Raw genomic sequence first — 56,571 nt, 5'->3', positions numbered from 1 at the left:
ACCAACGGGGAGGAAGATCCGCCCGTGACCGCTGAAGTGAACCTCGACCAGATCGTCTCCGAAGTGTCCGCGCGCCTGCGCACCCGCTTCCCCGACCGCCCCGCCGCCGAGGTGGAGTCGGCCGTCCAGAAGGAGCTCGACTCCCTCGCCGACCGCCCGGTCCAGGACTACCTCTCCGTCCTCACCGAACGCGCCGCGAAGTCCCGCCTGAAGAAGTCCCGCCCGGACGCCTGACGCCCGCCACTCCGTCCACTCCGTCCACTCCGTCCACTCCGCAGAAGTTGGCGTACTCGGCGCCCGAGTACGCCGACTTCTGCGTACTCGCGCAAGTGAGCGAGCACAGGTGTACCGGCACGCGCACTGATCGCGGACGGTTCGCCGCGCTGCTCCAGGTCAGAGCACCGCGCCCACCGAGCGCAGGAGATCGAGGAATGCCGTCTGGTCGATGACCTCGACGCGCTGACCCTTCGACGCCAGCTCGCGCGCCTTCAGGATCTTCGCGCTCACCGTCTCGCCAGGCTTCAACTCACCCGGGCCGAAGACCCCTTGCACGACGAGAGTCGTCTTCCTCGTCACGTTCGACCCCACGGTCGCACCGAAGCGCGCGACCAGCGATTGCGCCTCCTTTCGTGGGATCCCTTCGATCTCGCCGGAGAAGACGACGACCTCTCCGAGCAGAGGACTGTCCGGGTCAGCGCTCGAGCTGGCCTGAGGAAGATCCGCCAGCCGGACGTAGTGACGCGCGGCCGGTACGGCTCTCTTCGCCACTCGCGTCTCCTCCCAGAGATGAGCGACGTCATCGCGCATCGTCCTCCGAGCGATCGCCAGCACGACCTCCGCACTGGCGACGGCATCCGCCTCGGCATCGTGATGATCGTCGAGCCGGACTCCCAGATGCCGGGCGACCGCGGGGAGCCGATAGGAGTCGAGAACGAGGTGGGCTTTCGAGAGCGCCACAGAGCACAGCAGGTCCGGCGTCGGGCGGTCCATCCCCGCGAGAGAATTGGTAGCTGTGAAGACTCCCTTCTCGAAGGACGCGTTATGAGCGACGATCGGCGCATCGCGGACGACCTGCCCGATCCATTCCGAGACGGCCGGCCACTCCGGGGCTCCTGCGCAGTCCTCCCACGTCAGTCCGTGGATCGACGTGTTCCGCATCGAGAAGGTGTCGCCCGTCAGCGGGCGGATCCTCGTCGAGGCCCGATAGGTGACGACCCCGTTCGTCACCTGTGCCACGCCGACAGCACAGGCCGAGGCCCGCTGCTCGTTCGCGGTCTCGAAGTCGATGGCAGTGAAAGTGAGCGGCATGAGGATCTCCTTGCGACACGATGTCCAAGCAGTTTGCCAGAGAGTGTCTTCCTTCCTGCCGCAGTGCAGTGCGCGGCAGAGCGGCATTCGAGGAGAGAGATCCGCTTCACACGGAGAGGCGAATCGGAGGGCACCGTCGCTGAAGTGCACTCCGAGTCCGGAAGGCCGCTGCCGCTCGGACTTCGCCTTGAGCTGCAGTAGAGCTTTCCGCTATCGGAGTTCCGAAGGAAGGTCGATCTCTGCAGTACTCGTCGCGTTCATGGCATCGACCCGGGCCGAAGCGGCGCGTTGTCGCCGAAGCCAGTACGAGTGCGAACGCAATCCGTGGGTCACTGCCAAGCGAACGATCCAGTACCAGAAGAGCGCAAAAAGCAGCGTGCTCAGAAGACCGGCGGCGGCATAGAGAACGACGAGCGCAGTAGGCGTGTCCACATCACGACAGTAACGGAGCGCCGCGACACCCCCATCTCCGCTCACTCCGCAGAAGTCGTCGTACTCGCCGCCCGAGTACGACGACTTCTGCGTATGCGCGGCGGGGACCGACGGCGAGGTCGCGTCGAGTGCGCAGAAGTTGTCGTAGGCAGCGCGCGAGTACGACGACTTCTGCGGAGTCGGGGCACGGACCGGCGGGGTGACCGCGACGGGACGGAAGTAGGGCGTACGGGACTTGAACCCGTGACCGACGGATTATGAGTCCGCTGCTCTGACCGGCTGAGCTAACGCCCCGCGGCGCCCGAGGCGAGCGGGGCGGGCCGTCAGGAGGCGGCTCGGCCTGCCGGAGCGGACGCTGCGTCGGCGGCCGGATCGGCCACCGGCTCCCCACGATACAGGCTCTCGAAAGTGCTGATCGTGCGGTTGATGTCGTGTGCGGCGACGATGCGGAGCGAGCTGCGCTTGAGGGCCTCGAGGCGCTCGGGGTCGGCCGTCAGGACGTCGGTGAGACCGTCGGCGAGGGCCTGCGCGTTGCCGGGCTCGAAGAGGTGGCCGTTCTCGCCCTCGTGGACGAGGTGCGGGAGAGCCATAGCGTCGGCGGCGACCACGGGGAGGGCCGAGGCCATCGCCTCCATGGTCGCGATGCTCTGCAGCTCGGCGATGGAGGGCATCGCGAAGACGGTCGCACGGCTGTACGCCTGCTTCAGCTCGGCGTCGGAGACGTAGCCGGTGAAGTGGACGCGGTCGGCGATGCCGAGGGTGGTGGCGAGCTGCTGGAGGTTGCGCATCTGGTCGCCGCCGCCGACGATCTCGAGCTGCGCATCCAGCGACGGGTCCAGCAGCGAGACCGCGCGGAGCAGGACGTCGATGTGCTTCTCGCCGGTGACGCGCCCCACGAAGAGGATGCGGTTGGCGGTGCGCGGGGTGAAGTCGGGCGTGTAGTTGTCGGCGTCGATGCCGCAGGAGATCGCACGCACGCCCTGCAGCCCGGTGTACTTCTCGAGGAACTGCGCGGCCTTGCGGGTCGGCGTCGTGACGGCCTCCGCGCGGCCGAAGGTGCGGCGGGCGGCCCGCCAGGCCATCGCCACGGCCTTCGCCTGGGCGGCCTTGGGCAGGAGCGTGAACTCGAGCATGTTCTCGGGCATGAAGTGGTTGGTGCCGATGATGCGGATGCCGCGCTTGGCGGCCTCCTGGCCGAGGCCGCGGCCGACGATGACGTGGGACTGGAAGTGCACGACGTCGGGCTTCACCTCGTCGAGGATCCGCGCGCTGTTCTGGCGGATGCGCCACGGCATCGCGAAGCGCAGCCAGTCGTGCGGGGGCCACCGGAGGCTGAAGAGGCGGTGCACGATGATCCGCTGGCCCTCGTGGTCCTCGACGCGGGTGCCGCTCCAGCCGTCGGCGGACGGGGCGACGACGTGCACCTCGTGGCCGCGCGCCTGCAGGCCGGCGGCGAGGCGCTCGGCGAACTTGGCGGCTCCGTTGACGTCCGGCGCGAAGGTGTCGCAGCCGATCACGACGGTCAGCGGGCGGCGGGCGGCGTCCGCCGGAGCGGAGTCGCCGGTCGACGACTCGGGGCGTGACGCGTCGCGGGGATCTGACACGGAGTGGGTCCTAACGATGTCGTGTCGCTCGAGGGAGTGGAGCGATCGGCGTGGGTTCGGGCGGGTGCACGGCGTCTCGAAGCGGTCCCAGTGTAGGCGGGGAGGGCGCCGGAACCCGGGATTGCGGCGCCTCGCGTCGGGCGGCTCAGCGGGCCTGCGGGTGGTGCTTCGCGAGGAGGAAGACGCCCCAGATGGCGACCACTCCCGCCGCGATGAAGAGCGGGATCGCCCACGGCGCCGCGTACTGCGCCTCGCCGAGGACGATGATGCCGATCGCCACGGCGACCAGCGGGTCGACGACGGTCAGGCCGGCCACGACGAGGTCCGGCGGCCCGGAGGCGTAGGCGTTCTGCACGAAGTAGCCGCCGAGCGCCGTCGCGGCCAGGAGCGCCACGATGCAGACGACGGTCAGCGGGTCGAACTCGCCGAACTTGATCCGGTTGAGGACGACCTTCGCGAGGGTGGCGACGAAGCCGTAGACGACGCCGGCGCCCAGGATGTAGAAGATCGCCCGAGCCTTCTTGCGGAAGACGCGGAAGGCGATCACGAAGATCGTCATGACGACCGCGAGGATCACCAGGATCGTGATCAGCTGCGAGGTCCGGATCGACTCGTCGACCGCGTTGAAGGCGGCGACCAGCACGAAGACCCCGACGCCGCCGACGCAGAGCATGATCGCGCGGATCGAGGACGCGTTCAGCCGCACCTTGCTCACCCGGGCGTTGACGATCGCCGTGATGACGAGCGCGACCGCGCCGAGAGGCTGGACGACGATGAGCGGCGAGAAGCCGAGGCTGGTGAGCTGGAAGACGATCGCGAGCGCCAGCATCAGCGTGCCGATCACCCAGGACGGCCGCGACAGCAGCGCGAAGAGCTGCCCACCGCTCAGCCCGCTCGAGCCGGAGCGCTTCGAGAAGCGCTCGACCTTGACGACTCCGCGGTGCTGGAACTGCGCACCGAGCGAGAGGAAGACCGCGCCGATCAGGGCGATCGGGATGCCGATGAACTTCGCCGGGTCGTTCAGAAGGTCGGCGAGGTCAGTGGGCATGGGCACGACCCTACCCACGATCGATCCGCGCATCCTCCGACGCACGGGGGACCTCGGCTAACCAGCGGATGACGGTCAGGACGGCCGCCTGCAGGGCCCGCGATACCCTGATCCCCATGGCCGTCCTCCCCATCCGCATCGCCGGCGACCCCGTCCTGCACTCCCCCGCCGCCCCCGTCACCGAGTTCGACGACACGCTCCGCACGCTCGTCGCGGACATGTTCGAGACCATGGACACGGCGCCCGGCGTCGGCCTGGCCGGACCGCAGGTCGGAGTGCCGCTGCGGCTCTTCGTCTACGACTACGAGGCCGACGACGGCACTCCCCGCCGCGGTGTCGCGATCAACCCCGAGCTCTTCGTCACGCCGACGCCGCTGGGCGAGGCCGACGAGGACACCGAGTCCGAGGGCTGCCTGTCGTTCCCCGGCGAGCGCTTCCCGCTGCGGCGCTCCGAGCGCGCGATCCTGCGCGCGGTCGACCTCGACGGCACGCCGTTCGAGATCGAAGCGGACGGCTGGTTCGCCCGCGTCTTCCAGCACGAGTTCGACCACCTCGACGGCGTCCTCTACACGGACCGCCTCGAGCACGAGTACGCCAAGCCCGTCGCGAAGATCACCCGCAAGCGCGGCTGGGGCGTGCCCGGTGTCTCCTGGACCCCGGGCGTCGAGCACCTCGAGGACTGAGCCTCCCAGGCACCCCGACTCCGCTCCGCTTCCCGGCCGGCGGTCCCGGACCTAGGCCAGGTCGACGCCGTGCACGCCGTTGTGGTGGCGCACGGTCGGGAACGACGCGGTGACGCTGCGCCCGACACCGGGCGTGCGCTTCTCGACGACGTCGCCGCCGAAGAGGCCGGCCCGCTCACGCAGCTCCGAGAGCGCGGGGCTGTCGATCCGGTCGGTCAGCGCGTGCAGGTCCGCGTCGACGGCGCTCGCGTCGGACTCGGCGCCGGCGTGGCGCTCGCGGTCGTCGTCGACCTCGACGCGCAGGCCGGTGGCGGTCCAGCGGGAGGTGATCCGCAGCTCGGTGCCGGTGCCGCCGGACTCCAGGGCCTCGTCGAAGGCGTACTCGAGCACGCGCATCACGGCGACGTCCGCGCCGTCCTGCAGCGGGAACGGCTCGCCGAAGGTCTCCTCCCGGACGACCAGGCCGCGCTCGCGGGCGCTCTCGATGAGGGCGTCCGTCCCGCCGGTCGCGGGGAGCTCGCGGGGATCGACCGCGGCGACCGTCGCGATGCGGCGCAGCTGAGCGAGCGACGCCTCCGCGGCGCTGACGGCCCGGCCCGCGGAGCGCGAGGCGGCGGCGGGATCACGGTCGATGGTGAGGCGCACGCTCTCGGCCTCCTCCACCACCTTCGAGGCGGCGCGGACGGCGAGCTGCTCGAGCTCGCCGACGATGCGCAGCCGCGCCTCCTGCTCGCGGACCGACAGCTCGAGGGCGACGGCGCGCGACGTCTCCTCGGCCCGGCTGTCGAGCGCGCGGCGCTCAGCGGCGGCGGAGCGGCGCCACAGGACGATCGCCCCCGCCGCGACGATCAGGGCGAGGACGAGGACGACTTCGAGCACGACGGCCTCCGGGGCATCAGGGAACGGCGCGGGGGACGCCGGAGAGCGATCGTACCCGGGAGCGGGCGCCGGAGCCGGAGGCGCGGCGAGGGCTTGCGGTCGTCCCACCCGACTCGGGTGAGTGCTCAGCCCTCGCGGCGGCTGCGCGCGACGGTGAACTTCGCGCTGCGCTCGATGATCTTGGTCGGCCCGACGGAGCGGCGCAGCTCGGCCGGGTGCGCGAGGTGCGAGTTGAAGACCGTCCACAGCTCGCCGCCGGTGCGGAGGATGCGGCCGGCGGCCGCGATCATCCGGCGCGCGACGAGGTCGGTCACCGCGCCGTCGGAGTGGAACGGCGGGTTGCAGAGCACCACGTCGACCAAGCCGTCGGCGAGCGTGGAGGCGTTGTCGTCGCGGAGCAGCCGGATGCGGTCGCCCAGGCCGCTCGCCTCGGCGGTCGAGCCGGCGGACTCGACGGCCGCACGGGAGCTGTCGGTGGCGATCACGTCGAGGTCCGGGCGGGCGAGAGCCAGCCACGCGGCGAGCACTCCGGAGCCGCAGCCGAGGTCGACCGCGACTCCCCCGGGCAGCGCGGCCGGGTCGAGCGCGGCGAGCAGCGCCCGCGTGCCGAGGTCGAGCTTGGCGCCGGCGAAGACACCGGGCAGTGCGACGACCTCGAGCCCGTGCGCCTCGAGACGGCGGCGCTCCGCACCGGCAGCAGCGGGCTGCTCCGCCTTCGCCTCGCTCGCGAGGAGCGCCCGCGACTTCTGCCGGGCGAGGCTGACGTCGATCCGGTCGTAGCGGCGGGCCAGGACCTCGTTCATGCCGAGCGACATGTGCTTGATCCGGCCGGCGCCGATGAGCTGCGCGGCGGGGTTCGCGAGCGCGACCTCGGCCGCGACGGCGGCCAGCGCGTCGAGCGAGCGCGGGAGGCGCAGCAGCACGATCTCGGCGCCCTCGACCGCGTCGGCGATCGAGTCGGCGATCGTGAAGGGCGCGAGCTCGATGCCGGCGGCGCGGACCGCCTCGGCGTTGGCGGCGAGGGCCCGCTCGGCGACGATCGAGTCCTGGGCGGAGGAGACCGCCACGCCGTCGGCGGCGAGGGCCAGCGTCAGCGCGCCGAAGGCGTCGCCGACGACGGCGACCCGGGAGTGCCCCGCGGCGAGGTCGAGGAGGAGGCGGTCGCTCGCGTCGACCGCGACGAGGTCGGGGGCCTCGACGTCGGGCCGGCGGCGGAGGAGGTCGAGGACGTCGTCGCGCATGGTGGCTCCGGTCGGGGTCGTGGCAGAGAGCACGGCCGGCCGGTGAGCACGCAGGGAACGAGGCGCGGAGACCGGGCCCGGAGGACCGCCTCGAGGGCACGAAAAAGGGCCCAGGAGTGGAGTCCCAGGCCCTTCGCTCCCCGACTTGGACTCGAACCAAGAACCTACCGGTTAACAGCCGATTGCTCTGCCAATTGAGCTATCGAGGATCATCCGCTCACCCGGAGGCGAACAGCGCTTGACTACTTTAGCAAAGTCTGCGCGAACTCCAAATCCTGGATCAGTAGCCGAGCGCCGGGTCGACGACGCCGAGCAGCTCGCGACCCGCGGCGAAGGCGGCGACGTTGGCGCGGACCCGCTCGGCGAGCAGCGGCGTCGTCATCTCCGGGGTGTCCGCGGAGTGCGGGGTGATCAGGCAGCGCGGCTCGCTCCACAGCGGGTGCCCGTCCGGCAGCGGCTCCGGGTCGGTGACGTCGAGGGCGGCTCCGGCGAGCCGACCCTCGGCGAGGGCAGCGACGAGGGCGTCGGTGTCGACGAGGCTCCCCCGGGCGACGTTGACCAGCACGGCCTCGGCCGGCAGCCGCCGCAGCAGCTCGGCGTCGACCAGCCGGGCGGTGCCGCCGGTCGCGGCGGCCGCGAGCACGAGGACGTCGGCGTCGGCGACCACGTCGGGCAGCTGGTCCGCGGTGACCGTGCGGTCGGCTCCGGACACCTCCGCGGCGCTCCGGCGCACCACGGTGACGTGCGCGTCGAAGACGCTCAGCAGCCGCAGGAGCTCCACGGAGATGCCGCCCGCGCCCACGACGACGACTCGCGCGCGGTGCAGGGTCCTGGCGCGCTTCGCTCCCCAGGAGTCGGCGCGGGCGCGCTCGGGCAGCGAGCGCAGCAGTGCGAGGGTCAGCGCGAGGGCGTGCTCGGCGACCGGCTCGGCGTAGGCGCCCTTCGCGCTCGTCCAGCGCAGCCCCTCCCGCTGAGTGCTGCGCAGCACGGGCGCGAACACGTCGACCCCCGCCCAGGGCAGCTGCACCCAGCGGAGGCCCGGGTGCTCGGCGAGCACCGTGGCGAGCTCGTCGGTGCGGCCGTAGGAGAGCCAGAGCAGCGCCTCCGCGTCCTCGACGCCGACGACGGTCCCGCCACCGGCCTCGATCGCGTCGGTGAAGATCTGCTTCGGCCGGGGCAGGACGGCGACGCGCGGCGCGCTCATCCGGCCTCCTCCGCGGGCGCCGTGCGCGCGGCGCGGGAGGCGTCGAAGCGCTCGAACTCCGCGAAGGCGGCGCCGAGCTCGCGGACGTACGGGTGCCGGGAGTCGTTCAGCACCTCGAGCAGCGGGCCGTAGGCGACCACCTCCCCCTCGACCAGCACGGCGATACGGTCGGTGGCCCGGCTGAGCACGTCGATGTCGTGGCTCACGACGACCGCGGCGAAGCCCTCCTGCCGGCGCAGATCCGTGAGCAGGTCCACGATCGACTCGCGGACGGTCGCGTCGATGCCGGAGGTCGGCTCGTCGGCGATCAGCACCTTCGGGCCGAGCACGAGCGCGCGGGCGATCGCGACGCGCTGACGCTGACCGCTGGAGAGCTCGTACGGGAAGCGGTCGAGCAGGAACAGCGGCAGGTGCACGGAGTCGAGCAGCGTCGCCACCCGCACCGCCGCGCTCTTCGGGTCGTAGTGGCGGTCGCGGAGGAAGATCGGCTCGGCGATCAGCTCGGAGACGGTCAGCTCCGGGCGCAGCACCGCGCCGGCGTCCTGCGCGAGGTGCGCGACGTCGAAGGTGAATCGCTTGATCTCGCGGGCGGGCATCCCGCGGAGGCGGTGACCGGACACGGTGGCCTCGCCGCCGATGATCACCGGCCGCGTCCGCGCCCCGGCGCCGGCCGGGCCGTCGAGACCCTCGCCGCCGAGGACGCGCGCCAGCGTCGACTTGCCGGAGCCGCTGCCGCCGAGGATGCCGAGCACCTCGCCCGGCTCGACGCGGAGGCTGACCCCGCGCAGCGCGGTCCAGCGCCCGCTGATGCCGCGCGGCGGGTACTCGACGCTGAGGTCGTCGACGACGATGGGCGCCGAGGCGGCGGCGGCTCGGCTCACGCCTTCCGCTCCGCCTCGACGATGCTGCGCAGGAGCTCGCGGCGCTCGGCCTGCTCCCCCGGGTCCGGCACCGGCAGCGACGCCAGCAGCCGCTGCGTGTACGGGTGCTTCGGCGCGGACAGCACTTCCTCGCCCGTGCCCTCCTCGACCAGCTCGCCGCGGTAGAGCACGGCGATCCGGTCGGCGAGCAGATCGACGACGGCGAGGTCGTGGCTGATGAAGAGCGAGGCGAAGCCGAACTCGCGCTGCAGCTCCGCGAACAGCTCGAGCACGCGCGCCTGCACCGAGACGTCGAGCGCCGAGGTCGGCTCGTCGGCGATCAGCAGCTTCGGCTCGAGTGCGAGCGAGCGCGCGAGGCTCGCGCGCTGCCGCTGACCGCCGGAGAGCTCGTGCGGGTAGCGGTCGCCGTAGGAGCGCGGCAGCTGCACCGCCTCGAGCAGCTCGTCGACCCGCTTCCGGGCGGCACCGGCGTCCCGGGCGCGGCCGTGCACGATCAGCGGCTCGGCGACGCACTCGGCGATCGTCAGCAGCGGGTTGAAGCTCGACGCCGGGTCCTGGAAGACGAAGCCGATGTCGCCGCGGACGGGACGGAAGGCGCGCTCGCGGATGCCGCGCATCTCCTTGCCGAGCACGCGCAGCGAGCCGCCGGTGACGGTGGTCAGTCCCGCGATCGCCCGGCCGATGGTCGTCTTGCCCGAGCCGCTCTCGCCGACCAGGCCGAGCACCTCCCCCGCGCGGATGCGGAAGGAGACGCCGTCGACGGCGACGAAGCCGGGGCGGCCGAGGCGGCCCGGGTACTGGATCCGCAGGTCCTCGGCGAGGACGAGCGTCTCCGCCTCCGGGGCGCCGGCGCGCTCGATGGCGCGCTCCTTCGCCCGGGCGACGCCCTGGCCCACGTGCGGGACGGCGGCGAGCAGCTTGCGGGTGTACTCGGCCTTCGGAGCGGCGAACAGCTCGGCGACCGGCGCCTCCTCGACCAGCTCGCCCTGGTACATCACCGCGACGCGATCGGCCAGATCGGCGACGACGCCCATGTTGTGGGTGATCAGGACGATCGAGGTGCCGAAGTCGTCACGGCAGCGGCGGAGCAGGTCGAGGATCTCGGCCTGCACCGTCACGTCGAGGGCCGTCGTCGGCTCGTCGGCGACGATCAGGCCGGGGTCGAGCACGAGCGCCATCGCGATGACGACGCGCTGCTTCTGGCCGCCGGAGAACTGGTGCGGGTAGTAGTCGACGCGCTTCTCCGGCTCGGGGATGCCGACCGTGCGCAGCACGTCGATGGCGCGCTTGCGCGCCTCCTTGCGCGGGACGGAGGCGTGCGCGCGCAGCCCCTCCGCGATCTGCCAGCCGACGGTGAAGACCGGGTTGAGCGCGGTGCCGGGCTCCTGGAAGACCATCGCGACATCGGTGCCGCGGAGCTCGCGCAGGCGCGACTTCGGCACCGAGACCACGTCGGTCGACGAGCTGCCGTCCTTCTTCGAGAGCAGGATGACGCCGGACGCCGTCGCCGTCTCGGGCAGCAGGCCGAGGATGGTCTTGGCGGTCACGGTCTTGCCGCTGCCGGACTCGCCGACGATGGCGAGCACCTCGCCGCGCTCGACCCGGAGGCTGACGCCGGCCACCGCGCGGACGGCGCCGCGATCGCTCGCGAAGGCGACCTCGAGGTCCTGGATGTCGACGATCGGGCGGGAGCCCGCGTCGGCGGGACGGCTGTCGGCGGGACGCTGGACGCTCATCGGGTCTTCTCCACTCCGGCGACGGGATCGTGTCCCGGCGTCTCCAGGCCGTCCGCGGGGAGCGCGCCGCCCGGGACGACGGACGTCGCGGCGACGTCGCCGGAACCGGCGGCCACCGCGCGCCGGCCGCGCAGGCGCGGGTCGGCGAGGTCGTTGAGGCTCTCGCCGACCAGCGTGATGCCGAGCACGACGAGGACGATGGCCAGGCCCGGGAAGACCGAGGTCCACCAGATGCCGCTGGTCACGTCGGACAGCGCCTTGTTGAGGTCGTAGCCCCACTCGGCGGCCGACGTCGGCTCGATGCCGAAGCCGAGGAAGCCCAGGCCCGCGAGGGTGAGGATCGCCTCGGACGAGTTCAGCGTGAAGATCAGCGGGAGGGTGCGCGTGGCGTTGCGCAGCACGTGCTTGAACATGATCCGCGGGGTCGAGGCGCCGATGACCTTCGCCGACTCGACGAAGGCGTCGCCCTTGATCCGCACCGTCTCGGCCCGGATCACCCGGAAGTACTGCGGGATGTAGACGACCGTGATCGAGACCGCGGCGGCGAAGATGCCCGACCACAGGTTCGACTGGCCGCCGGAGATCACGATCGACATCACGATCGCGAGCAGCAGGGTCGGGAAGGCGTAGATCGCGTCGCAGATCACGACGAGCACGCGGTCGAGCCAGCCGCCGAGGTAGCCGGAGACGAGACCGAGGAAGACGCCGAGGAAGATCGACAGCACGACGGCGACGACGATGACGAGGAACGCCGTCTGCGCGCCCCAGATCACGCGCGAGAGCACGTCGTAGCCGCCGACGGTGGTGCCGAGCAGGTGCTCGGCACTCGGCGGCTGCTGCGCGCCGAACGACTCGGTGCCGGTGCGCAGCTGCGAGTAGCCGTAGGGGGCGATCAGGGGGGCGAGTGCCGCGACGAGGAGGAACGCACCGGTGATCACGAGACCGGTGACGAGCATCCCGCGCTGCAGGCCCACGCTCTGCCGGAGCTGGTGGACGACCGGCAGCCGGTCGACGAGGCGGCGGCGCGGGCGCGCCGGAGTGGTGGTGCTCATGGGTCAGTACCTCACTCGCGGGTCGATGAGCGCCGCGATGACGTCGACGATGAAGTTGGTCAGCGCCACGATCACGGCCAGCAGGGCGACGATGCCCTGCACGGCGACGAAGTCGCGCGCCTGGAGGTACTCGGCCAGCTGGAAGCCGAGGCCCTTCCACTCGAAGGTCGTCTCGGTGAGCACCGCGCCGCCCAGCAGCAGGGCGATCTGCAGGCCGATGACGGTGATGATCGGGATGAGCGCCGGACGGTAGGCGTGCGTGCGGACCAGGCGGAACTCGCTCACTCCGCGCGAGCGGGCGGCGTCGACGTAGTCGGTGCCGAGGGTGCCGATCACGTTGGTGCGCACGAGGCGGAGGAAGATGCCGGCGGTCAGCAGGCCGAGCGCGATCGCCGGGAGGACCGCGTGCGAGAGCACGTCGCCCACGGCGGCGGGGTCGCCGGTCTGGATCGCGTCGATGAGGTAGATGCCGGTCTTGTTCTCGAGGAACTGCAGCGAGAGCTCGGTGTTCGTCGTCGCCCGGCCGGCGACCGGGAACCACTTGAGCCAGACCGAGAAGACGAGCTTGAGCAGCAGCCCCGCGAAGAAGACGGGGGTCGCATAGCAGAGGATCGCGAAGATGCGCAGGACCGCGTCGGGCGTGCGGTCGCGGTGGTAGGCGGCGAGCATCCCGAGCGGGATGCCGACCAGGAACGCCACGATCAGGGCGTAGAAGGCGAGCTCGACGGTCGCGGCGCCGTAGGTGACCAGCACCTCGGTGACCGGGCGGTTGTCGCTCAGGGTGGTGCCGAAGTCGCCGCGCAGCAGGTTGCCGAGGTACTCGAGGTACTGCACGATCAGCGGGCGGTCGTAGCCGGCGGCGGCCACGCGCTCGGCCAGCTGGTCGGCGGTGAGCCGACCGCCCAGCGCCGCGGTGATCGGGTCGCCCGTCGAGCGCATGAGCAGGAACACCATCGTCACGAGGATGAAGACGGTCGGGATGATGAGCAGGAAGCGGACGAGCAGATAGCGCCCGAGTCCTCCTCCGGAGCCGCGCGGTCGCCGGGTGGGCGCCGTCGCCGCAGCCGTCGTGGCTGTCGTCACGTGATGCCTTTCGTGGAGAACGGCCGGCGCCTCCCGGGTGGGGAGGCGCCGGCCGGAGGGGTGGATCAGCCCTTGCTGAGCGCCGCGTAGCGGAACTTGAACGAGGCGTCGAGGGTGTCCTCGGCTCCGCTCACGGTGCTGCCGACGATCGCGACCTGCGAGCCCTGGAGGTAGGGCAGAGTCGACAGCTGCGCCGCGACCTTGTCCTGGATCTCCTCGATCAGCGCGGTGCGCGCATCGGCGTCGGTGGTGGAGACCTGCTCGGCGATCAGGCTCTGCACGTCGGCGTCGTCGAAGTGGTTCGCGAGGAAGTTCTCCTTGATGAAGAACGGCGACAGGTAGTTGTCGGCGTCGGAGTAATCCGGGAACCAGCCGAGCTGGTACGCCGGGTAGACGTCGCTCGAGCGGTCCTTGGAGTACTGGACCCACTCGGTCGTCTGCAGGTTCACGGTGAACAGGCCGGTCGACTCGAGCTGGTCCTTGATCAGCGCGTACTCGTCGCCCGAGGACGGACCGTAGTGGTCGTTCGAGTACTGCAGGTTGAGGGTGACCGGGGTGGTGACGCCCGCGGCCTGGAGCGTGGCCGCCGCCTTGTCCGCGTCGACACCGCCCTGGCCGTCGCCGTAGAGGCCCTTGAGGGACTCGGTCGCGCCGGTGAGGCCCTGGGGGACGTAGGAGTACAGCGGGGTGTAGGTGCCCTTGTAGACCTGGTCGGCGATCTCCTGGCGGTCGATCAGATCGGCCGCGGCCTGGCGGACGGCGAGCGCCTTGGCCGCGTCGGCCTCGGCGGTCGTCGAGCCGAACGGCTGCGTGTCGAAGTTGAAGACGATGTAGCGGATCTCGCCGCCGGGACCGTCGACGACCTTGACCGCGTCGTTCCCGCGGAGGTCCTCGACGTCGGTCGCGGAGAGGCTCCGGTACGCGACGTCGATGTTGCCCTCCTGGATGTCCAGCTTGAGGTTCGAGCTGTCCGCGTAGTACTTGACGTTGATCGTGCCCGTCTTCGCCGCGCCGAGCACGCCCTGGTAGTCGTCGTAGGCCTTGTACTGGATGAGGTTGTTCACGTCGTAGTTGGCGATCGTGTACTGCCCGGCGAAGGCGTCGCCCGAGACGATGTCCGCGTCGGCGGTCAGCTCGTCGGCCGAGAAGACCTCCTCGTCCACGATCGGGCCCGCGGGGCTCGAGAGGATCTGCGGGAAGGTCTGGTCGTTCTCCGACTTCAGCGTGAAGACGACGGTGGTGTCGTCCGGCGCCGCGACGCTGTCGAGGTTCGCGAGGAGCGACGACGGGCCGTTCTCGGCCGCGATGGCGACCTGGCGGTCGAAGGAGAACTTGACGTCCGAGGAGGTCAGGTCGTGGCCGTTGGCCCACTTCAGGCCGTCCTTGAGCGTGACCGTGTACTCGGTCGGCGCCGTGAACTCGGCCGACTCGGCGATGTCGGGCTCGACGTCCGGGCTGCCGTAGGGGGTGTTCATCAGGAACGGGAACACCTGGTTCATCACGGCGAAGGAGCCGTTGTCGTACGAACCGGCGGGGTCGAGCGTGGTGATCTTGTCGGTGGTGCCGATGGTGAGCGTGCCGCCGGCCGCGCCGCCGGTCGAGTCCCCGCCGCCGGCGGAGCAGCCCGCCAGCACGAGCGCGACCGCGGCGAAGCCTGCTGCCGTGCCGAGTGCCCGCGAACCGCGAGTGAATCCGGATGTCATTCCGTCTGCCTCTTCCTGTCAGAAATCGGATGCGGACCTCGGCGTGGAACGCGGTCCCGCGGCGCAGAGTCCGTCTCGCACGGGGTCCGAGCGGAGCGGTGTCGATCCGGCGCACTGTCCTTCAGGCGCACGGTGTTCTCTGGGCGCACGGGGGCCACGACGCTGAGCGCCCGCATTGCTGTTCCTCAGTGGTAACACATGCGGAAGCGCTCTCCGAACCGGCGCGGGCCGTCCGGCGCTTTCTTCACACGACTGCAACACGTCCCTCATCGAGGGCACGGGGCGCCCGCGGCGCCCTCATTCGGTGCGCAGGGCCCGCTTCTCGCGCTCCAGCTCGACCAGGCGGACCTGCACGGCGCGGGAGAGCACGGGGTCCGTCGAGGCGCGCTGCAGGGCGCCGCGCAGCTCGGCGATCTCGCGCAGGAGGTCGCGCTCGATCAGCGAGATCGCGACGTCCTTCGAGTAGCGGGCGAGGCCGGCCTCGTCGGCGGCCGGGATGGGCGCCACGGCGAGCTGGTGCACGAGCGAGGCGAACGGCCCGGGCACGTCGGCCGCCACGTGCTCGACCCAGTCGCGGTCCTGCGCGCGCTCGAGGTTGGCGACCACGGCGTCGCGGACGACGCGGAGGGTCTCGTTCGTGACGGCGGCGTGCGCGGCCCGGGCGAGCAGCGACTCCCCCATCACCTGGGGCAGCTGGAGCATGGCCATCAGCGCCTCGCGCTCGATCCGCGTGACGACGTCGACGGGGAGGTCGGCGATCCGCGCGCCGGCGGGCGCCTCGGGGGCGTCCTCCTGCGGTCGCTCGTCCCGGCCGCCCGGGGCGTTGCGCGCGCGGGAGCCGGCGGAGCGGACCGCGGAGTTGACCTCGGACATGTCCAGGCCGAGCATCCGGGCCAGCTCGCGGGAGTAGCCGGGGCGCAGCGCCGGGTCGCGGATCTCGGCGACGACGGGCGCGGCGGCGCGCAGGGCGGCGATCCGGCCCTCGACCGTGTCGAGGTCGTAGCGGGCCAGCAGCTGCCGGATGACGAACTCGAACATCGGCTTCTTGTCGTCGATGAGCCGGCGGACGGCGTCGTCGCCGCGGTTGAGGCGCAGGTCGCACGGGTCGAGGCCCTCGGGCGCGACGGCGACGAAGGTCTGCGCGGCGAAGCGGTGCTCCTCCTGGAAGGCGCGCATCGCCGCCTTCTGGCCGGCGGCGTCCGGGTCGAAGGTGAAGACGACCTCGCCGACCCCGCTGTCGTCGCCGAGCACGCGGCGCAGGACCTTGATGTGGTCGACGCCGAAGGAGGTGCCGCAGGTGGCGACCGCGGTCGTGACGCCGGCGAGGTGGCAGGCCATCACGTCGGTGTAGCCCTCGACGACGACGACCCGGTGGCCGCGGGAGATGTCGCGCTTGGCCAGGTCGAGCCCGTAGAGGACCTGGGACTTGTGGTAGACGGGCGACTCGGGGGTGTTCAGGTACTTCGGGCCCTTGTCCTCCTCGAGGAGGCGGCGCGCGCCGAAGCCGACGGTCTGCCCGGTGACGTCGCGGATCGGCCAGACGAGGCGGCCGCGGAAGCGGTCGTAGACGCCGCCGCGGTTGCTGCTGCTGACGAGGCCCGCCGTGGTGAGCTCCTCCTCGGAGAAGCCGCGGCGCTTGAGCGCGGTGGTGAGGCCGTCCCAGCCGTCGGGGGCGAAGCCGACGCCGAAGCGGTCGGCGGCGGCGCGGTCGAAGCCGCGCTCGCCGAGGAAGCGGCGGCCGACGTCGGCGCCGGGGGTCGCGAGCTGCTCGCGGAAGAACTCCTCGGCGGCGTTGTTCGCGGCGATGAGCCGGGCGCGTCCGCCGGTCTCGGGGGCCTGGCCGCCACCCTCCTCGTACTGCAGCGGGAAGCCGATGCGGCCGGCGAGCCGCTCGACCGTCTCGCTGAACGAGGTGTGGTCCATCTTCATCACGAAGCTGTAGACGTCGCCCGACTCCTGGCAGCCGAAGCAGTGGTAGAAGCCGGCCTGGGGGCGCACATGGAAGCTCGGGCTGCGCTCGTCGTGGAACGGGCAGAGCCCCTTCAGCGAGCCGACGCCCGCCGACTTCAGGGTGACGTACTCGCCGACCACGTCCGCGATGTTGACCCTGGCCTTGACCTCCTCGACATCCGTCTGTCGAATCCGAGGCATGTCCCCCATCGTATCCGCCGCCACCCGCCCCCCGGCCGAGTGCGCCTTTTCCGCCCGCGCACATGCTGGTCGAGCAGCCCCGCAGGGGCGTATCGAGACCCACCGTCCCCAGCAGGACGGGCCTGCAGACTCGTCCTGCTGACGCTGGTCGATCTCGATACGCCCGCTGCGCGGCCTACTCGATCAGCAGAGGCTTCCCACCGAACCGGACACGTCGGTCTCGATACGGCCGCTCCGCGCCCTACTCGACCAGCATGGGCAGGCAGCCTCCGACCACGGGGGCGACTGCCGTCGCCGTGCGAAGCACTCGACCCGCCCCCACCTGCTGGTCGAGGAGCCGCGGAACGCGGCGTATCGAGACCCACCCCGCCGGACACGTCGGTCTCGACACGGCCGCTGCGCGCCCTACTCGACCAGCATGGATGTCGGAGAGCTCAGCCTTCCGGCATGCACGCCGCAGGGTGCAGCCGAACGGGCGATTCGCGTGCCAGCGAATCGCGCTAGGCGTCCGCGACCCGCTCTCTGAGACGCACCACCCCGAGGAGCCGACCGCGCGGACGCCGGGCAGGGACCGGCGTCCGACGTGAGCGGGGCTGCGCCCCGCTCACGTCAGTGGCACAGCCTCTCGAACCAGCTCAGGGCGCTCTGGTCGGTGAGGTTGGCGACCTGGTCGACGACGACCCTGCGGCGGGCGTCGTCGGTGCCGGCGGCGTTCCAGTCCTCGGCGAAGCCGGCGTCGAGGGCGCCGGCGCCGCGTTCGAGGAGGGTGTCGGCGAGTCGGGTGAGGACCTCGCGCTGCTGGGCGTAGATGGGCTGGCGGGTGTTCCGCGACATCACGAAGGTGGCGACGATGCCCTTGAGCACGGCGATCTCGGCCTCCTGCTCGCGGGGGACGACGACGTGGCCGCCGAAGCGGACGAGGTCGGGGTGGGAGTAGGCGTCGCGGGTGGCCTCGGTGGCGGAGGCGGCGAAGCGGCCGATGAGCTGGCTGGTGAGGTTCTTCAGCCGGGCCTGGTCGCGGCGGGAGCCGTCCCAGGAGTCGACCCAGACGTCGAGCGAGTCGAGGCGGTCGAACGCGGCGACGAGCTCGTCGTGCCCGATCTCGCCGCCGACCCAGGAGTGCATCGACTCGACGAGGTCGTCGTGGTCCACGCGGGAGCCGAGCGCGGCGACGTCGATGTAGCCGGAGAACACGGCGTCCTCGAAGTCGTGCACCGAGTAGGCGATGTCGTCGGAGAGGTCCATCACCTCGGCCTCGATGCAGCGGACTCCCTCGGGGGCGCCCTCGCGCATCCAGGTGAAGGCGGGCTCGTCGTCGGCGTAGAAGCCGTACTTGGCGCGGCCGGACGGGTCGGCGACGGAGCGGGTGTCGGGCCACGGGTACTTGCAGCTGGCGTCGAGGCTCGAGCGGGTGAGGTTCAGGCCGTACGGGCGGTCGTCCTCGCCGAACACCTTCGCCTCGAGCCGGGTCAGCAGCCGGAAGGTCTGGGCGTTGCCCTCGAAGCCGCCGATCGACTCGGCCCAGCTGTTGAGGGCGCGCTCGCCGTTGTGACCGAAGGGCGGGTGGCCGATGTCGTGGGCGAGGCAGGCGGTGTCGACGACGTCGGGGTCGAGATCGAGGCTCGTGGCGAGCTCGCGGCCGATCTGGGCGACCTCGAGCGAGTGCGTCAGCCGGTTGCGGGCGAAGTCGACACCGGCGGTCGGGCTGAGCACCTGCGTCTTCGCGGCGAGGCGGCGGAGCGAGCTGGAGTGGAAGAGCCGGGCGCGATCGCGGGCGAAGTCGGAGCGGCGGGTGCTGTGGTCCTCCGGCAGGAACCGCTCGACGTCGACGAGCGAGTACCCCCAGAGCGCGCGGTCATCCACCGCTGTGGTGGATCTCGGCGGCCGAGACGGCGTCGCGCTGGTCGGCGTTCAGCTCGCGGGACTCGAGCCAGCGGTCGGGCAGCGAGGGGGTCTTCGGCGAGCCGGCGCGGCCGCGCTGGCCCTCGGCCGCCTCGCCCGGGTAGGGCACGTCGGGGTCGAGGGTGGCGAGCAGCTCGTCGAGCTCGGCGAGGGTGACCACGGAGGCCATCTTGGCGCGCAGGTCGCCGCCGACGGGGTAGCCCTTGAAGTACCAGGCGACGTGCTTGCGGATGTCGCGGCAGCCGCGCTCCTCGCTCTCGAAGAACTCGCAGATCAGCTGGGCGTGCCGGCGGAAGGCCGTGGCGACCTGGCCGAGGGTCGGTGTGAAGCGCTCGTCCGAGCCCGCGAAGGCGGCGGCGAGGTCGCCGAAGAGCCAGGGGCGGCCGAGGCAGCCGCGCCCGACGACGACGCCGTCGCAGCCGGTCTCGCTCATCATCCGCAGCGCGTCCTCGGCCGACCAGATGTCGCCGTTGCCGAGCACCGGGACGCTCGAGATCGCCTGCTTGAGGGTCGTGATCGCCGACCAGTCGGCCTGGCCGCTGTAGAACTCGGAGGCGGTGCGGGCGTGCAGCGCGATCGACGCGACTCCCGCGCCCTCCGCGGCCCGGCCGGCCTCGAGATAGGTGAGGTGGTCGGAGTCGATGCCCTTGCGCATCTTGACCGTCAGCGGGACGTCGCCCGCGGCCCGCACCGCGCCCTCGACGATCTGACGGAACAGCGGGAGCTTCCACGGCAGGGCCGCTCCCCCGCCCTTGCGGGTGACCTTGGCGACGGGGCAGCCGAAGTTGAGGTCGATGTGGTCGGCGCGGTCCTCCGCGACGAGCATGGTGACGGCCTCGGCGACCGTCTTCGGGTCGACCCCGTAGAGCTGGATCGAGCGGACCTTCTCGCTGGGGTGGTGGCGGATGAGGCGCATCGACTCCGGGGTGCGCTCGACGAGCGCGCGGGAGGTGATCATCTCGCTGACGTAGAGCCCGTTGCCGAACTCGCGGCAGAGCCGGCGGAACGCGGTGTTGGTGATCCCGGCCATGGGCGCGAGGACGACGGGGGCGTCGAGTTCGAGGGGGCCGATCCGGAGCGCCGGCGCGGTGCGCGCGGGCGGTGCGGCCATGAGAGTGGAGGACATCGGTATCGATTCTCCCAGATCCTGTGTTGGGGAAGGCGAACGAGCGGAGAGGTGGGGACGGATGGACGGGAACGGCACTGTGGAGGACGACACCGTGGAGGTCGGAACTGCGGAGGACCGCACATGGGAGGACGGCCCGGCGCGGTTCGAGGCGGATGCGCGCGAGCGCGGACTCGACGTCGAGGTCGTCGACCGCCCGGAGGCCGGCAGCCTGGCCGAGGCGGCCGAGCTGCTGGGCATCGAGCCCGGCTCGATCGTGAAGTCACTGGTGGTCAAGCGCCACGACGGCGGCTTCCTCTTCGCGCTGGTGCCCGGCGGCCGGCAGATCTCCTGGCCGCTGCTGCGCGCGGTGGTCGGCGTGAACAAGCTCCGCCTGCCCGACGAGTCGGTGGCACTGGAGGCGACGGGCTACCGCCGCGGCACGATCACGCCGATCGGCTCGACCACCGCCTGGCCCGTCGTCGCGGACGAGCGGATCGTCGGCCGCCGGATCGCCCTGGGCGCCGGCACGAGCGGCCGGAGCGCCTTCGTCGCCGCGGACGCGCTGATCGCCGCCTACGGCGCGACCGTCGCCGACATCACGATCGAGGAGCCTGCTCGCTGACAGCGGGAGCGGCAGCAGTCGGCACCGCGCAGACGCCGTCCTCGCACACGGGCACGTCCGCGGCGCCGAGCATCTCGAACGGCGCGCTCGGCACTCGATCGCTCATGCGACGACCGCCCGCTGCGACAGCACGTGCTCGAGCACCTCGGTGAAGGCCGTCGGCTCCTGCGCGCCGGAGACCCCGAAGCGGCCGTCGAGCACGAAGAACGGCACCCCGTTGATCCCGTACTCGCGCGCCTGCGCGATGTCGGACTGCACGTCGGCGAGGTGCCGCTGCTCGTCCAGAGCGCGCCGAGCCTCGTCGGCGTCGAGCCCGACCTCGGCGGAGAGGGCGGCCAGGACGTCGGAGTCCGCGAGGTCGCGCCCCTCGACGAAGTAGGCCCGGAGCAGCCGCTCCTTCAGCTCGAGCTGCAGCCCGTTCGCCTTCGCGTGGTGCAGCGCCTGGTGCGCACGGACGGTCTTGACGTGCACGACCGACTCGAAGTGGTAGTCGAGGTCGACCCCCGCCGCGATCGCGGTGACGGAGTCGAGCATCTGCTGCGCCTGCTCCAGCGGGACGCCCTTGTGCTGGGCGAGGAACTCGGCCGTGCCGCCGCGGTAGTCCTCCGGCGTCTCCGGCGACAGCTCGAAGCTGCGGTACTCGACCGCGACCTCCGGCGCGTCGGGGTGGGCGGCGCGGAACGCCGCCAGTCCGCGCTCGAACTTGCGCTTGCCGATGTAGCACCAGGGGCAGGCGATGTCTGACCAGATGTCGACGGTGATGGGGGTCTGCGCTTCGCTCACTCCGAGGACAACCGCGGCGACGGGGAGCTATTCCCGCAGCACCCGGACGAGCTCGTCGACGTCGGACTCGTCGTTCCAGAGGTGGAAGGCGACCCGGAGGCGCCCGCCGCGTCCCGAGACGCGCAGCCCCGCGGCCTGCAGGCGCGCCAGATCGGCGCCGTCCTCGTCCGGCCAGGAGACGATCGCCCGGTGCTGCGGCGCGCGGTCGAGGCGCTCGCAGAGCTGATCGCCCAGCCCGGAGGCGCGCTCCCAGACCGCGGCGAGGTCGAGCGAGCGGAACAGCTCGAGCGACGCCTCCGCCCCGACGAACGCCTGCCAGGCGGGCGAGACGTCGAAGCGGCGGGCGTTCTCGGCGAGGTGCATCGCCGGGCCGTAGCAGGAGGACCAGACGTCCTCTCCCGAGTACCAGCCGGCCTGCACCGGCAGCAGCTCGGCTGCGTACTCGGGCGAGACGGTGAGGAAGGCCACGCCGCGCGGCGAGCAGAGCCACTTGTAGGCGTGGGTGAGGGTCGCGTCGAAGCGGGAGGCGTCCACCGGCAGCACGCCCGCGGCCTGGGTCAGATCGCAAGCCGTGCGCACGCCGTGGCGGGCGGCGGCCTCGACGACCGCGTCGAGGTCGGCGAGCGCTCCGCTGCTGGACTGCACGGCCGAGAAGACGACGAGGTCGTCGGCGTCCTCGACCGACTCGGCGAGCGCCTCCAGAGGCACCGAGCGCACCACGACGCCGCGGTGGGCCTGGGCGAGGAAGGGGAAGACGATGGAGGAGAAGTCGCCGTCGACGCAGAGCACGTGCGCTCCGTCCGGGAGCGACGCGGCGAGCACGGCGGCCATCGCCGACGTCTGCGAGCCGATCGCGACCTGGTCGACCGGCACTCCGGCGATCTGCGCGAAGGAGGCTCGGGCGCGCTCGGCGACCGCTCCGTAGCCCGCGGCGGTACCGCCGCCGGCCGACCACTCGTCGAGGTCCGCGCGCAGGGCCTCGGCGGTCGCGCGGGGCGGCAGGCCCAGCGTGCAGGCGTTGTGGTACCCGCGGGCGCCGGGGAAGAGCGCTCGGAGGTCGGCGGGGGCCGGGGGTGCGGTGCTCACCCTCCGAGGATCCCCCTCGACGCCCGGATCGCCAACCTCGCGGCAGGACCGGGCGCGTCGTGCGTCATCGTGCGGCGAGGGCGTGGGCCTGCTCGATCAGCGCGACCACGGCTCGAGCGTCCTGCACGTCGACGGGTGACGGAGCGCCGTCGAGCAGGGCGCGGGCGACTCCCGCGAGGAAGGCGGCGTAGTTCCCGCGCTCGCTCGGCACGGCCGTCGTGCCGCGCTCGTCGGTCAGCATCCCCTCCGCGCCCGGCGGCACGACGCCGAAGTCCTCGTCCAGCGGAGTGGCGCCCCCGCCGCGCAGCGCGCCCTCCTGCGGGTCCAGGCCGTCGACCGAGAACGCCGCCCGCGTGCCGAGCACCCGGAAGCGGGGCGCCGAGGCGCGGGCGACCCGGCTCATCGTCAGGTGCGAGCGCACGCCGGACTCGTGGAGCAGCGAGACGAAGGCGTCGTCCTCGCTCGCGCCGCCCGCGTGCACGACGCGGGTCTCCGCCGCGGTGACGACGGCCGGGCCGAAGAGCACCAGGGCCTGGTCGACGAGGTGGCTGCCGAGGTCGAAGAGGATGCCGCCGCCCTGTGCCGGGCCGATCGCCGTCTGCCAGCGCCCGGTCTTCGGGGCGCTCCAGCGCTCGAACGTCGACTCGAAGCGGATCACGTCGCCGAGCGCTCCCTCCGCCAGGAGCCGGCGCAGCGTGAGGAGGTCGGCGTCCCAGCGGCGGTTCTGGAAGACGAACACCGGCGCCCCGCCCGCCTCGGAGGCGGCGAGGATCGCGTCGACGTCGGCCGTGCTCGGCGCGAACGGCTTGTCGATGACCACCGCGACACCGGCGGTGAGCACCTGCTCGGCCTGCTCGCGGTGCACGGAGGGCGGCGTCGCGAGGACGACCAGGTCGGGCCCCTCGGCGAGCACCGCGTCGAGGCCGGCGACGATCCGTGCGCCGGGATGCGCGGCGGTGGCCGCCGCCGCCCGCTCCGGATCGCTGGTCGAGATCGCGACCAGCGCGACGTCCGGGTGCGCCTCGAGGAACGGTGCGTGGAAGATCCGGCCGGCGAGTCCGTAGCCGACGAGCCCGACGCGGAGTGTGCTGGTCCCGATCGTCATGCTCCGATGGTAGCCAGCGGCGCCATCGGGCCCGCCCCTCCGTCACGCCGACTCCCCCCACCAGCCGAGGGGTCTCGCGGGCAGGCGGACGGAGAAGAGTAGGCCCACCGCGCCGCGATCATCTCCGAACAGCGTCCACTGCACGCCGGCCCGGTCTCTGCGGCCCCCGCTCCCTACGCTGACCACTCGCACGCGACGCCGCCTCGTCGAGGCCGCGGAGACGTCCGGATCCGCCGCCGATCGCGAGACGGGTCGACGCAGTGCGGGTCACGAGCCGGCGACCGCATCGCGGCGACATGAGCGGTGACGAGCGATTCACGAGGGATGGACACGATGAAGAAGAATCCGATGATCGGCGCGGGGTGCCTCCTGGCGCTGATGCTGTCTGGCTGCACCGCCGGCACCGCCGGCACCGCCGGCACGGTGGTCGACTCGACGAGCGGGCCCCGGGCGCAGGTGACCTCGTGGTTCACCCAGCACGGGGAGCCCTCCTGGTTCGACTGCCCGAGCGAGGCCGTGACGGGGCTCGACGGAGTGGACGCGACCTGCGGCAGCATCGCAGCGCCCGTCGACTGGAGCCGCCCCGACACCTCAGAGTCGGTGGACCTCGACCTGATCAGGGTCTCGGTGGGCGGACCGCACGACGAGGTGCTCATGGTCAACCCGGGCGGACCGGGCGTCTCGGCGCGGAACATGGCCCTCGGCCTGGCGACCGTGCCGGAGACCGCTCCCGTCTTCGAGAAGTACGACGTGGTCGGCATCGAGCCGCGAGGCGTCAGCCCCGAGACCGCTCTCGCCTGCGACGTCCAGGCGATGACCGCCGACGACGCGGGTGCGGTGGAGGCGTGCTCGAGCACCAGCCGCTTCGCCGTCCACGCGTCCAGCACGGACGTGGCGATGGACCACGAGCTGCTGCGGCAGGCGCTGCAGCAGCCGGAGCTCGACTACTACGGCGCCTCCTACGGCACCTACATCGGCAGCGTCTACGCGACCCTCTTCCCGGACACCGTCGGCCGGATGATCCTCGACGGCGTCGCGGACACCGCCTCGCTGAACAGGGCGAGCGATCTCGAGGGCTTCGAGGCGAGCCTCACGCGCCTCCTCGCCGCCTGCACATCGGGCGGCATCGGCGCCTGCCCCTTCACCGGCGATGCGACGACGGCGGCCGAGCAGCTCACAGCCCTCCTGCAGTCGCTGACGGCGGAGCCCCGGACGGCGACCGGCCCCGACGGCGCGCCCGCCGAGGTGGGCGGCCGCGAACTCGCGTCCTTCCTGCTGACCAGCCTGTACGAGCCGCGGTCCTCGTGGGGAGAGACGGTCGCCGTCCTCCGCGGGGTGGTGGCGGGCGACGCGGACGCGCTGGACGTCGTCGCGAGCACCGACGACTCGGCTGTCGACCGAGCACTCGAGTACGCCGTCTACTGCGCCGTCCCCGCGGTCCCCGGAGCGAGCGCCGCTCCGGTCGCGGGTGAGGGTCCGACGAGCACGGGGCCGCTCGGCGTCCTCGAGCAGGCGGACGACCCGGTCCGGGACTGCGACCGGTGGGGCGAGTACGAGCGCCTGGATCCGGCGCTCTCCTACACGAGCGGGAACAGGATCCTCATCGCCTCCAACCTGCACGATCCGGCGACGCCGCACGCGGACGCCGTGCGGCTGCACGAGACCGAGGTGACGAACAGCACTCTCGTCGAGGTGGACGCGGACGGTCACGGCGCCCTGTACCGGGACTCGTCGTGCGCGACCGCCATCGCGAACGCCTACCTCGTCGAGGGCACCCTTCCGGCCGACCCGACCCGGTGCGGGACCGACGGCTGACCCGCCGATCGTGCCGGGCGCGTCAGGCGGACGCGCCCGGCACGTCCACGGCGCCGCCGAAGCGGCGGGTGCGGCCGGCGTAGTGCTCGATCGCGCCCCAGAGGTCCTCGCGGGTGAAGTCCGGCCAGAGCCGGTCGAGGAAGACCATCTCGGCGTAGGCGCTCTGCCAGAGCAGGAAGTTGCTGGTGCGCTGCTCGCCGGAGGAGCGCACGAAGAGGTCGACGTCCGGCATGTCGGGCAGGTAGAGCGCCTTGCCGATCGTCTTCTCGGTGATGCCGGACGGCTTCAGCCGGCCCGCGGCGACCTCGGCGGCGATCCGCTGCACCGCGTCGGCGATCTCGGTGCGGCCGCCGTAGTTGACGCACATGGTGAGCGTGAGGACGTCGTTGCCCTCGGTCAGCTTCTCGGCGTACTGCAGCTCGTTGATGACCGACGCCCAGAGCCGCGGCTTCCGGCCGGCCCAGCGCACGCGCACGCCCCACTCGTTCAGCTGGTCGCGGCGGCGGTGCAGCACGTCGCGGTTGAAGCCCATCAGGAAGCGCACCTCGTCGGGCGAGCGCTTCCAGTTCTCGGTCGAGAAGGCGTAGACGCTGAGGTGCTTGACGCCGATCTGGATCGCTCCCGCGACCACGTCGAGCAGCGACGCCTCGCCGCGCTTGTGCCCCTCCACCCGGGTCAGCCCGCGGGAGTTGGCCCAGCGGCCGTTCCCGTCCATCACGATCGCGACGTGCTCGGGCACCGCCTTGCGCGGCAGCTCCGGCGGGTGCACGCCGGTCCAGTCGAGGGGGCGGAACGGGACGGCGTCCCTGTGGGTGAACGGCTTCATCGGGTGACGTGCTCCAGAGATCTCAGTCCGCGCTCGAGGTGCCACTGGGTGTAGGCGGCGACCACGCCGCTCGCTCGGGAGCGGGTCGAGGGCTCCGTCGTCTCGGCGTGCTCCCAGTCTCCCGTGAGCAGGGCGCCGAGGAGGACGACCACCTCGGGGGCGACGCGCGGGGCGCCGGGGGGCGTGCAGTCCTCGCAGACCACTCCGCCGAGCTGGACGACCACCGCGCCGTGCGGGCCGGGGGCGCCGCAGCGGGCGCAGTCCTCGAAGCTCGGCGCCCAGCCGGCGATCGAGAGCGCGCGCAGCAGGTAGGAATCGAGCGTGAGCACCGGCTCGTGCTCGTGCTTCGAGAGCGAGCGCAGGGCGCCGACGAGCAGGAGGTACTGCTGCAGCGACGCGTCGGCGTCGGTGAGGCGGTCGGCCGTCTCGACCATCGCGCTCGCCGCGGTGTAGCTGTCGTAGTCGGCCGCGATGATCGCGCCGTACGGGCCGAGCGACTCGGCCTGCGTGACGATGTCGAGGCTCCGGCCCTCGTAGAGCTGCAGGTCGGCGACCATGAACGGCTCGAGTCGCGAGCCGAACTTGGAGCCGGTCTTGCGCACGCCCTTCGCGACCGCGCGGATCTTGCCGTGGCTGCGCGAGAGCAGCGTCACGATGCGGTCGGCCTCGCCCAGCTTATGGGTGCGCAGCACGACGGCTTCGTCACGGTAGGTGGGCATGTGCTCGATTATCCTCCCCACCCCTGACAACCCCGCGGTGGACCGGCACCCGCCCGCTCCCGCCCGTGGAACGATGGCTCGGTGGCCGCCTCCCTCTTCGAGATCCCCGCCTGGGCCGACCTCCTCGCCATCGCGATCGGCTGCCTGCAAGGTGCGATGTTCGCGGGCGAGTTCCGCGACCGCCGGATCGACCTGCTCGGCGTCACGATCATCGGCACGGCGACGGGACTCGGCGGCGGTGTTCTGCGCGATCTGCTGCTGCAGACCCCGCTGGTGGCGCTGCACACCAACGCCTACCTGCTCGTCGCGGTGACGGCCTCTCTCTTCGGCATGCTGCTGCAGCACGTCCTCAACCGGGTCGACGGCACGATCACGGCGCTCGACGCCCTGACGATCGGGCTCTTCGGCGCCATCGGCACGACGAAGGCGCTCTCGCTCGGCGTGCCGGAGGTGCCCGCGGTGTTCGTCGGGACCGTCTCGGCCGTCGGCGGCTCGGTGATCCGCGACATCCTGCTCAACCGCCCGATCGCGCTGATGCACGTCGGCTCGCTCTACGCGATCGCGGCGACCGCCGGCACCGTCGTGCTGGTGGTCGCGCTGCGGTTCGGGATGGTGATCGACTACGCGGCGCCGATCGCGGTGGTGGTCACGGCGGTCATCCGGCTGCTGGCGGTGCGCTACGGCTGGAGCCTGCCGGAGCAGCGGGCGCTGAGCAGGGTGCCGCGGCTCGGCTGGCGGAAGCGCGGCTGACGCCGAGGATGCACGTCCGGACGGCTCGCGGAACCCCGCGCCCGTGTCGGAGGTCCGACCTAGGGTGTCGGCATGACCGCTGCGGGCACCACGACCGACCGACACGACGTGCTGATCATCGGCGGGGGGAACGCGGGGCTCTCGGTCGCGGGGCGCCTCCGCCGCTACGGCGTGAAGGACGTCGCGGTGATCGAGCCGCGCGAGAAGCACCTCTACCAGCCGATGTTCTCCCACGTGGCCGGCGGCACCGCTCCCGCCTCGAAGGCGACCCGGCCGCAGGGCTCGGTGACGCCGAAGGGTGTGACCTGGATCCGGGACCGCGTCGAGGCGATCGACCCCGCCGCGAAGACGGTCACCCTCGCCTCCGGTCGGCGGGTCGGCTACGGCGACCTCGTCGTCTGCCCCGGCATCCAGAAGGACTGGGAGGCGGTGCCCGGGCTGTCGGAGGCGATGGCGTCGCCGGTCGGTGTCTCGAACTACGAGTTCGAGTACGCGCGGAAGGCGTCGAGCGTGCTCCGCGGGGTCCGCTCCGGCACGGTCGTCTTCACTCAGCCGAGCGGCCCGGGCACCTGCTCCGGCGCCTCGCAGAAGCCGATGTACCTCGCCTGCGACTACTGGCGCGAGATCGGCGTGCTCGCGGACGTCCACGTCGTGCTCGTCGTGCCGACGCCGACGATGTTCGGCATGCCGCTGATCGACGCGGAGCTCGAGCGCAAGGTGGCGGAGTACGGGATCGACGTGCGCTACAGCCGCGAGCTGGTCGAGGTGGACGCCGAGAAGCGGACGGTCGTCATCGCCGGCGAGGACGGCCGGAGCGCGCAGCTGGGTGTCGACCACGACGGCGGGCACGTCGGCACCGAGCAGCGGGAGACGCTCTCCTACGACGTCCTGCACGCCGTACCGCCGCAGTCCGCCCCGGACTGGCTAGCGGGCACCGGACTCGTGGCGGAGGGCGGCGTCGGCGGCTTCGTCGAGGTCGACCCGCTGACGCTGCGCCACCCCCGCCACCGCGAGGTCTGGTCGCTCGGCGACGCCGCCGCGACCACCAACTCGAAGTCGGGCGGAGCGCTCCGGCAGCAGACGAAGACCCTGGCGAAGAACCTCGTCGCCGCCCGCAAGGGGAAGCCGCTCCCCCAGGTCTACAACGGCTACTCGGTCTGCCCGTTCGTCGTCTCGCGCTCGACCGTCGTCTTCGCCGAGTTCGACGACCGCTACCGCCCGAAGCCGACCATCCCCTTCTGGAAGGGCCTCGCGAAGGAGCGCCGCCTCACCTTCCTCGCCGACCGCTACCTGCTCCCCTGGGTCTACTGGAACCTCATCCTCCAGGGCCGCGCCTGACGGAGGTCCGCCTCGGCGGCGACCACAGCGGCGCGCAGCATGCTGATCGGGAAGCCGCGGAACGCGGCATCCTCATGCTGGTCGAGTAGCCGCGGCACGCGGCGTATCGAGACCCACCACCGCATGGACGGGGGGTCTCGATACGCCCGCTCCGCGGGCTACTCGACCAGCATGGCGTGCCCGCTCCGCGGGCGACTCGCAGGCAGGGAACGGGCCGCGCCGCCTCGGCGGCGACCACAGTGGTCACCGCCGCGCGAGCCTCAGGCCGAGGCCGTCGCCAGCTCGCGGTCCGGGGCCTCCTCGCGGAGGGCGCGGTTGACGGCCGAGACGATCGCCTTCAGCGAGGCGGTCGAGATGTCAGCGTCGACGCCCACGCCCCAGAGGGTGCGGCCGTTGACCGAGCACTCGACGTAGGAGGCGGCCAGCGCGTCGCCACCGGCGCTGAGAGCGTGCTCGACGTAGTCGAAGACGCGGACCTCGACGCCGTGCTGCGCCAGCACCGCCTCGAAGGCGTTGATCGGGCCGTTGCCGGTCGCGCTCGCCGTGACCGTCTCGTCGCCGACGCGCAGCACGGCGTCGAGGGCGATCGAGCCGCCCAGGTCGCTCGAGGTGCTCGTGCGAGCCAGCTCGAAGCGGCCCCACTTGTCCTCGGCGCGGTGCGCGGGCGCGGGCAGGTACTCGTCCTGGAAGATCGTCCAGATCTGCTCGCTGGTGACCTCGCCGCCCTCGGCGTCCGTCTTGGCCTGCACGACCGCGGAGAACTCGATCTGCAGGCGGCGCGGCAGGTCCAGCGCGTGGTCGGTCTTCAGCAGGTACGCGACACCGCCCTTGCCGGACTGCGAGTTGACGCGGATGACCGCCTCGTAGGAGCGGCCGAGGTCCTTCGGGTCCACCGGCAGGTACGGCACGGCCCAGGTCAGCTCGTCGCGGCTGACGCCGGTGCGCTCGGCCTCGGCCTCCATCGCCTCGAAGCCCTTCTTGATGGCGTCCTGGTGCGAGCCGCTGAACGCGGTGAAGACCAGGTCGCCGGCCCAGGGGCTGCGCTCCGGCACGGCCAGCTGGTTGCAGTACTCGGCCGTGCGCTTGATGCCGTCCATGTCGCTGAAGTCGATCTGCGGGTCGATGCCCTGGGTGAACAGGTTCACGCCCAGCGCGACCAGGTCGACGTTGCCGGTGCGCTCGCCGTTGCCGAAGAGGCAGCCCTCGATGCGGTCGGCGCCGGCCAGGTAGCCCAGCTCGGCCGCCGCGACCGCGGTGCCGCGGTCGTTGTGCGGGTGCAGCGAGACGATGATGTTCTCGCGCTGGGCGAGGTTGCGGCACATCCACTCGATCGAGTCGGCGTAGACGTTCGGCGTCGCCATCTCGACCGTGGCGGGCAGGTTGAGGATGACCTTGCGCTCCGGAGTCGGCTCGAAGACCTCGACCACGCGATCGCAGATCTCGCGGGCGAAGTCGAGCTCGGTGCCGGTGTAGCTCTCGGGCGAGTACTCGTAGTAGACGGCGGTGCCGGGCACCGACGCCTCCATCTCGCGGCACTTGCGCGCGCCGGCGAGGGCGATGTCGATGATGCCCTGGCGGTCCTTGCGGAAGACGACCTCGCGCTGCAGCACGCTGGTGGAGTTGTAGAGGTGCACGATCGCCTGGCGGGCGCCGCGGATCGACTCGTAGGTGCGCTCGATCAGGTGGTCGCGGGCCTGGGTCAGCACCTGGATGGTGACGTCCTCCGGGATCGCGTCCTCCTCGATGAGGCTGCGGACGAAGTCGAAGTCGGTCTGGCTGGCGCTCGGGAAGCCGACCTCGATCTCCTTGTAGCCCATCCGGACCAGCAGGTCGAACATGATCCGCTTGCGCTCCGGGCTCATCGGATCGATGAGCGCCTGATTGCCGTCGCGGAGGTCGACGGCGCACCAGCGCGGCGCCGTCGTGATGCGCTTGGCCGGCCAGGTGCGGTCGGGCAGCTCGACGACGATCTGCTCGTGGAACGGCTTGTACTTGCCGATCGGCAGTGACGACGACTTCTGGGTGTTCTTCATGAGTGTGCTCTCCCGGCGCGCGGACGCGCCTGTCTCTCGTCTCGCGGGGATCCGGATGCGGATCGAACCACGCGGGGTGTTCTGTGGTGACGATGGGTCTGGTTCAGCCGACGACGGACTCCGCGACGAGGAGGGCCTGAGGATCAGATCTCGTCGCGGCGGCTAAGAAGGAGCAGACCGATGCGCACGCGACCACGGTAGCACTGCGTCCGCGGGTCGGCACCCACGAGGCACCACTGCGGCGCGGACGTCGTCCTCAGGCGACGAGCCCGTTCTCGTAGGCGTAGACGACGAGCTGCACCCGGTCGCGCAGCCCGAGCTTGCCGAGCGTGCGGCTGATGTGCGTCTTGACCGTGGCCTCGCTGAGGAACTCCGCCCGGGCGATCTCGGTGTTGCTGAGGCCGCGCGCGGCGAGGTGGAAGATCTCGCGCTCCCGGTCGGTCAGCGTGCCGAACGCGGCGGGAGTCTCGCGGCCGCTCCCCGGCGCGCCGAAGTGCTCGAAGAGCTCCCTCGTCGCGGAGGCGGCGACGACCGCGGTGCCGGCGTGCACGGTGCGGACGGAGGCGAGCAGGAAGCCCGGCTCGGTGTCCTTGAGCAGGAAGCCGCTCGCCCCGGCGCGGATCGCGCCGGCGGCCGCCTCGTCCAGGTCGAAGGTGGTGAGCACCAGGATGCGCGGCGGCTCCACGCCCTTCTCCGCGGCGTCGGCGAGGATGCGGCGCGTCGACTCGATGCCGTCGACCCCCGGCATCCGGATGTCCATCAGCACCACGTCCGGGGCCAGCCGGCCGACGAGCTCCGCGCCCTCCGCGCCGTCGGACGCCTCGCCGACCACCTCGAGGTCCGGCTGGGAGCTGAGCAGCATGCGGATGCCGGCGCGGAAGAGCGCCTGGTCGTCGACGAGGACGAGGCGGATGGTGTCGGTCATGCGGGGTGGCCTCCAGAGGCGACGGGCAGGGCGGTGGAAGAGGGGGCGGGCAGGCGCGCGTCGACCACGAAGTCGTCGCCCTCGGGGCCGGCGCGGAGGACTCCGCCGACGAGTGCGGCGCGCTCGCGCATGCCGACCAGGCCGTGCCCCTCCCCGGGCACGCGAGCGGCGGCCTCGGCGTCGGCGCAGCGCGCATTGCGGACGGTGAGGACGATCTCGCCGGACTCGCGGCGCAGCGCGACGTCGAGCGCGGAGCCGGGCCGGCCGTGCCGGAGCGCGTTCGTCGTCGCCTCCTGCACGATGCGGTAGAGCGCGAGGCCGATGCCGCGCGGCACGGTCTCGAGATCGACCTCGAGCTCGGTCCGCAGCTGCGTCCCGGCTCCGGAGACGCTCTCGAGCAGCGCCGGCAGGTCGCGCGCCTCGGGCTGCGGTCCGTCGCTCTGGCTGTGCCGCAGCTGAGCCAGGAGGACGCGGACGTCGCCGAGCGCGTCGCGGGCGACCGAGGAGATGGTGAGCAGGGCGGCGTCGGTCTGCTCCGGGCTCGACGCGCCGAGGTAGCGGGCGCCGTCCGCCTGCGCGATCACGACGGCGAGCGAGTGCGCGACGACGTCGTGCATGTCGCGGGCGATGCGGTTGCGCTCCTCGACCGTGTCCAGCTCGCGCTGCGCCGCCGCACGCTCGCGCTCGGCCTCGGCGCGGAGGGTCTGCCCCTCGCGCGCTCGCCGCACCGAGCGGGAGAGCAGGCCGACCGTCCAGGAGAGGCCGAGCGTGGCGAGGATCCCGCCGAACACCGCTCCCCCGGTCAGGATCGGCGAGGGGATGGACTGGACGAGCCGGAAGACGATGATCAGGTAGACGACGGCCACGATCGCGCCGAGCACCGCGGAGACGGCCCCCGCCGCGCGCACCCGGCGCCGCTCGGACGCACCGGTGCCGAAGAGCACCGCGAGGATCGCGAGGTCGGCCGGTCCCGGTGCCAGCTGCAGACCCATCTGCAGGAGCGCCCCGCCCCAGGCGATCGTGAGGGAGAGTGCCGGCGCCCGGCGGTGCAGGACCAGCGCGACCGCCAGCACTCCGCCGACGACCGGCTGGAGCGAGCCGTCGGGCGCCGCGAACGGCACGGTCGAGATCAGCAGCAGGAGGAGCGCCTGCCAGCCGGCCGCTCCGACGGCGAAGCCGTCCTGCGGACCGGCCACGCGCACCACGAGTGCATCGATCCTGTCGTCGGGACCGACCGGCCGCCGCACCCCGGCGCGCCAGACGAGGACCTCCGCGCCGGCGAGGAGGGCGGCGACGACCAGTGCGGCGACGGCGCGGAAGAGCAGGACCTGGTCGGCGCTCTCCTCCTGCGGCAGCAGCAGCTCGGTCCCGGTCAGTGCGGCGACCAGCCCGGCGATGCCCGCGAGCAGGAGGGCGCCGACGAGGGTCAGCGTCCGCGTCCAGGGACCGAGCCGACGCGCGGTGGACCAGAGGACGAGCAGGCCCACCAGGACACCGTCCACCGGCACGCCGAGGAGCGGGATCCCGCCGCCGGTGACCGCCCCGACGGCGATCAGGGACGGCGCGAGGGCCGGCAGGAAGGCCGCGAGGCCGAGGCCGAGCGCGATCAGCAGGCCGCCGCTGAGGTGCTCCGGCGCGATCAGGCCGGCCGCGCTCAGTCCGAGGTGGAGGACCCCGAGCAGGGCTCCCGCGATCGGGAGCGTCGCCGGACGATCCAGGAGCGCACGCATGAGCCCCACGCTACGCGGCGACGTCGCCGCCGGGCGTCGTCCGGCAGAGTGACTGCCGTCCCCCTCCCGATCCGGCGCCGCGCTCACCGGCTCAGAAGCCGAGGCGGCCGAGCAGCTTCGGGTCGCGCTGCCACTCCTTGGCGACCTTCACCCGGATCGAGAGGAACACGCGCCGGCCGAGCAGCCGCTCGATCTGCTCGCGGGACACCGCGCCCACCTCGCGCAGGCGCTGGCCGCCCTTGCCGATGATGATGCCCTTCTGGCTGTCGCGCTCGACGAAGACGTTCGCGTAGATGTCGATGAAGGAGCCGTCCTCGCGCTCGACCATGTCGTCGAGGGTCACGGCGAGCGAGTGCGGCAGCTCGTCCGAGACGCCCTCGAGCGCGGCCTCGCGGATGAACTCCGCGATGCGCGAGCCGGTGTCCTCGTCGGTCACGGCCTCCTCGGGGTAGAGCGCGGGCGAGACCGGCATGAGGCGCAGCAGCTCCACCGCGAGCACGTCGAGCTGCTCCTCGGTGACCGCCGAGATCGGCACGATGGTGTCCCACTCGCGCAGCTCGGAGACGGCGAGCAGCTGCTTGGCGACCGACTTCTTCGAGGAGAGGTCGACCTTGGAGACGATCGCGACCTTGCGGGCACGCGGGAAGGCCTCGAGCTGCTCGTTGATGAAGCGGTCGCCGGGGCCGATCGGCTCGTCGGCCGGGAAGAGCATCCCGATCACGTCGACGTCGCCGAGGGTCGAGGTGACGAGGGAGTTCAGCCGCTCGCCGAGCAGCGTGCGCGGGCGGTGGATGCCCGGGGTGTCCACGACGATGAGCTGGCCGTCGGGGCGGTGCACGATGCCGCGGATGGCGCGGCGGGTGGTCTGCGGCTTCGAGCTGGTGATGGCGATCTTCTCGCCGACCAGCGCGTTGGTGAGCGTGGACTTGCCGACGTTCGGGCGGCCCACGAACGACACGAAGCCCGCCCGGTAGGGGGTCGTGGGAGTGCTGGGGTCGGTCATCGTGCGTCCTCGTCCTGGTGGTCTGTCTCGGCGACGATCGCGACCGGTCCGGTGCCAGTCTCGCCTGAGGGATCGTAGTCGGGATCGCGCCGCACGATGACGGTCGAGATGGTGCCGCGTCGAGGATCCGCCTGCTCGGCCTCGAGGATCACCCCGTCGATCCGCGCGGTCGCGCCGCGCTCGGGCAGGCGGCCGTAGGCCTTGGTGAGCAGTCCGCCGACCGAGTCGACGTCGTCGTCCTCGAGGTCGAGTTCGAACAGCTCGCCCAGCTCGTCGACGGGCAGCCGCGCCGAGACGCGGTAGACGCCGGGCTCGATCTCCTCGAAGAGGTCGACCTCGCGGTCGTACTCGTCCGAGATGTCGCCGACGAGCTCCTCGATCAGGTCCTCGAGCGTCACGAGCCCGGCGATGCCGCCGTACTCGTCCACCACCATCGCGAGGTGGTTGGACTCGAGCTGCATCTGGCGCAGCAGCTCGTCGGCCTTCTTCGACTCCGGCACGAACAGCGCCGGGCGGGCGAGATCGGCCGCGGAGTCGTCGTCGTCCGGGCGCTCGTAGGTGTGCCGGGCGACGTCGCGGAGGTAGAGCACGCCGAGCACGTCGTCGACGCCGTCGCCGATGACGGGCAGCCGCGAGATGCCGCGACTGAGCAGCAGGCCCATGCCGGCGCCGACCGACGCACCGGCCTCGATCGTCACCATGTCGGTCCGCGGCACCATCACCTCGCGCACCAGCGTGTCGTTGAACTCGAAGATCGAGTGGATCAGCTCGCGGTCGTCCTGCTCCAGGACCGACTGCTCGGTCGCCTCGTCGACCATGCTCAGCAGCTGCTCCTCGGAGGAGAAGCCGGCCGAGCGGCCGGTGCCCGGGGTGACCCGGTTGCCCAGCGCGACGAGACCGTGCGCGACCGGGCCGAGCGCGACCCGCAGCACGTGCACGAGCGAGGCGCTGGAGCCGAGCACGGCGCGGGCGTGGGCGCGCCCGACGCTGCGCGGGCTGGAGCCGACGAGCACGAAGGACACGGCCGCCATGATCAGGATGGCGAGCAGGAGCGCCAGCCACAGGGCGTCGACCACCACGACGAGCACGGTGGTCACGAAGACCGCGGCGGTCGTCTCGGCCGCGATCCGGGTGAAGTTGACGACGTTGACGTGCGCGCTCATGTCGCCGGCGATGGCCCGCAGGGCGCGGGAGCTGCGGGAGTGGTTCGCCATGTCGAGGAGGTCGCTGCGCGAGAGGACGCCGAGCGCGGCGTCGGTCGCGGCGAGCCAGCCGCCGACGGCGACGAGGGCGAGAGCCGCGATGAGGAGCTGAACGGTGAGCACGCCGGACCTAGCGGCGTCGCTCGCTGATGTGGAACCCGACGAGGATGTCGCGCTGGATGCCGAACATCTCGCGCTCCTCCTCGGGCTCCGCGTGGTCGAAGCCGAGCAGGTGCAGCAGCCCGTGGGCCGTGAGCAGCAGCAGCTCGTCGAGCACGGAGTGGCCGGCGGCCTCGGCCTGGCTCTGCGCCACCTGCGGGCAGAGCACGATGTCGCCGAGCAGGCCGGCCGGGGTCGGCTCGTCCTCGGTGCCGGGCCGCAGCTCGTCCATCGGGAAGCTCAGCACGTCGGTCGGGCCGGGCTCGTCCATCCACTGCACGTGCAGCTGCTCCATCGCGCCCTCGTCGACCAGCACGATCGCGAGTTCGGCGTCGGGGTGCACGTGCATCGAGTCGAGCGCGTAGCCCGCGAGGCGCAGCAGAGTCGCCTCGTCCACGGGGATGCTCGACTCGTTGTTGATCTCGATGCTCACGGGGTGCGGTGTTCCTTCGATCGGGAGGGGCTCGGCGGGAGGCGGTGGGACGGCGCTCAGGCGCGCGGGCGCTTGGGCTGAGCGTCGCCGGTCGAGCGGGTGGCCGCCCGGCGCTCGGCGCGGGCCGCGAACTCGCGGGCCTGCTCGCGCTCGAAGCTCTGCGCCTGCTTCTGCTGGTCGTACTCGGTGTACGCGTCGACGATCCGGCCGACGAGGCTGTGGCGGACCACGTCCTCGCTGGTCAGCCGCGCGAAGTGGATGTCCTCGATGTCGTCGAGCACCCGGGTCACCAGGCGGAGTCCGCTGGAGCCGGCGGGGAGGTCGACCTGGGTGATGTCGCCCGTGATCACCATCTTCGAGCCGAAGCCGAGCCGGGTGAGGAACATCTTCATCTGCTCCGGCGTCGTGTTCTGCGCCTCGTCGAGCACGACGAACGAGGAGTTCAGCGTGCGACCGCGCATGTAGGCCAGCGGAGCGACCTCGATCGTGCCCGCCGCGAGCAGCTTCGGCACGATCTCCGGGTCCATCATCTCGTTCAGCGCGTCGTAGAGCGGGCGCAGGTACGGGTCGATCTTGTCGGTGAGCGAGCCGGGCAGGTAGCCCAGCCGCTCCCCCGCCTCGACCGCGGGGCGCGTGAGGATGATCCGCTCGACCTCCTTGCGCTGCAGGGCCTGCACCGCCTTGGCCATCGCGAGGTAGGTCTTGCCGGTGCCGGCAGGCCCGATCCCGAAGACGATCGTGTTCTGGTCGACGGCGTCGACGTACTCGCGCTGCCCGAGGGTCTTGGGGCGGATGCTCTTCCCGCGCGCCGTGAGGATGGCCTGACCGAACGCGTCCGCGGGACGCACCGGCCCGCCGTTCTCGAGGATGCGCGCGGACTCGCGCACGCCCTCCGGGTCGAGGTCGTGGCCGCCTGCCGTCATGAGCACCAGTTCTTCCACCAGGCGCGCCGCGGCGGCGACGGGGGCGCCCTCGCCGTCGAGGGTCACCTCGTTGCCGCGCACGTGCACCCGGACGTCGGGGAATCGCGATTCGACCGCCCGGATGAGGCGGTCCTGAGGTCCGAGGAGGCGCACCATGGCGATTCCGTCGACGGCGATGACGCGATGCGTCCCGCCGGTGGTCCGGTCCGCGTCGCTCTGCGGGACCGTCGGCTCCGTCGATTCGGTTCGAGTGGGGTTCTGGTCCGCGGAGCGATCGCCCGCGTGATCAACCGGTGGCAAGGGAGCCTTCCGTCAGGTGGCCGCCCAGGACGTGGGCGTGGACGTGGAACACGGTCTGACCGGCCTCTTCGCCGGAGTTGAAGACGAGGCGGAACTGGCCGTTGCTGTGCGCGTCGGCCAGGGTCTGCGCGACGACGGCCATCTCGGCGAGGAGCTCCGGATCGCCCGCGGCGAGCTCGGCGACGTTCGCGTACTCGGGGGTCTTCGGGAAGATCAGCAGGTGGACGGGCGCCTTCGGCGCGATGTCCTGGATCGCGAGGATCCGCTCGTTCTCGAACACCACGTCGGCGGGGATCTCGCCGCGGACGATGCGCGTGAAGACAGTGGGCTCGGTCATGCATCCATCTTAAACGGCGAGGCGACCCGGGCGGGGGCGCGTTCGCCCAGGGCGCGCGGATCGGCAGGGATCACCAGCGGCCGAGACGGGCCGAGAGCACGGCGATCGCGGCCGGGCCGGCGGTCGAGGTGCGCAGGACGGAGTCGCCGAGCGCGACGGCCTCGGCCCCCGCGTCGGCGAGCGCGCGCAGCTCCTCCGCCGCGATGCCGCCCTCGGGTCCGACGACGAGCACGAGGTCGCGCCCGTCCGGCTCGATCGCGGTGAGCCGCTCCTCGGCCGAGGGCTCGAGCACGAGGACGCGCGCCGTCGCGGCCCGCTCCACGAGCGCGCGGAGGCCGACCACCGCCGACACCTCCGGCACGCGGGCGCGGAGCGACTGCTTGCTCGCCTCGCGGACGATGCTGCGCCAGCGCTCGCGGCCCTTCTCCTCCTTGACGCCCGACCAGCGCGAGACGCTGCGGGCGGCCTGCCACGGCACGACCTCGTCCACGCCGAGCTCGGTCGCGGCCTGGATCGCCAGCTCGTCGCGGTCGCCCTTCGCGAGCGCCTGCACGAGCACGAGGCGCGGGCTCGGCGCGGGCACCTCCTCGACCGAGACGACCTCGAGGACGACCCGCGACGCCTCCGCGCTCTCGACGACGGCCACGGCGACCCGGCCGCGGCCGTCGCCGATGCGGACGCTCTCGCCGGCACGGATCCGGCTGACGGTCGCGAGGTGGCGCGCCTCCGCGCCCGAGAGCTCCAGCCGACCGCCGGCGACGAAGTCCCCGGAGTCGAGCGACTCGTCGATGTAGTGGTGCGCCACGCCGGATCCGGTCAGCCCAGGAAGCGGTCGCGGAGCTTGGAGAAGAGCCCCTGCTGGAAGTGCGTGAGGGCCGGCTTCTGCGGCTTGTAGTGCTTGGCGAACTCCTGCACCAGCTCGCGCTCGCGGTGCCCCAGCTTGGTGGGAGTGACGACCTGGATGCCGACGCGGAGGTCGCCGCGGCCGTTGCCGCGCAGCTTGGTGACGCCGCGGCCCTTGATCGTGACGATCTCGGTGCTCTGCGTGCCCGGCTTGACCTCGATCTCGATGTCGCCGTCGAGCGCCGCGAGGGTCGTCGTCGAGCCGAGGATCGCGTCCGTCATCTGCACCTCGAGGGTGCAGAGCAGGTCGTCGCCGTTGCGGCTGAAGATGTCGTGGTGCTTGACCTTGATCTCGAGGTAGAGGTCGCCGCTCGGGCCGCCGGCCGGGCCGACCTCGCCGCTGCCAGGCATCTGCAGGCGGAGGCCCGTGTCGACACCCGCGGGGACGTCGACGGGGATGGTCCGGCGCGCGCGCACGCGGCCCTGGCCCTGGCAGGTGGAGCACGGAGTGGCGATGACGGTGCCGTAGCCGCGGCAGGTGCCGCAGGGGCTGGCCGTCATCACGTTGCCGAGCAGCGAGCGGACGGTGCGCTGGATCTGGCCGGACCCGTGGCAGATGTCGCAGGTGACCGGCGAGGTGCCCGGCTGGCAGCACGAGCCCTGGCAGGTCTCGCAGAGCACGGCCGTGTCGACCTCGAGGTCGCGGTGGGTGCCGAAGATGACCTCGTCGAGCGAGACCTCGACGCGCAGCAGCGCGTCCTGGCCGCGCTCCCGGCGCGACCGCGGGCCGCGCGAGGAGCCCTGCGCGCCCTGGCCGAAGAACGTCTCGAAGATGTCGCCGAAGCCGCCGAAGCCCTGCCCACCACCGCCGGGGAAGCCGTCCTGCGGGCCGCGGTCGTACTGCTGGCGCTGCTGGGCGTCGCTCAGGACGTCGTAGGCGTGCGTGACGAGCTTGAACCGCTCCGACGCGTCCGCGCTCGGGTTGACGTCGGGGTGCAGCTCGCGCGCCAGCCGGCGGTACGCCTTCTTGATCTCGTCGGCGGAGGCGTCTCGGTCGACGCCGAGGACTTCGTAGTGATCGGCCACAGGGGGCTTCGTCCTTCGTTCGTGGGTCGGTGCGCCGGGCACGGCGGACCTGTCGGGAGCCGGGGGAGTCCGGCGAGGGTCTGGGAGCGGGTCATTCCTCGCCGAGGAGGCGGGAGAGGTAGCGGGCGACGGCGCGGACCGCCGCGATGTTGCCGGAGTAGTCCATCCTGATCGGTCCGAGGACCCCCAGGCGCGAGACCTGGCCGCCGGCCGTGTTGTAGCCACTGGTCAGCACGGAGGTCTCCTGGAGGCCGAACGGCGCGTTCTCGCGGCCGATGCGGACCGAGATGCCGCGCGGGTCCGGCGTCATCTCGGCGAAGAGGCGCAGCAGCTCGACCTGCTCCTCGATCGCCTCGAGAACGGGGTAGATGCTGCCGGAGAAGTCCTCCTCCGTGCGCACCAGGTTCGCGGCGCCCGCCATCACCAGGCGGTCCTGCCGGTTCGCGCCGACCTGCTCGAGCAGCGTCTGCACGACCGGGTCGACGACGGCACGGCGCTCCGGGCTGAACTGCTCGGTCGCGCTCTGCAGCGTCTCGGCCGCCGCCGCGAGACCCAGCCCGAGGACGGCGGTGTTGAGCTTCGCCCGGATCTCGCCGAGCAGCAGCTCGTCGACGTCCTCGGGCGTCTCGAGCACGCGCTGGTCGACGCGGCCGGTGTCGGTGATCAGCACGGAGAGCAGCCGCCGCGGGGCGAGGGCGACCAGCTCGACGTGACGGATGCGCGCCGCGCCGAAGGAGGGGTACTGCACGAGCGCGACGCTGTTGGTGAGCTGCGAGAGCAGCCGGACGGTCCGGACGAGCACCTCGTCGAGGTCGGGGCTCTGGCCGAGGAAGGTCTCGATCGCCTGCCGCTGCGCCGCAGTCAGCGGGCGCAGGTCGGTCAGCTGGTCGACGAAGAGGCGGTAGCCCTTGTCGGTGGGGACGCGGCCGGAGGAGGTGTGCGGGGCCGCGATCAGCTCCTCCTCCTCGAGCTGCGCCATCTCGTTGCGGATGGTCGCCGCGGAGACGCCGAACGCGTGGCGCTCGACGATCGACTTGGAGCCCACCGGCTCGCGGTTCGCGACGTAGTCCTGCACGATCACGCGCAGGACCTGGAGACCGCGCTCCGTCACCATACGACCGACCTCCCGCCGGACTCCGGGTGCCTCGCGGCACGACCACCTCGGCGCCGTGGCGCCGCGCGGAGCTTGGCACTCCGCGAGATTGAGTGCCAATCATAACCGCGCAGAACGGAGGAGGGCGGGGCTTGCCCCGGATCGCCTCCCGGTGCGGCTGCGTCTCTGCCACGATGGACGCCGAGCGCCCGGGGTCGCCCGACGCGCCGATTCCTGAGACGGAGATCACCATGTCGGCCACCCCGCCCCCGCCGCCCGCCTACTCGACGCCCGCCCCGCCGCTGAACCCGGCCGACGAGAAGACCTGGGCGATCGTCACCCACATCACGGGCATCTTCTTCAGCTTCATCCCGTCGCTGATCGTCTACCTCGTCTTCAAGGGCCGCGGTCCCTTCCTCGAGGCGCACGCGAAGACGGCACTGAACTTCCACCTGACCACGCTGATCGCCTACGTCGCCGGGACGATCCTGAGCTTCGTGCTCGTCGGCTTCATCGTCTTCCTCGTCGTGCCGATCCTCGTGATCGTCTTCGCGATCATCGCCTCGGTGCGCGCCAGCGCCGGCGAGTACTACACGTACCCGCTGAGCATCCCCTTCTTCAAGTAGAACGCCGCGGCGGCCCGCCTCGCTCATCGGCCGACCGCCGCTTCCATGCTGGTCGAGTAGCCGCCGCAGGCGGCGTATCGAGACCCACGTCCCTCGGAGGGCGGATCTCGATACGCCCGCTCTGCGGGCTACTCGATCAGCATGAAGAGGAGCAGCCGCCGCAGGCGGGGCCACATGCTGGTCGAGCAGCCGCCGCAGGCGGTGTATCGAGACCCACGTCCATCCAACGGCGGATCTCGATACGCCCGCTCCGCGGGCTACTCGATCAGCATGGAGCGGTCCGGCTCAGCCGTCCGTCAGGCGGCGGACGACCGCGTCGGCCAGCAGCCGGCCGTGCAGCGTCAGCACGAGGCGCCCGCGGAGGGCCGCCCGGCCGTCGACGAGGCCGTCGGCGATCAGCCCCGCGACCTCGCGGCGCCGCTCCGGGTCGATCGCGTCGATCGGCAGCCCGTCCGCCAGGCGCGAGCGCAGCAGCACGTCCTCCACCCGGCGGGTCGCGGCGTCGAGCGTCTCCCGTCCGGCGGCCGGCGAGGAGCCGGAGTGCAGCCGCTCGGCGTAGGCCGCCGGGTGCTTCACGTTCCACCAGCGCACCCCGCCGACGTGGCTGTGGGCACCGGGCCCGACGCCCCACCAGTCGTGCCCCAGCCAGTAGGACAGGTTGTGCCGCGACCGATGCGCGTCGTCGCGCGCCCAGTTGCTCACCTCGTACCAGGAGTAGCCGGCCGCAGCGAGCCGAGCATCCGCCAGCTCGTACATGTCGGCGGTCAGGTCGTCGTCCGGAGTCGCCACCTCGCCGCGGCGGATCTGCCGCGCGAGCTTCGTGCCGTCCTCGACGATCAGCGCGTACGCCGAGAGGTGGTCGGGCCGGTTGGCCAGTGCCGAGTCGAGCGAGCGCTCCCAGTCCGCCAGCGACTCCCCCGGCGTTCCGTAGATCAGGTCGAGGCTGACCTGCAGCCCCGCCTCGCGCGCCCACTCGACGACGAGCGGCACGCGCTCGGGATCATGGGTGCGCTCGAGCGTCGCGAGCACGTGTGGCACGGCCGACTGCATCCCGAAGCTGACCCGGGTGAACCCGGCGTCGGCCAGCTCGCGGAGGTAGGCGGCGTCGACCGAGTCCGGGTTCGCCTCCGTCGTGATCTCGGCGCCGTCGGCGACGCCGAAGTGCCGCCGGAGCCCGTCGAGCATGCGCACCAGATCGCGGGCGGGCAGCAGCGTCGGAGTCCCGCCGCCGAAGAACACGGTCGCCGCGGGACGCCTCGGCAGCCCGGCGCTCGCGAGCACGCCCTCGCCGAGCGCCATCTCGACGATCGCCTCGTCGGGGTAGTCCTGCTGCTTCGCGCCGCGCAGCTCGGTCGCGGTGTAGGTGTTGAAGTCGCAGTAGCCGCAGCGCACCCGGCAGAACGGGACGTGCACGTAGAGCCCGAGGTCGCGGGTCTCCACGCCGTCGGCGACGGAGGCCGGCAGGAGTCCGTCGAGCGGGGCCGGGTCGGCGAGCGGGAGGGCGCTGCCCACGTCAGCTGACGCGCGCCGGCAGCAGCGCGCGCAGGTACCTCTTGACCTGCCGCTTCTGCACGACCCGCAGGACGGGGGTGCCGAGGCGGTAGAGGGCGGTGGAGGGCCGCGAGAAGACGCGGATGACGAGCCAGACCGAGTCGTCGGCGCGCTTCTCGACCACGAACGACTCCTCACCGCTCTCCGGGTGGCCCTCGAGGGTGCCGTAGGCGAAGCCGACCTGGTCGGGCTCGTCGACCACGTAGACGACCCGCACGGGGGCGTTCACCGTCCGGCCGAGCAGCGTGATCTTGAGCACGGCCGTCACGCCGGCGGTGATGTAGGGCGTGCCGTCCGCCGAGAACTGCTCCTCGGTCGGGCGGCTGGCGAGGTCGATCGGGGTGCCGGCGGAGTCGAAGTTCACGCCGGTGTACTGCACGCCGCTGCCGGCGGTGATATCGGTGACGGCGATGCCACTGCCGCGCTGCACGCCCCACGTCATCAGTGACGCGGTCGTGATGGCGAAGCGCTCGGCGCCCGAGCCGAGGCGCGCCTCGAAGCGCTCGGCGGTGAAGCCGTCCGGCGGGTACTCGAGCAGGTCCGGCGCGAGCGTGCCGCCGACCGCCGCGTACGTGACCTGCGGCTGCCCCTCGAAGCTCGAGCGCCGGACGCTCACTTCTTGTCCTTCGTCTCGACGTCACCACTCAGGGCGGCGATGAACGCCTCCTGCGGGACCTCGACGCGGCCGACCATCTTCATGCGCTTCTTGCCCTCCTTCTGCTTCTCGAGCAGTTTGCGCTTGCGGGTGATGTCACCGCCATAGCACTTGGCGAGGACGTCCTTCCGCATCGCGCTGATCGACTCGCGCGCGATGATGCGGGCGCCGATCGCGGCCTGGATGGGCACCTCGAACTGCTGGCGCGGGATCAGCTTGCGCAGCCGCCCCGTCATCAGCACGCCGTAGGCGTAGGCCTTGTCGCGGTGGACGATCGCGCTGAACGCGTCGACCTGCTCGCCCTGCAGCAGGATGTCGACCTTCACCAGGTCGGCCTCCTGGTCGCCGGCGGGCTCGTAGTCGAGCGAGGCGTAGCCGGCCGTCTTCGACTTGAGGTTGTCGAAGAAGTCGAAGACGATCTCGCCGAGGGGCATGTGGTAGCGGATCTCGACTCGGTCCTCGCCGAGGTACTCCATGCCGATCAGCGTGCCGCGACGACTCTGGCAGAGCTCCATGATCGTGCCGACGTAGTCCTTCGGCGCGAGGATCGCGGCCCGGACGATCGGCTCGGTGACGCTGGCGATCTTGCCCACCGGGAACTCGCTCGGGTTGGTGACCGTGACGGTGCTCTTGTCGTCGGTGGTCACCTCGTAGATGACGGACGGCGCCGTGGTGATCAGGTCGAGGCCGAACTCGCGGTCGAGCCGCTCGGTGACGATCTCGAGGTGCAGCAGGCCCAGGAAACCGCAGCGGAAGCCGAAGCCGAGCGCGACCGAGGTCTCGGGCTCGTAGACGAGTGCCGCGTCGGAGAGCTTGAGCTTGTCCAGTGCCTCGCGGAGATCCGGGTAGTCACTGCCGTCGATCGGGTAGAGACCGGAGAACACCATCGGCAGCGGCTCGGTGTAGCCGGGCAGCGCCTCGGTGGCGGGCTTGGACGCGGTGGTGACGGTGTCGCCGACCTTCGACTGGCGGACGTCCTTCACGCCGGTGATCAGGTAGCCGACCTCACCCACGCCGAGGCCCTTGGTGGAGACGGGCTCGGGGCTGGAGACGCCGATCTCGAGGATCTCGTGCGTCGCGCGCGTCGACATCATCTGGATCTTCTCGCGCGGCGAGAGCTGGCCGTCGATCATCCGGACGTAGGTGACGACGCCGCGGTAGGAGTCGTAGACGGAGTCGAAGATCATCGCGCGAGCGGGAGCGTTCTTGTCGCCGACCGGCGCGGGGACCAGCTCGGTGACGCGGTCGAGCAGCGCCTCGACGCCGACGCCGGTCTTGCCGGAGACGCGGAGGACGTCGGCCGGGTCGCCGCCGATGAGGCTCGCGAGCTCGGCCGCGTACTTCTCCGGGTCCGCCGCGGGCAGGTCGATCTTGTTGAGGACCGGGATGATCGCCAGGTCGTTCTCGAGCGCGAGGTAGAGGTTCGCGAGGGTCTGCGCCTCGATGCCCTGCGCGGCGTCGACCAGGAGGATCGCGCCCTCGCAGGCGGCGAGCGAGCGGCTGACCTCGTAGGAGAAGTCGACGTGGCCGGGGGTGTCGATCATGTTGAGCGCGAAGGTCTGACCGTCGCGCTCCCACGGCATGCGCACGGCCTGCGACTTGATCGTGATGCCGCGCTCGCGCTCGATGTCCATCCGATCGAGGTACTGCGCGCGCATCGCGCGGTCCTCGACCACGCCCGTGATCCCGAGCATGCGATCGGCGAGCGTCGACTTGCCGTGATCGATGTGGGCGATGATGCAGAAGTTGCGGATGGACGCCGGATCGGTCGCGGCGGGCTCGAGCCCGAGGTGTGCACGTGGAGACATCGTGCGTCCAGTGTCCCACGGCCGGGGTGCGGCGGCGGGCGAGGGGCCGGGACCGGCCGGATGCGGGGCAGAACGCCAGCTGTGGAGGGGACTCGTCGCCGATCGGCGACGAGCGCGGCTCTCCGCTGATGTTCTGCGGGCAGTCCTCTCTAGAGGTCGAGTCCGTAGGTGCGCGTGGGCTCGATCCCGGGCGGATTCTCGCGCTCGGGGAGCCGCACGAAGCCCATGCTCTCGTAGAGGGCGTGCGCGGCGAGCATGTCGGTGCCGCTGTTCATGACCACGCGCTGGAGTCCCCGCTCGACGGCGAGCATCACCACGAACTCGGTGAGCAGCCGGCCCAGACCGCGGCCGCGCGCCTCCGGGGCGACGGCGAGCAGCCGCCAGTCGAGCTCGCCCGGGCGGCCGAGGGAGTACAGGGTGGCGCCGGGAGCCGCGGTGGTGACGGTCGCGAGGATCGCGCCGTGCTCCTCCGCGACCCAGACCTCGCCCTCGCGGTCGTGCCGGGCGACGTCGGCGACGTCGGCCGCGTACTCCTCCCCCAGCTCGTAGTCGTGCGCGTAGGCGGCCAGGCGCAGGCGGGAGACCTCGGCGTACTCCTCCGGGCGCACCCGGCGGACCAGGACGTCGTCGGCGCTCATGCGCTCGCCGCCGCGGTCGGGGCCGGCAGGGCGCGCAGCCCGTGCTCGAGGTCGGCGGGGTCGGCCGCGAGGCAGACGCGGATCCAGCCCTCACCGGTGCGCCCGAAGGCGCTGCCCGGCGCGACGGCGACGAGGGTCTCGAGCAGGAAGGCCTCGGCCCAGGAGGCGACGTCGCCGTCGCTCGCGTGCGAGACGTCGATCCAGAGGTAGAAGGCGCCCTCCGGCTCGCGGAAGCGGATGCCGCGCTCGTCGAGCAGCGCCGTCGCGAGCCGCAGGTTGGCGAGGTAGTGCGCGGAGGCGTCGGCGACCGCGTCCTGCGGCCCGGTCAGCGCCGCGAGGGCCGCGCGCTGGTCGGGCGTCGCGACGCAGCTGATCGACGCCTCCTGGACGGTGACCATCGTCGAGGTCAGGCCGGGCGGGGTGACCAGGTAGCCGACGCGGACGCCGGTCATCGCGTAGGTCTTCGAGAGCGAGAAGACGCTGAAGACGCGGTCGTCGTCGTGGCCGGCCTCCTGCGCGAGCGCGGCGAGGCTGACGTGCGGGCGGCCGTAGGTGAAGCACTCGTAGACCTCGTCGCTGATGATCCAGAGGTCGTGGCGGCGCGCGAAGTCCAGCAGCCGCTCGAGCATCGGCCGCGGCAGGACGATGCCGAGCGGGTTCGACGGGCTGTTCACGATGATCGCGCGGGTGCGGTCGGTGACGATCCGCTCGAGCTCGTCGAGATCGGGGAGGAAGCCGTTCTCGGCGCGCAGCGTGTAGGGCACCGGGACGGCGCCGATCATCCGCGCGTTCATCGTGAAGGTGGTGTAGCCGGGGTCGGGCAGGAGCACCTCGTCGCCCGGGCCGAGCGTCAGCGTCATCGCCTGGTAGAGCGCCTGCGTGGCGCCGACCGTGACCCAGACCTGCTCGACGTCGGCGCGGAACCCGTTGTCGCGGGCGAGCTTGGCGACGATCGCGCGCCGGAGCTCCACCAGGCCGCCGTTCGGGCCGTAGCCGGTGTCGTCCGCGGCCCAGGCGGCGCGGGCCGCCTCGATGATGTGCGGCGCGACGGCGACGTCGGGCTCCCCCACGGCGAGCAGCGTCACGCCGTCCAGGCGGAGGGCGATCTCGAACAGCCGGCGGATGCCCGAGGGCGGAACGGCGGGGATGTGATCGGCGAGTCGGGGCATCGCTGGTCAGGCTACTGGCGGGCTACTCCCGCGAGATGCCACTTGCGTACGCCTCGCGCGGCGTGTCGCGTGCACAAGTGGCATCTCGCGAGAGGGGACGGGGCGCGGGCGGCGGGCGCGGCGCGGTTGAAGGGTGGCGGCGGGTGCGCTAAAGTTCCTTGTTGGCTTGCGCTCCACCATTGGCGTGTGTGGAGTGATTCAGAAGCCGGCGACCTCCAGTCGCACCGGGATGGCGTTTCCACGCCACCGGAAGGGGCACTCCGTCGAGTAGCCGGCTGCACACACATCCGAGAAGAAGGTAATAGACGTGGCAAACATCAAGTCGCAGATCAAGCGCAACCTCACCAACAAGAAGGCGAACGAGCGCAACAAGGCCGTCAAGAGCGAGCTGAAGACCGCCGTCCGCGCGGTGCACTCCGCCATCGCCGCCGGCGACACCGAGAAGGCCGCCACCGCGCTCGCCTTCGCCGCCAAGAAGCTCGACAAGGCCTCGAGCAAGGGCGTCATCCACAAGAACCAGGCCGCGAACCGCAAGTCGGCCATCGCGAAGCAGGTCGCCGCGCTGTAAGGCTGCGTCTCGCTGCAACGACGAAGGGTCCGGCCTCTGGCCGGGCCCTTCGTCGTTTCCGCTCGCCGTCGACGGACTCCTCGTTCCTCGTCGTCCGTCGCGCGGTCGGCTTCCCGGCGTGGTCGCGCTGGGAGGAGCGGGTCGCGATCCGGCTACGACGATTCGCTGGCACGCGAATCGCCTGTTCGCCTGCGAGACCGCGGCTCCAGCACCACCGGCGCCGGCTCGCCAGAACACCGCGCAGCGCGAGCCCGCACGACCTCATGCTGGTCGAGTCGCCCCACAGGCGACCACATGCTGGTCGAGTGGCCCCGCGGGCGACCACATGCTGGTCGAGTAGCCCCGCAGGGGCGTATCGAGACCCACCACCGCAAGGGCGTCCGGTAGCGTCGCCGTGACGGAGGACTCCCGCAGGGAGCTGCCCGCGCGCGATCGGGGGATCATGACCAGCACGGAGACGGCGAGGCCGCTGAGCCAGGACAGGGCGATCTTCCTCGGACTGCTCGGGATGATCGTCGTGCCGACCGCGATCGTGGTCGGGACGAACTCCTGGACGGAGCCGGAAGCCGCGGACTGGGTCAGGATGGCCCTCGGCTCGGTGATCGCCGCGCTCGTCTCCGTCGTCGCGGCCTGGTGGCTCGCCTTCGACCGCCGTCGCGCGCACGCTCCCGGCCGCACCTGGTTCTGGGGCGTCGCCTCCGTCGTCACGCTCGTCGCCGTCTCGACGATCTCCTCCGCCGCGGATCGACTCACCCGGTTGATCGAGGCAGGCTGACGGTGGCCGCACCGCTCGACGCCACGACCTCTCCCGCCCGACAGCGGACCTCCGGACACCGGGCGCGGATCGGCTTCTGGACCATGGCCTGCCTCGGCGTCCCCGCCGCGCTCTTCTCCTGGTGCTGGTTCGGCTTCGCGATGGCCGAGGCGCAGTCGGAGCAGGGCAAGGCCCTCGCCGCGGGGACGACGATGGCGGGCTTCGGGGAGGCCGTCGGAGGAGTACCGGTCGCCGTCGCGCACGTCGTCGGGCTGATCGTGCTCCTCGTCCTCGCGCAGAGGGCCCACCCGGGATCGGCGCTCGTCTTCGCCGGCACTGCGGTGATCGTCGCGTCGGTCATCGGGCTCGGCGGCGCGCAGCTGCTCTTCGGCGGAGCCGTCTTCCACTTCGACCCGGAGAACCGGCAGACCTACGTGCCCTGAGACCCGGGTGCTGACGGGTCGGATCTCGATACGCCCGCTCCGCGGGCTGCTCGATCAGCATGATTCTGCACGGCGGGCCCGGCACATGCGGGCTGGTCGGAGGAGCCCCCGGGTGGCGGGCTCATGCACGCTGGTCGAGTAGCCCCGCAGGGGCGTATCGAGACCACCGCCCCCGGCAGGCGAAGCGCCGAGCGTCAGACCCCGCGCGCCGAGATGACCGACACCATGCGCTCCAGCGCGAAGACCGGGTCGCGCGTCGCACCCTTGACGTTCGCGTCGGCCTCCGCGACGGTCAGGATCGCGGTCCCCAGGCCGTCACCGGTCCAGCCCGCCAGATCGCGGCGAGCGCGGTCCACCTGCCACGGCGCGAGGCCCAGCCGCGAGGCGATCTGACCGGACCCCTCGCGGGACCCGGCGACCTTCGCCATCGTGCGCAGCTTGCTCGCGAACGCCGCGACGATCGGCACCGGATCCGCACCCGACGCGAGCGCGTGCCGGAGCCCCAGGAGCGCCTCCCCGTGCCGGCCGGCGATCGCGGCATCGGCGACCGTGAACGCGGTGGTCTCGACCCGACCGCCGTAGTACTTCGCGACCGTCGCCTCGGTGATGTCACCGGTGACGTCGGAGACGAGCTGCTGGCAGGCCGAGGCGAGCTCGTCCAGGTCGTCGGAGAACGCCGACACCAGCGCCCGCACCGCACCGGTGGTCGCCGTGCGCCCGGCCGTGCGGAACTCCGCGATCGCGAAGTCGACCTTGTCGCTCTCCCGCTTGAGCTCCGCGCAGACGATCTCGATGCCGCCGCCGGTGCCCGAGCGGATCGCGTCGAGCAGCTTCTTGCCGCGGTTGCCACCGCCGTGCCGGAGCACGACGGTCGCGCCGTCCGCGGGCTGGGAGAGGTACTCGATCATCTCGACGAGGAACGCGTCGGAGCACTTCTCGACGTTGGAGACACGCAGCAGCCGCGGCTCGTCGAACAGCGACGGGCTCGCCAGCGTCAGCAGCTCCCCCGGCGCGTAGCCGCCGGCGTCGATGTCGTTGACCTCGAGACTCGGGTCCTCGGCGCGCAGGAACTCGCGGAGGAACCGCAGTGCCCGGTCAGCGAGGAACTGCTCGGGACCGGTGATCAGCACGATCGGAGCGGGTCGCGTCTGGTTCCACGCGAGCTGCGGGATCGCCGCCTTCGAGGGGGCCGCCTTGCCGCGCGCCGGGGCTCTGCCTGCCATGCCGTCGTCCTTCCGTGACCCTCGATTCTACGAGTCCGGAGACACTCGCTGGAGAAGCGAGGAGAGGTCGTGCCGTCAGGACGGACCGCGCCGTCGCTGCTTCTCCAGGTACTTCCGTCGATATCTGCGGGAGTCGGAGAAGGCGCCGATCCCCGTTCCGACCAGCGCGACCGCGGAGAGGACGATCCACCACGGCGGCTGGTGCGGCACCGCGGCCAGGAACAGGAGGAGTGCCACGTGGGCGAACATGACCAGAGGGATCGAGACGCCCGGTTGATCCTTCCGGAGTTCGGGTCGTTCCTTCCGAGTCACGCCGGCTCCTTCTCCTCGTCACGCCAGGTCGATCCCGTATCCAAGCAGTCGGCGACGTCCGGGACCGACCCGCGGCGCCAGGCTGTCCGCTCCGTCGCGGGATACCCGCCGATGGGGGTCCGCCGGCACCTTCCTCGTCGGCGACCCGCGCCCCTCGGCTGAGCGCAGCCACGACTCCACGGCCGTGCTCGTTCGAAGCGGCCACCGGCGCGGCGGCTCCGCTCGTCCAGACGACGACCCCCTCGGGTCGCGAAGAAAGCAGCACCGTTCCCTCCAGGTCCGTCCGCAGGGCGCGGGTCCCGCGCTCGGCCAGCAGCGCGAGCAGCGACGGCGTCGGATGGCCGTAGGTGTTGTCCGCGCCGACCGAGACGAGTCCGATGCGGGCACCGAGTGCGTCGTAGAGGGCCGGCGACTGGTCGGCGGAGCCGTGGTGCGCCACTTTCACGACGTCGACGCGCCCCGGATCCAGGCGCGCGAGCCGCCCCTGCTCCTCGGCGCCGAGGTCGCCGAGCATGGCCAGAGAGAGCGGGCCGCCGGTCTCGTCCGCGGCGATGTCGATCCGCAGGGTCACGCTCGCCTCGTTGCCGCGGAGGGTGGTCCCCCGCTCCGGCCAGACGACCCGCCAGCGCAGCGAGCCGACCGAGCCGCTGTCGCCGCGCGCCGCCTCGCGCACCGCTGCCCCGCCGCACACGAGGTCGGCGCGATCGCGGGTGTCGCCCTCGTCCGCCACCGGGCCGACGAGCGCCTCGTCGACGCGACCGACCACGGCCGCCAGGCCGCCGACGTGGTCGAGGTCGTAGTGGGTGAGCAGCAGCAGTGCGAGGCGGTCGATGCCGAGCAGGTCGAGGCACGCGTCGAGCCGCTCCGGCAACGGGCCGGTGTCGACGAGGACCACGCCGGCGTCGCCGCGGACCAGCACCGCGTCGCCCTGCCCGATGTCGCACATCGCCACCCGCCAGTCCGAGGGGACGGCTCCGGAGCGCAGCAGCGGCGTCGCCACGCTCGACGCTCCCCCGACGACCAGCGCCCCGGCGAGCACGGTCGCCGCGACCTGTCGCGCCCGCGTGAGGCGACGCGAACGGGTGACGAGCAGCAGGGCGAGCACGGTCAGTACCGTGAGCGCCAGCATCCCGCCGAGCCCGGGCAGCCAGGCGATCCGCGGAGACGGCCAGGTGGCGACGGCGCGCGCGATCGAGGCGATCCACCAGGCCGGCACGGCCGCGAGACGGATCGCGACGTCGGCGCCGCCCGGCCACCACGGCGCCAGGAGGCAGCCGATCAGCCCGAGTCCGGTGGCCACCGGGGCCGCCGGCTCGGCGAGCAGGTTCGCCAGCACCCCGTAGACCGGGATCGACGGGTCGATCAGCAGGACCGCGGGCTGACAGGCCAGCTGGGCCGCCAGCGGGACCGCGACCACCACCGCGAGCGGACGCGGCAGCACGTCGCCGAGCCGGTCCGCGATCGGCTCCGCCGCGAGCAGCAGCCCGCCCGTCGCCAGCACGGACAGCACGAAGCCGAGCCGTCCCGCGATCGCGGGATCGATGAGCATCAGCAGGACGACACTCGCCAGCAGCGCCGGGACCGCCGCGCCCGAGCGCCGCCCCAGTCGCGCGAGCAGCACGACGCTCGCCATCACCGCCGCGCGGACGACGCTGGGCTCGGGAGTGACGAGCACGACGAAGGCGCCGAGGAGTGCCAGAGCCGACGCGGTCCGCAGGCGACGGCCCGCGCCGAGCAGCGCGGCGATGAGCCAGCCGGCCGCGACCACGACCGCGCAGTTCGCTCCGGACACCGCGGTGAGGTGGGTGAGGGAGGCGGTCCGCATGTCGTCCTCCAGATCGGACGGGAGGGCGGAGGTGTCCCCGGTCGCGAGGCCGGGCAGCAGGCCCGCCACGTCTCCCTCGAGCACCGCGGTCCTGGCGAGGAAGGCCGAGCGCAGCACCTCCGCGACCGCCGCCACCCCCACGGGCGGGCGCCGCTCGAGCACGGCGCTCGCCGTCAGGAGCGTGCTCTCGCCGACGACGCCCGGCTCCTCGGTTCTGGCCCGCAGCACCACTTCGGAGCCGACCGGCAGCCGCCCTCCGGGCTCGGCGAGGAACACCCGGACCGGCGCGGACATCGGCTGATCCTCCAGCTGCAGTGCGGTGCCGTCGAACCACACTCCGCCGGTGACGAGCGGACGTGCGGACGTCTCGACCCGGACGAGCACGGCCTGAGCCGCTCGGGACTCCGCGGCTGCCCGCAGCTCAGGAGGATGCCGCTCGGGAGCCGTCACGACGACGGAGGTGACGGCCAGCGCCGCTCCCCCGAGCGCCACCGCGATCCCGGCCAGGACGACGGCACCGCGCCGCCGACGGAGCAGTCCGAGAGCCAGAGCGGCGACGAGGCACGCTGACCACGCGACCGTGCAGAGCAGCACCCCGCCCCCGAGAACGGCCGTGACCGGCAGCAGCCCGGTCGCCGCGGCCGCCGCCCAGGCAGAGAGTGCGAGCGGCAGCAGCCGCAGGTCCTGCGCGCGGATCACGGCGCCACCTGCTCGCGGAACGCCTCGAGCGTCTTCTCGCCGACGCCGGGCACCTCCAGCAGCTGGTCCACGGAGGTGAACGGCCCGTGCTCCTCGCGGTAGGCGACGATCTTCGCCGCCGTCGCAGGGCCGATCTCGGGCAGCTCCTCCAGTTGCGCGGCCGTGGCCGTGCTCAGGCGGACGATGCCGCCGGTGGTGCCCGCAGCTGCGGCCGGACCCGTGCCGCCCGGCACGACTGCCGCGCCCCGCTCGGGGACGAGGATCTGCTCACCGTCCACGAGTCTGCGCGCGAGGTTCACGGCGGCCCGCTCGGCCGGCTCCGTGAAGCCGCCCGCCGCCGCGAGCGCATCGGCCACCCGCGCACCGGGATCGAGCAGATACAGGCCGGGCGCGGCGACCGCCCCGGCGACGTGCACGTAGAGCACCTCACCGGCGCTGCTGCTCGGCTCAGGCGTCGCGTTCCCTCCGGCGGACGAGGGCGCTCCGGACGGACCCGCCGCAGCAGTGACATCACCGGCCGGCGCGAGCACCTCCGTCCGGCCGCTCGCCCGCGTCCCGGCGAGAAGCACCGCGACGACCGCCGCCGCGATCACCAGCACCATCGCCGCGCCGACCCCGATCCGCCAGCGCGAGCGCGCTCGCCGCGGACGGCGCAGCAGCCCCGCGGGGTCGTCGGCCTGGCTCGTCTGCTGCATCCGACGACGCTAGGGCGGCCCGGTTCGGGCGATCAGCGACTCCTGCGGATCAGTGGACGAAGCCCGAGATCCCGTCCTGTGGAGGACACACCCCCCGACCGCTCAGAGCAGTCGCAGCCGCCCGACGATCTTGTCGATCCGGTTCCTCGGCCCGATCAGACCGACCGCCAGGTACTCGACGAGCTCCGGCCCGGTCGCCCCGAGCACCTCGCGGTACTCGTCGTACACGCGGGTGTCCTGCGCGGCGGCCGGCATGTCGGCGACGAACGTCCCCTCGTGCGCCTCCGCCTTCGCCCGGATCATCCGCAGCGTGGCCGCGTCGGCGGCGAGCACGGTGCAGCCCGCCCACGGCAGCCCCGGGTGCTCGGAGCCCGAGGCGTCCTGCGCAGCAGGACCGAGCAGTCCGGGTACCTGCACACCGGTCGCCGCGGCGACGCAGACGGCGGCGTTCACCGCGCGCCCGATCGGCAGCGCCTCGTCGACCACGACCACCCACTTCAGCCGCGCCGATCGGGTCGGCGCCGCGGTGTCGATCTCGTCCTCGGCGTAGCCGACAGGTGCAGTGCTCATCGTCGTCCCTCTCTGGTCGATCCTTCCGACCGACCGCGCTCACGATAGGCGGATGCGCGAGCGTGCCGCAGGATGTCCGTATGAACGACCAGCAGAACCACGACGGAGTGGTCCTCGACGCACTCGACATCGCCATCCTCCGCCTCCTCCAGTCGGATGCGCGGATGTCGAATCGCGACGTCGCCACCGCGGTCGGGGTCTCCCCCACGACCTCCCTCGATCGCATGCGGCGACTGCGCACCCGCGGCGTCATCCGAGGCACCACCCTCGACGTCGACCTCGCCGCGATCGGCCGCGGCGTCCAAGCGCTGATCGCCGTGCGCATCCGACCGCCGTCGCGCGAGGTGATCGAGTCGTTCCGCGACTGGGTCAGCGGCCTCGAGCAGACCCTCGGCGTCTTCGTCACCGCCGGCAACGAGGACTTCATCATCCACGTCGCCGTCCGCGACAACGACGACCTCTACGCCTTCGTCATCGACCGCCTCACCGAGCGCCGCGAGGTCGCCGACGTCCGCACCTCGGTCGTCTACCAGCACATCCGCAACGGCGCGGTGCCGCCCGCCTGACAGCGCGTCGGAGGCGGGAACGCCGAAGGGGCCCCTCCGCGGTGGAGGAGCCCCTTCGAGGTGAGCCGGCGCTCGGGACGGCCTAGGCCGGCTTCGTCACCAGGTTCACCAGGCGCGGCGCCCGGACGACGGCCGTGACGACCTCGCGTCCCTGCAGCGCCCGCGCGACACCGGTGGCCGCCCGCGCCTTCTGCTCGAGCTCGTCCGAGGAGATCTTCGGCGAGACCTCGATGCGGTCGCGGACCTTGCCGTCGACCTGCAGGATCGCCGTGACCTTCTCCTCGACCAGGAGCGTCGGGTCGGCCTTGCGCCAGAGCGCGTGCGCGACCGAGCCCTCGTAGCCGAGACGGTTCCACATGTCCTCGGCCGTGTACGGCGCGAACAGGTTGAGTGCCATCGCGACGACCTCGGTCGCCTCGCGGACGGCGGGGTCGCCCGCGCCGGCGCCGGAGTCGATGACCTTGCGGGTGGCGTTGACCAGCTCCATCAGGCGCGCGACGACGACGTTGAACTTGAACGCCTCGATCAGCGAGGGCGACTCGGCGAGGAAGCGGTGCGTCTGCCGGCGCAGCGCCGCGTCGCCGTTCTTCCACTCCACATCGGGCTTCGTCGTGACGTCCTTCGCCAGGCGCCAGGCGCGGGCGAGGAACTTCGCGCTGCCCGACGGCGAGACGTCGGCCCAGTCGATGTCGTCCTCGGGCGGGCCGGCGAACGCCATCGTCAGGCGCACGGCGTCGACGCCGAACTCGTCCAGCTGGTCCGACAGGCGGACGATGTTGCCCTTCGACTTCGACATCGCGGCGCCGTCCATCTGCACCATGCCCTGGTTGAGCAGCGCCGTGAACGGCTCGGTGAAGGAGACGTACCCCAGGTCGAAGAGCACCTTGGTGATGAAGCGCGCGTAGAGCAGGTGCAGGATCGCGTGCGTCACGCCGCCGACGTACTGGTCGACGGGCGCCCACTTCTCGGCGAGCTTCGGGTCGAACGCCTGGGTGTCGTCCTTCGGCGAGAGGAAGCGGAGGAAGTACCACGAGGAGTCGACGAAGGTGTCCATCGTGTCCGGGTCGCGGCGCGCGGGGCTGCCGTCGTTCGGGTTGGCGACGCTCACCCAGTCCTCCGCGGCACCGAGCGGCGAGGAGCCCTTCGGCTGCAGGTCCAGGCCGTCGGTCGAGGGCAGGCGCACGGGCAGCTGGTCCTCGGGGACCGGGATCAGCTCGCCGTTCTCGCCGTGGATGATCGGGATCGGCGTGCCCCAGTAGCGCTGGCGCGAGATCAGCCAGTCGCGCAGGCGGTAGTTCTTCGCCGAGCGGCCGCGGCCGCGCTCCTCCAGCAGCTTGATGACG

General features: G+C 72.1%; 51 protein-coding genes and 2 tRNA genes (1 of these 53 running past the window's edge). 11 read left to right on the top strand and 42 right to left on the bottom strand.

The features are described from left to right. The first annotated feature begins 24 nt into the window (after positions 1-24). Positions 25-234, top strand: coding sequence for a three-helix bundle dimerization domain-containing protein (locus EDF36_RS05000; RefSeq protein WP_132437785.1), 210 nt, complete (start codon positions 25-27; stop codon positions 232-234). Positions 235-393: 159 nt separating this feature from the next. On the opposite strand, the gene EDF36_RS04995 is transcribed toward EDF36_RS05000, so the two are convergent. The 4 genes from EDF36_RS04995 to EDF36_RS04980 form a co-directional block, all read right to left on the bottom strand. Further along, a complete protein-coding gene (locus EDF36_RS04995) occupies positions 394-1,308 on the bottom strand; it encodes an exonuclease domain-containing protein (RefSeq protein ID WP_185020372.1) in 915 nt (304 codons plus the stop codon). 652 nt (positions 1,309-1,960) lie between these two features. Next, positions 1,961-2,034 (bottom strand) — tRNA-Ile (locus EDF36_RS04990). Between the two features lie 29 nt (positions 2,035-2,063). Further along, positions 2,064-3,344: a glycosyltransferase gene (locus EDF36_RS04985; protein ID WP_397459889.1), complete on the bottom strand. Its 1,281-nt coding sequence runs from the start codon at positions 3,342-3,344 to the stop codon at positions 2,064-2,066. A 145-nt stretch (positions 3,345-3,489) separates the two neighbouring features. Continuing rightward, a complete protein-coding gene (locus EDF36_RS04980; RefSeq protein ID WP_123445647.1) occupies positions 3,490-4,392 on the bottom strand; it encodes a DMT family transporter in 903 nt (300 codons plus the stop codon). Positions 4,393-4,508: 116 nt separating this feature from the next. Between EDF36_RS04980 and def the strand changes: the two genes are divergently transcribed. Continuing rightward, on the top strand, positions 4,509-5,075 hold the full coding sequence (gene def, locus EDF36_RS04975) for a peptide deformylase (protein WP_208323040.1): 567 nt from the start codon (positions 4,509-4,511) through the stop codon (positions 5,073-5,075). 51 nt (positions 5,076-5,126) lie between these two features. Here def and EDF36_RS04970 read toward each other — a convergent pair whose 3' ends face one another. The 12 genes from EDF36_RS04970 to dusB form a co-directional block, all read right to left on the bottom strand. Then, a complete protein-coding gene (locus EDF36_RS04970; RefSeq protein WP_123703140.1) occupies positions 5,127-5,954 on the bottom strand; it encodes a hypothetical protein in 828 nt (275 codons plus the stop codon). 125 nt (positions 5,955-6,079) lie between these two features. Then, the gene (locus EDF36_RS04965) at positions 6,080-7,195 is read right to left on the bottom strand and encodes a class I SAM-dependent methyltransferase (protein ID WP_123732124.1); all 1,116 of its coding nucleotides are present in this window, start codon (positions 7,193-7,195) and stop codon (positions 6,080-6,082) included. A gap of 136 nt (positions 7,196-7,331) precedes the next feature. Next, a tRNA-Asn gene (locus EDF36_RS04960) sits at positions 7,332-7,404 on the bottom strand. Between the two features lie 71 nt (positions 7,405-7,475). Then, positions 7,476-8,399, bottom strand: a complete 924-nt coding sequence (locus EDF36_RS04955) for a D-isomer specific 2-hydroxyacid dehydrogenase family protein (RefSeq protein ID WP_123732123.1) — start codon at positions 8,397-8,399, stop codon at positions 7,476-7,478. After that, positions 8,396-9,280, bottom strand: coding sequence for an ATP-binding cassette domain-containing protein (locus tag EDF36_RS04950; protein ID WP_243646352.1), 885 nt, complete (start codon positions 9,278-9,280; stop codon positions 8,396-8,398). The genes EDF36_RS04955 and EDF36_RS04950 overlap by 4 nt, the downstream gene beginning before the upstream one ends. Then, positions 9,277-11,016 (bottom strand): ABC transporter ATP-binding protein, encoded by a 1,740-nt coding sequence (locus EDF36_RS04945; RefSeq protein WP_123732122.1) that lies wholly within the window; start codon positions 11,014-11,016, stop codon positions 9,277-9,279. The genes EDF36_RS04950 and EDF36_RS04945 overlap by 4 nt, the downstream gene beginning before the upstream one ends. After that, a complete protein-coding gene (locus tag EDF36_RS04940) occupies positions 11,013-12,068 on the bottom strand; it encodes an ABC transporter permease (protein WP_123732121.1) in 1,056 nt (351 codons plus the stop codon). The genes EDF36_RS04945 and EDF36_RS04940 overlap by 4 nt, the downstream gene beginning before the upstream one ends. Positions 12,069-12,071: 3 nt before the next feature. Next, on the bottom strand, positions 12,072-13,151 hold the full coding sequence (locus EDF36_RS04935) for an ABC transporter permease (protein WP_123703132.1): 1,080 nt from the start codon (positions 13,149-13,151) through the stop codon (positions 12,072-12,074). Between the two features lie 65 nt (positions 13,152-13,216). Beyond that, complete coding sequence (locus EDF36_RS04930; RefSeq protein WP_123732120.1) at positions 13,217-14,854, bottom strand: ABC transporter substrate-binding protein; 1,638 nt, start codon at positions 14,852-14,854, stop codon at positions 13,217-13,219. Positions 14,855-15,151: 297 nt separating this feature from the next. Further along, positions 15,152-17,005 carry a DNA primase gene (gene dnaG, locus EDF36_RS04925; protein WP_123445638.1) on the bottom strand — a complete coding sequence of 618 codons (1,854 nt, stop codon included), beginning with the start codon at positions 17,003-17,005 and terminating at the stop codon, positions 15,152-15,154. Between the two features lie 609 nt (positions 17,006-17,614). Continuing rightward, entirely contained in the window at positions 17,615-18,868 is a 1,254-nt protein-coding gene (locus EDF36_RS04920; protein ID WP_123732119.1) for a deoxyguanosinetriphosphate triphosphohydrolase, read from the bottom strand. Beyond that, positions 18,861-20,033: a tRNA dihydrouridine synthase DusB gene (gene dusB, locus EDF36_RS04915; RefSeq protein ID WP_185020371.1), complete on the bottom strand. Its 1,173-nt coding sequence runs from the start codon at positions 20,031-20,033 to the stop codon at positions 18,861-18,863. The genes EDF36_RS04920 and dusB overlap by 8 nt, the downstream gene beginning before the upstream one ends. A 61-nt stretch (positions 20,034-20,094) precedes the next feature. On the opposite strand from dusB, the gene EDF36_RS04910 reads away from it, so the two are divergent. Next, positions 20,095-20,637 carry an aminoacyl-tRNA deacylase gene (locus EDF36_RS04910; RefSeq protein WP_123732118.1) on the top strand — a complete coding sequence of 181 codons (543 nt, stop codon included), beginning with the start codon at positions 20,095-20,097 and terminating at the stop codon, positions 20,635-20,637. Positions 20,638-20,739: 102 nt separating this feature from the next. Here EDF36_RS04910 and EDF36_RS04905 read toward each other — a convergent pair whose 3' ends face one another. The 3 genes from EDF36_RS04905 to EDF36_RS04895 form a co-directional block, all read right to left on the bottom strand. Continuing rightward, on the bottom strand, positions 20,740-21,420 hold the full coding sequence (locus EDF36_RS04905) for a DsbA family protein (RefSeq protein WP_123732117.1): 681 nt from the start codon (positions 21,418-21,420) through the stop codon (positions 20,740-20,742). 27 nt (positions 21,421-21,447) lie between these two features. Next, a complete protein-coding gene (locus tag EDF36_RS04900) occupies positions 21,448-22,506 on the bottom strand; it encodes an aminotransferase class V-fold PLP-dependent enzyme (RefSeq protein WP_123732116.1) in 1,059 nt (352 codons plus the stop codon). Positions 22,507-22,570: 64 nt separating this feature from the next. Beyond that, positions 22,571-23,611: a Gfo/Idh/MocA family oxidoreductase gene (locus EDF36_RS04895; RefSeq protein WP_123732115.1), complete on the bottom strand. Its 1,041-nt coding sequence runs from the start codon at positions 23,609-23,611 to the stop codon at positions 22,571-22,573. 333 nt (positions 23,612-23,944) lie between these two features. On the opposite strand from EDF36_RS04895, the gene EDF36_RS04890 reads away from it, so the two are divergent. Next, positions 23,945-25,426 (top strand): alpha/beta fold hydrolase, encoded by a 1,482-nt coding sequence (locus EDF36_RS04890; protein ID WP_185020370.1) that lies wholly within the window; start codon positions 23,945-23,947, stop codon positions 25,424-25,426. 22 nt (positions 25,427-25,448) lie between these two features. Here the strand turns inward: EDF36_RS04890 and EDF36_RS04885 are convergent, their stop codons facing one another. Both EDF36_RS04885 and recO read right to left on the bottom strand, forming a co-directional pair. Continuing rightward, positions 25,449-26,252 (bottom strand): isoprenyl transferase, encoded by an 804-nt coding sequence (locus EDF36_RS04885; RefSeq protein ID WP_123732113.1) that lies wholly within the window; start codon positions 26,250-26,252, stop codon positions 25,449-25,451. Further along, the gene (recO, locus tag EDF36_RS04880; RefSeq protein WP_123703112.1) at positions 26,249-26,971 is read right to left on the bottom strand and encodes a DNA repair protein RecO; all 723 of its coding nucleotides are present in this window, start codon (positions 26,969-26,971) and stop codon (positions 26,249-26,251) included. Before recO ends, EDF36_RS04885 begins: the two co-directional genes overlap by 4 nt. Before the next feature lie 81 nt (positions 26,972-27,052). Between recO and EDF36_RS04875 the strand changes: the two genes are divergently transcribed. Both EDF36_RS04875 and EDF36_RS04870 read left to right on the top strand, forming a co-directional pair. Continuing rightward, positions 27,053-27,721: a trimeric intracellular cation channel family protein gene (locus tag EDF36_RS04875; protein ID WP_243646387.1), complete on the top strand. Its 669-nt coding sequence runs from the start codon at positions 27,053-27,055 to the stop codon at positions 27,719-27,721. A gap of 72 nt (positions 27,722-27,793) precedes the next feature. Further along, entirely contained in the window at positions 27,794-29,059 is a 1,266-nt protein-coding gene (locus EDF36_RS04870) for an NAD(P)/FAD-dependent oxidoreductase (RefSeq protein ID WP_123732112.1), read from the top strand. 260 nt (positions 29,060-29,319) lie between these two features. Here EDF36_RS04870 and leuA read toward each other — a convergent pair whose 3' ends face one another. The 11 genes from leuA to hrcA all read right to left on the bottom strand — a co-directional run bounded on the left by leuA (position 29,320) and on the right by hrcA (position 41,147). Next, complete coding sequence (gene leuA / locus EDF36_RS04865; RefSeq protein WP_123732111.1) at positions 29,320-31,092, bottom strand: 2-isopropylmalate synthase; 1,773 nt, start codon at positions 31,090-31,092, stop codon at positions 29,320-29,322. A 256-nt stretch (positions 31,093-31,348) separates the two neighbouring features. Beyond that, positions 31,349-32,017 (bottom strand): response regulator transcription factor, encoded by a 669-nt coding sequence (locus EDF36_RS04860; RefSeq protein WP_123732110.1) that lies wholly within the window; start codon positions 32,015-32,017, stop codon positions 31,349-31,351. After that, on the bottom strand, positions 32,014-33,747 hold the full coding sequence (locus EDF36_RS04855) for a histidine kinase (protein ID WP_148059970.1): 1,734 nt from the start codon (positions 33,745-33,747) through the stop codon (positions 32,014-32,016). The genes EDF36_RS04860 and EDF36_RS04855 overlap by 4 nt, the downstream gene beginning before the upstream one ends. Before the next feature lie 91 nt (positions 33,748-33,838). Then, on the bottom strand, positions 33,839-34,750 hold the full coding sequence (gene era, locus EDF36_RS04850) for a GTPase Era (RefSeq protein WP_123732108.1): 912 nt from the start codon (positions 34,748-34,750) through the stop codon (positions 33,839-33,841). Then, positions 34,747-36,075 carry a hemolysin family protein gene (locus tag EDF36_RS04845; protein ID WP_123732107.1) on the bottom strand — a complete coding sequence of 443 codons (1,329 nt, stop codon included), beginning with the start codon at positions 36,073-36,075 and terminating at the stop codon, positions 34,747-34,749. The genes era and EDF36_RS04845 overlap by 4 nt, the downstream gene beginning before the upstream one ends. A gap of 7 nt (positions 36,076-36,082) precedes the next feature. Further along, complete coding sequence (ybeY, locus tag EDF36_RS04840; RefSeq protein WP_123445622.1) at positions 36,083-36,544, bottom strand: rRNA maturation RNase YbeY; 462 nt, start codon at positions 36,542-36,544, stop codon at positions 36,083-36,085. Between the two features lie 56 nt (positions 36,545-36,600). Next, positions 36,601-37,623 (bottom strand): PhoH family protein, encoded by a 1,023-nt coding sequence (locus EDF36_RS04835; RefSeq protein WP_123732106.1) that lies wholly within the window; start codon positions 37,621-37,623, stop codon positions 36,601-36,603. A 130-nt stretch (positions 37,624-37,753) separates the two neighbouring features. Next, positions 37,754-38,104, bottom strand: coding sequence for a histidine triad nucleotide-binding protein (locus EDF36_RS04830; protein ID WP_123445621.1), 351 nt, complete (start codon positions 38,102-38,104; stop codon positions 37,754-37,756). Positions 38,105-38,174: 70 nt separating this feature from the next. Continuing rightward, positions 38,175-38,909, bottom strand: a complete 735-nt coding sequence (locus tag EDF36_RS04825; protein WP_123732105.1) for a 16S rRNA (uracil(1498)-N(3))-methyltransferase — start codon at positions 38,907-38,909, stop codon at positions 38,175-38,177. Positions 38,910-38,920: 11 nt separating this feature from the next. Beyond that, positions 38,921-40,033, bottom strand: coding sequence for a molecular chaperone DnaJ (gene dnaJ / locus EDF36_RS04820; RefSeq protein WP_123445619.1), 1,113 nt, complete (start codon positions 40,031-40,033; stop codon positions 38,921-38,923). 91 nt (positions 40,034-40,124) lie between these two features. After that, entirely contained in the window at positions 40,125-41,147 is a 1,023-nt protein-coding gene (gene hrcA / locus EDF36_RS04815; protein ID WP_123445618.1) for a heat-inducible transcriptional repressor HrcA, read from the bottom strand. A 230-nt stretch (positions 41,148-41,377) separates the two neighbouring features. On the opposite strand from hrcA, the gene EDF36_RS04810 reads away from it, so the two are divergent. Continuing rightward, a complete protein-coding gene (locus EDF36_RS04810) occupies positions 41,378-41,752 on the top strand; it encodes a DUF4870 domain-containing protein (RefSeq protein ID WP_123445997.1) in 375 nt (124 codons plus the stop codon). A 285-nt stretch (positions 41,753-42,037) separates the two neighbouring features. Here EDF36_RS04810 and hemW read toward each other — a convergent pair whose 3' ends face one another. The 5 genes from hemW to EDF36_RS04785 form a co-directional block, all read right to left on the bottom strand. Then, positions 42,038-43,264 (bottom strand): radical SAM family heme chaperone HemW, encoded by a 1,227-nt coding sequence (gene hemW, locus EDF36_RS04805; RefSeq protein ID WP_123732104.1) that lies wholly within the window; start codon positions 43,262-43,264, stop codon positions 42,038-42,040. Position 43,265: 1 nt separating this feature from the next. Beyond that, on the bottom strand, positions 43,266-43,919 hold the full coding sequence (locus tag EDF36_RS04800) for a DUF1990 family protein (RefSeq protein ID WP_123732103.1): 654 nt from the start codon (positions 43,917-43,919) through the stop codon (positions 43,266-43,268). Then, positions 43,916-45,766, bottom strand: a complete 1,851-nt coding sequence (lepA, locus tag EDF36_RS04795; protein ID WP_123445615.1) for a translation elongation factor 4 — start codon at positions 45,764-45,766, stop codon at positions 43,916-43,918. Before lepA ends, EDF36_RS04800 begins: the two co-directional genes overlap by 4 nt. A gap of 149 nt (positions 45,767-45,915) precedes the next feature. Beyond that, positions 45,916-46,404 carry a GNAT family N-acetyltransferase gene (locus EDF36_RS04790; RefSeq protein ID WP_123732102.1) on the bottom strand — a complete coding sequence of 163 codons (489 nt, stop codon included), beginning with the start codon at positions 46,402-46,404 and terminating at the stop codon, positions 45,916-45,918. Then, on the bottom strand, positions 46,401-47,573 hold the full coding sequence (locus EDF36_RS04785) for a pyridoxal phosphate-dependent aminotransferase (RefSeq protein ID WP_123732101.1): 1,173 nt from the start codon (positions 47,571-47,573) through the stop codon (positions 46,401-46,403). The genes EDF36_RS04790 and EDF36_RS04785 overlap by 4 nt, the downstream gene beginning before the upstream one ends. A 307-nt stretch (positions 47,574-47,880) precedes the next feature. Here EDF36_RS04785 and rpsT point away from each other — a divergent pair, with 307 nt between their 5' ends. The 3 genes from rpsT to EDF36_RS04770 all read left to right on the top strand — a co-directional run bounded on the left by rpsT (position 47,881) and on the right by EDF36_RS04770 (position 49,338). Next, positions 47,881-48,141, top strand: a complete 261-nt coding sequence (gene rpsT, locus EDF36_RS04780; protein ID WP_123445612.1) for a 30S ribosomal protein S20 — start codon at positions 47,881-47,883, stop codon at positions 48,139-48,141. 442 nt (positions 48,142-48,583) lie between these two features. Next, entirely contained in the window at positions 48,584-48,916 is a 333-nt protein-coding gene (locus tag EDF36_RS04775; RefSeq protein ID WP_148059969.1) for a hypothetical protein, read from the top strand. A gap of 2 nt (positions 48,917-48,918) precedes the next feature. Continuing rightward, on the top strand, positions 48,919-49,338 hold the full coding sequence (locus EDF36_RS04770; protein WP_260300530.1) for a hypothetical protein: 420 nt from the start codon (positions 48,919-48,921) through the stop codon (positions 49,336-49,338). Between the two features lie 194 nt (positions 49,339-49,532). Here the strand turns inward: EDF36_RS04770 and holA are convergent, their stop codons facing one another. The 4 genes from holA to EDF36_RS04750 all read right to left on the bottom strand — a co-directional run bounded on the left by holA (position 49,533) and on the right by EDF36_RS04750 (position 54,662). Continuing rightward, entirely contained in the window at positions 49,533-50,510 is a 978-nt protein-coding gene (gene holA, locus EDF36_RS21730) for a DNA polymerase III subunit delta (protein ID WP_260300559.1), read from the bottom strand. Further along, positions 50,434-53,397 carry a ComEC/Rec2 family competence protein gene (locus EDF36_RS04760; RefSeq protein WP_123732098.1) on the bottom strand — a complete coding sequence of 988 codons (2,964 nt, stop codon included), beginning with the start codon at positions 53,395-53,397 and terminating at the stop codon, positions 50,434-50,436. Before EDF36_RS04760 ends, holA begins: the two co-directional genes overlap by 77 nt. Continuing rightward, complete coding sequence (locus tag EDF36_RS04755; RefSeq protein WP_123703082.1) at positions 53,394-54,092, bottom strand: ComEA family DNA-binding protein; 699 nt, start codon at positions 54,090-54,092, stop codon at positions 53,394-53,396. The genes EDF36_RS04760 and EDF36_RS04755 overlap by 4 nt, the downstream gene beginning before the upstream one ends. A 102-nt stretch (positions 54,093-54,194) precedes the next feature. Further along, positions 54,195-54,662, bottom strand: coding sequence for a DUF2000 domain-containing protein (locus EDF36_RS04750; RefSeq protein ID WP_123703081.1), 468 nt, complete (start codon positions 54,660-54,662; stop codon positions 54,195-54,197). An 80-nt stretch (positions 54,663-54,742) separates the two neighbouring features. Here EDF36_RS04750 and EDF36_RS04745 point away from each other — a divergent pair, with 80 nt between their 5' ends. Next, a complete protein-coding gene (locus tag EDF36_RS04745) occupies positions 54,743-55,228 on the top strand; it encodes an Lrp/AsnC family transcriptional regulator (RefSeq protein ID WP_123732097.1) in 486 nt (161 codons plus the stop codon). 82 nt (positions 55,229-55,310) lie between these two features. Here EDF36_RS04745 and leuS read toward each other — a convergent pair whose 3' ends face one another. After that, positions 55,311-56,571, bottom strand: the 3' end of a protein-coding gene (gene leuS, locus EDF36_RS04740; protein WP_123732096.1) for a leucine--tRNA ligase. 1,322 nt of this gene lie beyond the right edge of the window; the window shows 1,261 of its 2,583 coding nt (coding positions 1,323-2,583); its start codon lies beyond the right edge, outside the window; its stop codon occupies positions 55,311-55,313.

Origin of the sequence: Rathayibacter sp. PhB152 (assembly GCF_003751395.1) — a bacterium.
Lineage (GTDB): Bacteria > Actinomycetota > Actinomycetes > Actinomycetales > Microbacteriaceae > Rathayibacter > Rathayibacter festucae.
Note: the sequence above shows the minus strand (reverse complement) of the source record. Positions and strands in the feature narration are given on the sequence as shown.

What these genes read in the sequence shown, in the direction of transcription:
- hrcA (WP_123445618.1), bottom strand. Translation starts at nt 41,147, where the DNA reads ATGGTGACGGAGCGCGGTCTCCAGGTCCTGCGCGTGATCGTGCAGGAC.
- era (WP_123732108.1), bottom strand. Translation starts at nt 34,750, where the DNA reads ATGACCGACCCCAGCACTCCCACGACCCCCTACCGGGCGGGCTTCGTG.
- EDF36_RS04810 (WP_123445997.1), top strand. Translation starts at nt 41,378, where the DNA reads ATGTCGGCCACCCCGCCCCCGCCGCCCGCCTACTCGACGCCCGCCCCG.
- EDF36_RS04940 (WP_123732121.1), bottom strand. Translation starts at nt 12,068, where the DNA reads ATGAGCACCACCACTCCGGCGCGCCCGCGCCGCCGCCTCGTCGACCGG.
- EDF36_RS04965 (WP_123732124.1), bottom strand. Translation starts at nt 7,195, where the DNA reads ATGCGCGACGACGTCCTCGACCTCCTCCGCCGCCGGCCCGACGTCGAG.
- EDF36_RS04855 (WP_148059970.1), bottom strand. Translation starts at nt 33,747, where the DNA reads ATGCGTGCGCTCCTGGATCGTCCGGCGACGCTCCCGATCGCGGGAGCC.
- def (WP_208323040.1), top strand. Translation starts at nt 4,509, where the DNA reads ATGGCCGTCCTCCCCATCCGCATCGCCGGCGACCCCGTCCTGCACTCC.
- EDF36_RS04955 (WP_123732123.1), bottom strand. Translation starts at nt 8,399, where the DNA reads ATGAGCGCGCCGCGCGTCGCCGTCCTGCCCCGGCCGAAGCAGATCTTC.
- EDF36_RS04755 (WP_123703082.1), bottom strand. Translation starts at nt 54,092, where the DNA reads ATGCAGCAGACGAGCCAGGCCGACGACCCCGCGGGGCTGCTGCGCCGT.
- EDF36_RS04910 (WP_123732118.1), top strand. Translation starts at nt 20,095, where the DNA reads ATGGACGGGAACGGCACTGTGGAGGACGACACCGTGGAGGTCGGAACT.
- EDF36_RS04830 (WP_123445621.1), bottom strand. Translation starts at nt 38,104, where the DNA reads ATGACCGAGCCCACTGTCTTCACGCGCATCGTCCGCGGCGAGATCCCC.
- EDF36_RS04945 (WP_123732122.1), bottom strand. Translation starts at nt 11,016, where the DNA reads ATGAGCGTCCAGCGTCCCGCCGACAGCCGTCCCGCCGACGCGGGCTCC.
- EDF36_RS04980 (WP_123445647.1), bottom strand. Translation starts at nt 4,392, where the DNA reads ATGCCCACTGACCTCGCCGACCTTCTGAACGACCCGGCGAAGTTCATC.
- EDF36_RS04895 (WP_123732115.1), bottom strand. Translation starts at nt 23,611, where the DNA reads ATGACGATCGGGACCAGCACACTCCGCGTCGGGCTCGTCGGCTACGGA.
- EDF36_RS04750 (WP_123703081.1), bottom strand. Translation starts at nt 54,662, where the DNA reads ATGAGCACTGCACCTGTCGGCTACGCCGAGGACGAGATCGACACCGCG.
- EDF36_RS04835 (WP_123732106.1), bottom strand. Translation starts at nt 37,623, where the DNA reads ATGGTGCGCCTCCTCGGACCTCAGGACCGCCTCATCCGGGCGGTCGAA.
- EDF36_RS04885 (WP_123732113.1), bottom strand. Translation starts at nt 26,252, where the DNA reads ATGAAGCCGTTCACCCACAGGGACGCCGTCCCGTTCCGCCCCCTCGAC.
- EDF36_RS04995 (WP_185020372.1), bottom strand. Translation starts at nt 1,308, where the DNA reads ATGCCGCTCACTTTCACTGCCATCGACTTCGAGACCGCGAACGAGCAG.
- dnaG (WP_123445638.1), bottom strand. Translation starts at nt 17,005, where the DNA reads ATGCCTCGGATTCGACAGACGGATGTCGAGGAGGTCAAGGCCAGGGTC.
- EDF36_RS04890 (WP_185020370.1), top strand. Translation starts at nt 23,945, where the DNA reads ATGAAGAAGAATCCGATGATCGGCGCGGGGTGCCTCCTGGCGCTGATG.
- EDF36_RS04930 (WP_123732120.1), bottom strand. Translation starts at nt 14,854, where the DNA reads ATGACATCCGGATTCACTCGCGGTTCGCGGGCACTCGGCACGGCAGCA.
- EDF36_RS04745 (WP_123732097.1), top strand. Translation starts at nt 54,743, where the DNA reads ATGAACGACCAGCAGAACCACGACGGAGTGGTCCTCGACGCACTCGAC.
- dusB (WP_185020371.1), bottom strand. Translation starts at nt 20,033, where the DNA reads ATGTCCTCCACTCTCATGGCCGCACCGCCCGCGCGCACCGCGCCGGCG.
- recO (WP_123703112.1), bottom strand. Translation starts at nt 26,971, where the DNA reads ATGCCCACCTACCGTGACGAAGCCGTCGTGCTGCGCACCCATAAGCTG.
- EDF36_RS04870 (WP_123732112.1), top strand. Translation starts at nt 27,794, where the DNA reads ATGACCGCTGCGGGCACCACGACCGACCGACACGACGTGCTGATCATC.
- leuA (WP_123732111.1), bottom strand. Translation starts at nt 31,092, where the DNA reads ATGAAGAACACCCAGAAGTCGTCGTCACTGCCGATCGGCAAGTACAAG.
- EDF36_RS04860 (WP_123732110.1), bottom strand. Translation starts at nt 32,017, where the DNA reads ATGACCGACACCATCCGCCTCGTCCTCGTCGACGACCAGGCGCTCTTC.
- EDF36_RS04775 (WP_148059969.1), top strand. Translation starts at nt 48,584, where the DNA reads ATGACCAGCACGGAGACGGCGAGGCCGCTGAGCCAGGACAGGGCGATC.
- EDF36_RS04785 (WP_123732101.1), bottom strand. Translation starts at nt 47,573, where the DNA reads ATGCCCCGACTCGCCGATCACATCCCCGCCGTTCCGCCCTCGGGCATC.
- lepA (WP_123445615.1), bottom strand. Translation starts at nt 45,766, where the DNA reads ATGTCTCCACGTGCACACCTCGGGCTCGAGCCCGCCGCGACCGATCCG.
- EDF36_RS04790 (WP_123732102.1), bottom strand. Translation starts at nt 46,404, where the DNA reads ATGAGCGCCGACGACGTCCTGGTCCGCCGGGTGCGCCCGGAGGAGTAC.